Genomic DNA, 57,671 nt, shown 5'->3' on the forward strand with positions numbered 1-57,671 from the left:
AAAGTGATGTTATTTGCATTAATGACACTTCCATTAATAATGTCTGCAGTAGGTAATTTTACATTTTGGCCACTTAAAAAATGATTGGATGATTTTTTATAAAACCTTTGAAGATATGATATAATTAAATCAGGAATGACTTTAACATTGAGTGGTGATTATAATTGCAATCTAAGAAATTAAAATCTCATTTGAAGTTTTCGATACTTAATTTAAATGTTTTAATATTTTGGACCATATACATGGTCCTTATTTTTATTGAATGGAAAAATAGAAATCTTGATTTTTCAAATTTGAACTTTTTAATTTTAATCTTATTTTTTGTTTTATTTGAGGCAATAGGTATTAATTTTCAGTCTTTCGTTTCCAAAAAATTTGGTAATTCAGAAAGAACAGGATTATTTTTTAGCACAGGTGTAATAATAAGCGTATTATCAGCTGCAATTTTAAGTCCAGGTCTTGCCGCTCTTATTCCTTTAATAGGTTATATTTTTTTAAGGATAAATGTTATTTTTAGTAAAAACTATTTTTATTTTTTGTTTAATACTTCTTCTTTAGGAATAGCAACTTATGTTACGTCTAAATTTTTACATTTTTCATTTGATTTTTTTGGAAATAATTTGTATTTTGGAATACTGTTTATAACGTTTGGTTCAATCATTTATTTCACATTAAACGTGTCATTTTCAATAATATTTTTATTTTCTATTTATGAAACGACCTCTAAGGAATTAGTTGATATTGTAATAGGTGAGGGGAAATTCCTCAATGCTTTTTCAACATCTATTAATACGTTAATAATTTATGTTTTATATAATTATATGGGAATTTTTGCAATCCCTATTTCCTTGTTTACGTTAATAACTATTCAACTTAGTAACTATTATGCAAATAAATATAGAAACGCTAAAATAGAACTTTTAATGGCTTTGATTAAGAGTATTGAAGAGAAAGATCCTTACACTGCAGGTCACGGTGAAAAAGTTGCAAAAATTGCTTCCGAGATAGCTTCAGAGCTTGGTTTTATAAAAAGAGAAGTAGAGTTGTTAAAAACTGCAGCAATTCTTCATGATATAGGAAAAATAGGTATTCCAGATTTAATAATTTTAAAAAGGGGTAAATTATCACCTGAGGAATATCTAATAATGAAGGAACATCCAAAAAAGGGTTATGAAATTTTGAAGCAAATAAATGAGTTTGAAGATACCGTAGCAAAATGGGTTTTACATCATCATGAAAGATGGGATGGGAAAGGATATCCTGATGGTTTGAAGGGCGAAGAAATTCCTTTAGAGGCGAGAATTTTAACTATAGCAGACGTGTACCATGCTTTAATAAGTAACAGACCATATCGAGACGCTTTGTCCAGAGAAAAAGCTTTAAATATTATTGAGGAGGAAGCGGGGAAAATTTTTGATCCACAATTAGTAAAAATTTTTATAAAATTAGCGAAAGAGGGGAGAATATGATTGTATATGTTTTTGCTGTTGCATTAGTGTTGTCAATATTTACGAAGAGGATTAAACATGTTATTCAAAGGAATTATAAGTTTTTCTATCTGTTTCCAGTTCCATTTGTTTTACAGTGGATACCACAGTATAGGGAAGTTTGGATGCCTTTGTCATTTGCCATTTTAGTAACTCTTCTTATCTTAAACAAGCATATTCCCGGCTTTAAGTTAATGACAGTAGGTACTATTTTAAATTCTTTTGTAATGTTAATAAATGGTTGGAAAATGCCGGTTTTGAGGGCTCTTGCTGATAAATATCAGCTACCAGTTGGGATGAGACATGTCCTTCTAGACAGTTTTTCTGCTAAACTTGTTTTAGGAGACTGGATCCCTATTATTCTTCCCTGGAAAGAAGTGTTTATAATAAGTGTAGGAGATATTTTCGTATACATTGGTGTTTTCCTTTTCTTTTTGAAAATACAAAAAGACAAATGAGAAATAAGTAATAGAATATTTTCCAAAAAAAGGGGCTTGGCCCCTTTTTATTTTATTGTTTTTTATTTGTGATAAAATTAGAATAGATTAAAGAGGGAGGAATAAAATGAAAATATTTGCACTTGATTCGTCTACAGAAAAAATAGTTATGGTATATAAAGATAATGAGAAAATATTGACATTCTCATATAAAGGTAAAGACAAACATGGAAAAAATATAGGTTTGTTATCTCAAAAATTAAAGGATTTAGGAATAGATTTTTATGGTTTAGATATAATTGGTGTTGGTATAGGTCCTGGAAGTATTACTGGTTTACGGGTTGGAATTTCTTTTGCGTTAGGATTGGGTTTAGGAAAAAAGATGGTTACAATTCCATCTACAAAAATTATTGCTGCAAATCTTTTAAATTGTGGTAAAAACATTGTAGTTGCTAGAAAAGCAAGGCAAGGTTATTTGTATGGAGCAGTCTATGACAGTAAGTTGAACGTTTTAATTGAACCATTTATAAATTCGATAGATGGGTTTAGGAAAGTCATTTCAAAGTGTTCTGATTATATAGTTATTGGTGATGGTTCAGAATTTTTGGAAGATAATGGTTTAAAAGATGATTTTAATTATCCGTCTCCTGAAAGACTTTTATATGTTTTTGAAAGGGAAATAGAAAGTGAAAACTTTGCTGAAACAGTGCAACCTTTGTATCTTCAAAAATCAATTGCTGAAATTAACTTTGAGAAGAGAAGAAAGGGTGAATAAGTTGGAAAAGTTAACCCCAATGATGAAACAATATATGGACATAAAGAAGAATTACAGTGATGCTATTTTACTTTTCAGATTAGGAGATTTTTATGAAGCTTTTTTTGAAGATGCAAAAGTTATTTCAAAAGTTTTAAATATAGTTTTGACTAAAAGGCAAAATGCTCCTATGGCGGGTATTCCGTATCATGCTCTCGATAATTATTTAAAGAAGCTTGTTGAAAGTGGTTATAAAGTGGCAATTTGTGAACAAATGGAAGATCCTTCGCAAGCAAAAGGAATTGTGAGAAGAGAAGTAACTCGCGTTGTTACTCCAGGAACATTGATCGAAGATGAAATGCTATCAACTGAAAATAACTATCTAATGGCTGTTGATTATTTTGATGGAACTTTTCATTCTATTCTTGTTGATGTATCTACTGGAGAGGTTTTAGTAAAAGAATTTGAAAGCTTGAGTTCGGTAATTGATTTTTTAAGAATAAACACAGTTTCACAAGTAATATGTCCGGAAAGTATTTTTGATGATTTAAAAAAAGAAATCCCAAATCTTTTTATAGAAAAACTCAATGATTGGTACTTTGAAGAAGCAGAAAAGAAGATAAAAGATACTTACAGAGTCGCCTCGATAGACCATTTTGAGTTAGGAAAAAGTTTGAGAATCTTTGGAGCGACAATAAAATATCTTGAATATACATTAATGGTAGACATCTCTTTGTCTGCACCCAAAAAAATTGAAGAAACTGATTGGATGATTCTTGATTCAAGGACAGTAGAAAATCTTTCTTTGATTCCCGGTGAACGTGGGAAAAATTTGTACGATATCTTAAACAAAACAAAGACCTCTATGGGGGCACGTTTGTTAAAAAAATGGATTCTCCAACCATTAAGAAACTTTGAAAAAATAATGGAGCGACAGAAGATAGTGGAAGCATTTTTTAATGATCGATTATTATTAAACGAGGTTCGCGAGTATTTAAATTCTATATATGACATAGAGCGTATTTTGACGAGACTTTCATACAAGAAGGCAACTCCAAAAGATTTGGTGTCTTTGAGATATTCTATAAGTGTAATTCCGAATATAATTTCTGCTCTTGAGACTAATGAAAAATTAGTGGAATTTTCAAGGAAAATTAAAACTTTTACTAATGTGGAAAAGTTGATTGAAAAGGCCATATTTGAAGAGCCTTCAAACACTCCTGGTGACGGGAAAGTAATAAAGGATGGCTTTTCTATTGAACTAGATGAATACAGGCAACTTCTTACGCATTCAAGCGATAAATTGAAAGAGTTTGAAATAAAAGAAAAGGAAAAAACAGGTATTCAGAAGTTAAAGATAGGCTATAACCAAGTTTTTGGTTATTATATAGAAGTACCAAAAGGTCAAATAAAAAATGTTCCAGATTATTTTATTAGAAAACAAACTCTTGTAAATTCTGAAAGATATATTACCCCGGAATTGAAAGAATTTGAAGATAAAATAATGTCTGCAAAAGAGAAAATAGAAATAATTGAAAAGAAAATTTTTGAAGATGTTTGTCAAGAAATTTCAAAATATATACCTGAAATAAAGCAGACTGCTGAATTAATTGCTCAATTAGATGTTTTAACTAATTTAGCTTATGTTTCCAGCTTATACGGTTATACCAAACCAGAATTTTCGAAAAATAAGTTTTTGATAAAAAAGGGAAGACATGCAGTAGTTGAGAGATACGTTTCAAACTTTATTCCCAATGACACATATATGGATGAAAATATAAGAATGTACATTATTACAGGTCCAAATATGAGTGGTAAAAGCACTTATATAAGACAGGTTGGTTTAATAACCTTGCTGGCACAGATTGGTTCTTTTGTACCAGCGGAATATGCAGTTCTTCCAATCTTTGATAGGATATTTACTAGAATAGGTGCAAGAGATGATATTTCCACTGGTAGAAGTACATTTCTTGTTGAAATGAATGAAGTTGCTTTAATCCTTTCAAAAGCCACTAAAGATAGTTTGGTTTTACTTGATGAAGTGGGAAGAGGTACAAGTACTTTTGACGGAATAAGCATTGCTTGGGCAATGAGTGAATATTTGTACAACGAGATAAAATGCAAAACAATGTTTGCGACACATTTTACGGAACTTACAGAACTTTCAGATGTCTATAATGGTATAAGGAATTTGACGATAAAGGTAGAAGAAACAAATAATGGTGTAGTATTTCTTTATGAAGTAATTGAAGGTGTGGCAGATAAAAGTTACGGTATTGAAGTCGCAGCTATTGCAGGAGTTCCAGGTGGAGTTGTTGAAAGAGCAAAAGAAATACTTAAGGTGATTACTGAAAAATCTGAATTAGAAAAGAAAGTACGTGTATTAAAAGAAGGTCAATTAAAGAAATTAGCTAGAAAATCAAAAATCTCAAAAGATCAAATTAGTATTTTTGAGGTAGGTGAAAATAATTGAAATTAGAGAATTTGTTGAGAAAAGAGATCACTCGTGTGGTTATATTTGGAGTATTATCAATGTTAATGTTAGTTTTGATTCTAAATTTTTATTTTGTAGAAAGAATAATTGAGAATGTTAAATATACAAATATCAACTATGCTTATAATTTATTTTTGCTTATTAAAGGAGTTTCTAAAAGTTTTGACAAAGACTTTCACGAATATTTAGAAGAAACTCTAGATAAAATAAGAAATGACGAAAAAAATGCTGATTTATATGTAAGTAAATTTGTATCTCTTTCATATGGGTACAAGATAGAAAAAATAGATAAAATTAAGTTTGATTCCTTGCAAGATTTTGAAAAAAAGAGATTAAATGAACCCATTGATTATTTCATTTATAAAAACGTGTTTTCAATGACTCTAGAGAAAATAGTTTATATAAGAGTCAATAACATCGTATATATCATTGATTTTACATTACCTTTAGATGAATTAAAGGTTTTTGTAGATTCAATAAGGAGATTGCAAAATTTGGATTTTATAAAATCATTTGGAATTTATTCAAATGATATGCAACCAATATTGGGGACTATTGATCAAATTTCAGATGAACAAAGAAAAATTTTTGAAAAAGTAGTTAAAACAGGTAAAATTGTGGAAGAAAAAAACAAAAGCAATGTAACAATTTATGCTATGTTTGATGAAGAAGATAAACATGAAAAATTTGGTCCAATTTTTGTGGTAATGAATTTAGATTTTTCAATAGTTTACAATCAAGCGTATAAGTATGGATATTTGTTTTTCATTGTGTTAATTATGTTTGGGATTTATATTAGATTTGTTTCCGTAAAATTTTCTAAACAAATAACCTTTCCATTTAGTAAAATTATTGGAAACATGAAGAATTTTTTAGATTCTCGTATATACGAACAGGTGGATCTACAAAATTCGAAAATTGATGAACTAAATGATCTTTTTTATAGTTACAACAAAATGGTCGAACAAACATCATCAGATATTGAATCACAAAAGGTATTAATTAAAGAAGTAGAAGAAGCCTATGTACATTTTGCAACCAAATTATCTGAAGTTGCCGAAATATACGATGAGCAAACAGGTAACCATATTGAAAGAGTCGGTATTTTATCAGCGTTTTTAGCTTTGAAACTTAATTTGTCAAAAGATTTTATTAAACGAATAAGGATATATGCCCCTTTACATGATATAGGTAAAATCAAAATTCCTCGTAAAATTTTGATGAAGAAATCAAAATTGACTGATCAGGAGTGGGAATTAATTAAAACACACACAATATATGGAGCAGAGTTAATTGGAGATAAACCACATCTGAAAATTGCTAGAAATATAGCGTTGTATCACCATGAGAACTATGATGGCTCGGGTTATCCAAAAGGTTTAAAGGGTAACGATATTCCTATTGAGGCTGCTATAGTTAAGATTTGCGATGTATATGACGCTTTAAGGTCAAAAAGACCTTACAAAGATGAGATGTCTCATAAGGAAGCTTTGAAAGTAATTGTTCAGGGGGACATGAAAACAAATCCTAAACATTTTAATCCAGAAGTTTTAAAAGTATTTATTGAAAATGAAAAAATTATAGGAGAGCTCTGGGATAAGGTGTATAGAGGGATAAATAAATAGTTATTCGTATCTTTCTACAGTAAATTTATAAATATCGAAGTCATTATCAAATATTCCAGCTTTTAATTTGGCTATTCTAATTTGTTCCTCAACAGTATCAACACCTTCTATGTCGGGGAGTAAGAGTCCTCTGTTCCAACCTTTAGATACAATTATTCCATATTTTTTTGGATCAAGTTCTTTTATTGAATTGACGGGTTCGATTTTTCCAATAACATCAACTGTAACTATGATTTTATCAAGTTCATCAGAAGTTACTGGAGGAAATCTAGGATCTCTCGTGGCAGAAGCAATTGCATTACTTCTGATTTCAAGAGCTAAATTTGGTTTTGTAGGTTCATATGTGCCTATACATCCTCTTAAACTTCCATTTGTAAGGTGCAGTGTTACAAAGCATCCTGCTTTTTTTTCAAACATTTCTTTTGGTAACTTATCCTTATCAGGTTCAATTAGTTTGCCAAATTTGATATAGTTTTCAATGACATCAATTGCCCATTTTACGAATGGATGTTTTCCAATCATTTTTCCCCTCCTTCTTAATGGAGAACTAAAAACTTTTAGTGTAGATTACTGTAGGAAAATATTCAAGAGCACCTCCATTCCATTTTAACGTGTTATTACTTATTGTTGTAGGAGTTGGATCAATTGAAATAACTTTGGTGTTTTGGGGTAAATAGATGATAAATTCAGAATCATTATTCGAATTTATTGGTAACTTTCCCATGCTTAGTTCATAATATTTGTCTTTTTTAGTTACAAGGTTTTTAATAACAGCTTGTTCTTCTATTTCTAACACACCTGCTCTTTCTGTAGCTTTATTGTTGTAATTGACAACAACAAGTTGTTTCCCGATTTCATCGGAAATTTTTTTAAAATAATCTATAAATGTTGAAGATGCAGCGTTATTATAACTTTCCATGTAATTAAACATATCTTGTTGCTTATTAAATGATAAAACGGCTAAAGTTGTAATAGTAGAATTTTCAGAATAATCTATTTCGACTTTTGTTTGATAAAAAGTTATCTCAAATTTTGGCTTTTTGGTAAAGAGAGTAAAAACATCGAAGATCAAAAAAATAGCAACAAATGCAATTAAAATGTAGAGTAATGTTCTGTTCTGCAAAAGAATTCCCTCCTTTGTTTTCAAAAAGATTATAGCATAAAAATTTTTTAAATTATTTTTTTAACATTTTTTCAGAGATTATTTTTTCTTTTGTTCTACAGAATTTACAAATATTCGATGTAGTTGGAAATCCACATTTTTCACAGAATTTAATTTCAACTGTTTCTTCTGGTAAATATTTTTTTATTTCGATAATTGAATATACTAAATTTAATTTTTGGTCACGTGTAAATTCAGTTGTAGTTTTGAACTTTCGTTGAGTACTATTAATTGAATTTGGACACGCACAACCAATGTGAGGAAGTTTTTGTAGTTTAGCATATAAAATGATTTCTTCTTCTGTTAGGTAGTACAAAGGTTTAACTCTTCCTACAAGTTTTTTTTCTGGAATTGTTTTGGTTAGTGGGCCAGTTCGCTGGATTTGTGGTATGTTTTTTCCAAATAAATTGTTGAAAATAAAGAAAACTTCATCGTCAAGATTATGGCCCATTACAATATAATCAAAGTTGTTTTCATAGGCATATTTGTTTAGGATATACCTTCTAACCATTCCACAATATGAACAGGGTTTATATTTAAAATCTGGAATAATGAAGCCCTCTTCTTCTTTTAAGTCGTACACCGTTAACTGATAGCCAATTTTTTCTGTTACGAGCTTTGCGACTGCTTCAGAATTTTCTGTAAAACGAGGTATACCAAGTCTAATAAAGAAATATTCTAAAGAAAGATTGTATTTTTCTTTCAATTTTGATAGTACATAACTAACAGTTACGGAATCTTTTCCCCCAGAAATAGCGATTAATAATTTTTTATTTTTTAAGTGGTATTTTTCAATAAACTTTCCAATTTTTCTTTCAAAATACTCAACAAAATGATCCTCACAAAGTCTTGGGGATTTAAGGATAGCTTTTTTCCTACAGTGTTGACATTTCATATCTTTACCTCCTAACATTTCCCGATGTATTCTATAACATCTTCATCGAATTTTTTAACAGAATTTGTTAGTTTTCCTACGCGTTTTATAGTTTCCTCCACATCGTTTGCAACTATACCATTTCCACATGGAACGTCTATGTTTTTTAGAGCAAGATTACTTGTTTGAAGAGCTACCATTGTACCCGTAGCGGCTTTAAGAGCACAGCCTCTTTTTGCACCATCGCATGTTAAGCCGAACAGGGTTCCAAGGGTATCATTTATTGCTTTTTTTATTTGTAATTTATTTCCTCCTTTTAAGTAAGTTAACCCTGCAGCACTACCAGATGCTGAAATAATTCCTGCACCACAAATAGGCGTTAATAGACCAGTATATGCTTTAATGTAAATTGTTACGAAGATACTTAGAAGGGTAGCCTTTAAAATAAGATTTTTTGGATAATTATTCAAATATACTGCGATTGGTAAGGTACATGCCAACCCTTGATTTCCACTACCTGCGACTGTCATGACAGGTTTTAAAGTTCCACTCATTCTTTCATCAACTGCGGCGCTAACATATTTCACATGATCATTAATCGCGGCATTTGAAAAATTGCCAGGTGTGTTAATACCAATCTTAGCTATTTCTAGATTCATCTCTATTGCTTTTTCAACGTAATCGATGACTTCTTTATCGGGGTTTTCAACATAATCTAAGATTTCGTCAATTGAATATTCCTTTATTTTTTCTAATAAATTTTTAGAAGGTTGGAATGGTTTATCTAAAATCTTGGAGGAATCAACTTCTATGTGTACTATGTTGTCATGTTTCCCTTCGATAATTACATTTACAATATGGTCTGAAACAATTTTTGTATTGATATATAAATTATTTTTGTTTATGATAGAAATGGTTATTTTTTTTATAAGTTGTTTGGCTTTATTAATACATTTTGTATCTATATTTTTAAGTACTTCCAAACCATCTTTGGCATTTCCACATAGAAATCCCAATGCAGCAGCCAACTCTAAACCATGAGTATCTGTACCAGGTATAGTTACGACTAATCCATTTTTATATGTATTTTTATCAAGTTCGATCAAAATTTCTTTAAAATAGTCCTTCTCTAAATATTGTTTTGCCACTGCTGTGGAAAGAGCTACAGCTATCGGTTCTGTACAACCATATGCAGGTTTTACTTGATCAAAAAAGATTTTTTTAAGCATATAATTCCCCCTAAAAATGATCATATATATGATTATAACATAACAATTTTTCGTTAGTTGTTTAAAATTTCTTAATTTTGGTTTTCTTGTGATATTATATAATAGTCAAAAAAATAGATTAGGAGGGATAAGATGCGTAGAGTCATTATAATTTTGTTTTTACTTGTTTCTCTACTTTCTTTAGCTTTAACTATATCAGAAGCGAAACAGATGAGCGATGGCACAGACGTTGTTATTCGCGGGATTGTTACTGTTGAGCCTGGTCCTTTTGATGTAAATATCATTTTTGTTCAAGATTCTACTGGGGGAATAAATATATATTTGAAAGGTGGATATTTTGAAGGTATTAATAGAGGAGATCTTGTTGAAATAAGTGGGTATTTGTGGACACATAGGTTAAATCGAGAAATAGTAATAGATGCTAATAAAGATAAATATTATGCAAGAGTGATTTCAAAAGGGAATCAATTACCAACTCCTAGAAAAATTTCAACAAAAAGCATAAATGATAAAGAATTACAAGGATTATTAGTTATGGTAGAAGGTGACGTTATTGAAATAGACAAAGGTGATAGTAGAAAGGTTTATATTGACGATGGCTCGGGAAAAGGTCTGGTTTTCATACGAGAAAACACAGGGATAAACACTTCTTACTTTAAAGTAGGGATGCATTTGAAGGTTGTAGGGGTACTAGGAAGGTATCAAGCATATTTTGAACTTTGGCCTAGAGGAATTGAAGATATAGAAGCTGGGGATATATTTCCTCCAGAGGTAAAATCAATCTTTCTAAAGGAAGATAAGTTGTATATAGTTTTCAATGAAACTATTGATGAGAGTAGTGTAATAGATAATAAGACTATAAAAATTTCTGGAATAAACATAAAAACTCACGAGTCCTACTTTAATAGACAGGTGTTTATTTTTAAATTGAATAAAAAAATAGATTCACCTGTAAAGATAATGGTGAGATTCATCAAAGACGAAAATAAAAATAAAATGGGCTCTGTCGTTTTGACATTAGATCCATATAAAGATATTTATGAAAAAAGAGTTTTATTTGATGCTGGGCATGCTCAACAGGCGGGGAACGCTGACTGGGTTATTTATGGAGCTTATTCTAATTTTGCAGACAGTATAAAAAAACAGTTAAATGGTTATGTTGAAGAGACAAAAGAAGAATTGAATTACGAACTTTTAAGTTTATACAAAGTTTTAATAATACCTGAACCGAATAGACCATTCAAGGAGAATGAGGTGAAATCAATAATAAAATTTGTTGAAAATGGTGGGGGATTGTTCTTAATTGCAGATCATGGTGATTCGGACAGAAATGGTAATGGTTGGGATTCTCCAAAAATATTTAATACTTTTGTTGAGCGATTTGTTTTTAGATTTGTTGGTGACAATATTCAAGAAGAACCTGTCAAGTATGTTTATGAACATCCTATAACACAAAATATAAATGAAGTAGGAGTGTGGGCTGGAACAACGATTGAAATTTTAGATAAAAGTGTGGAAGTGTTACTCGCAGATAAAAATAAAAAAGCATATTTAATTTTGGCAAAGTATGGAAAAGGAGAAATAGTGGCAATTGGGGATAGTTCTCCTTTTGATGATGGAACAGGTGATATCAACGATGCATTACACGATGGTTGGGACTGGGGTGATGATTCAAAACTTGCGATTAATATAATAAAATATTTAATGGGAAAATAATTGCCATGAATCGTATGGTTAACCAAATTGATATATATGTTTCAAAAAAATTTGGCTCCAGTTTTCCTGGGGCCAAATTTTTATTATTATTATATAATTTTCTGTCATGTCTAAGATAATTCTTACTTTCGGCGAAGTTATTATTTAGTTTTCTGCTTCAGCTGATATTATTGAATTTTTTTATATTCTAATACAATTGTTCCGTTTTCGTTCAGGACATTTGTAGTAACTAATTTAAAGTTGAGAAATAGCGAGGGGTTTAACTTGTGAGAATTTTTAAGGATGATTGGTTCTAAAGTTATAAATATTTTGTCTACGAAAGGTAGAAAATCTTCAAAAACTTTTTTCCCTCCTATAATAGCGGCTTCGGTTATTTTCATATCTAAAATTTGATTAATTATATTTTCAGGTGTCCCTCGAAGAAAAATAACATTGTCAGAATTTCGGTAATTTTTGTGTGTAAGTACAATATTCAACCTATTCGGAAGTGGCCTTCCTATGCTTTCAAATGTTTTTCTTCCCATAATGACTGTTCCTATTTTTGTTGTTAAATCTTTAAAATGGTTTTTATCTTCTTTTGAGCCCCAATCTAAAGAATCAAATTCCTCGACAAACATTCCCCCAAACATATCGGTCACGATTACCATACTTAAATGCACATAACCACCTTCTTCAATAAACTAATTATAACATAATTAAAAAATGAAATGTTGTTAATTTTTTAAAAAAGGTCTGATTAACTTTTAAATTGTTTTATAAAAAACTTTTTATACAATTAAAATGTTAAAACTTTATAATTTCCTTTCAAGAAATCGGTAATTGGTTTGCCAACATAAACGACATCAGCAATGTCAGAAAGTTTTTCTGTGATACTATGATTATCGGCACACCATTTACAAGCTAAGATTTTTATACCTCTATCTTTTAGTATTTTAATTTTCTCCTTAATTTGTGGGGTCTTAGCTACTAACTCTTCGGAAGCTCCCCAAATTATTAGCGTTAAATCACTCCACCAGTTTTGTTCATTTGAATGGTATAAATATGGAAAAATTACTTCATTAAAAGTCTGTTTGTCATTAGTGGTCCAAATTATAACAAGTTTTTCCATAAGATTATTCCCCTTCACAACAAGAATTTTTGTCATCATTTACTAATTTTTTCCAATAATCCCAAGTTTTTTTAGCCCATTGTTCACCAACACATCCTAAAAACATAATGACAACTTCTAGAGTTTCTTTCAATTCTTCATCAGTTATTTTACCCTGGGCTTTTTCAAGATAGGATATTATACATGGTTCACATTTTTGACTAATAGCTAGTGAAATGGCAATTAATAGTTTATATTTTGAATCTATTGTCCCATCATTTAAAGCTTTTTTCCTCATTCTAACAAGTCCTCCGGTTACTTCCGGAAGTAACTTTCTCCATTCTTTTAAATTCATTTTTTACCTCCCTTAAATCAAAGACAAATATTTTGAGTTATCATCAGGAAAGACAGTTAATACTCTACTTAAATTGTATTTTTCTTTGATTTTTATTGCTGCGTATGCGTTTGCCGCCGAAGAAATACCAACAGAAATTCCAAGTTGATTGTTTATATATTTGAACATATGGAAGGCTTCTTCATCACTAACGGTAAATACTTCATCGATAACTGCTAAATCCAGAATTTTTGGAATAAATCCCGCTCCAATTCCCTGAATTTTGTGTTTTCCAGGATTTCCACCCGAAAGAACGGGTGAATTTGATGGTTCGACAGCTACAATTTTTACATTATTATTGAAATATTTTCTTAGAACATGCCCTACACCAGTAATAGTTCCTCCGGTACCAACACCAGCAACAAATGCATCCAAGTTGAAATTCATTTGGCTGAGAATTTCAGGGCCGGTAGTTAGTTCATGTGATATTACATTGTTGATATTTTCAAATTGATTGGGCATATATGCTGATTTGCTTTCTACAATTTCTAAAGCTTTTTCTATTGCTCCTTTCATTCCTTTCTCACCGGGGGTTAATACAATATCTGCACCAAAAGCTTTCATTATATCTATTCTTTCTTTAGTCATTGTTTCGGGCATTGTTAGTATTACATTAATTCCCAATTTTTTCCCAAGCCAAGCGAGAGCGATTCCTGTGTTTCCGCTGGTAGGTTCCACTAAAATTTTATTTGTTAATTTACCATCTCTAATGGCTGCGTTAATCATAAAAAAGGCAGGTCTGTCTTTTACACTTCCACCTGGGTTGTTTCTTTCTAATTTTGCATAAATTCCTAATTTTTCAATGAAAACTATAGGAGTATTTCCAACCATGTTTATCCCTCCTTGTTAAATTATCCATTCTATGTGTTCATAAATTTCAGTTAATTGTTCCACTTTTTTTGCTGGTATTCCGACAACTTTAGTATACGGTGCTACATCATGTAGAACCACAGAATTAGCACCTATTTGTGCTCCGTCCCCAATTTTTATAGCGCCAAGAATTTTTGCTCCTGATCCGATTAGAACATTTCTTCCTATGTCAGGATGTCTTTTTCCCTTTTGGATGTTCCGTGATCCGAGTGTTACGCCGTGATAAATTAAAGTTCCCGTACCAATTGTAACAGTAGAACCAATAACAGTGCCAATTCCGTGATCGATAACTACACCAGGTTCAATTTCCGCTGAAGGATTTATATCAACGGCAAAAAGGACTCTTGAAACAAAGTGGAGAAGGTATGCAAGAAATTTCATATTATGTTTATAAAGGAGATGAGACCATCGGTAAAGTTTTAAAGACAAAAATCCCACATGAAAAATAAGTTGCCATTTGAACTCAATAGAAGGATCTTTTTTTAAATATTCTTCTTTATCTTTTTTTATAGCACGGAAAACATCTTTTAAGTCATTTATAAAATTACGCACCCCATAGAACCACCTCCAATTAGTTTGCTCTAATTAAATATATCATATCTAATCATAAAAGTCAATTAATAAAACTTTAAAAAGTGATTTTTTTTTAAAACATTTTTATTAAATTCAATACATTACTAGCAAATTTTCTAATATCGATATAAAAAGAAAAATTAAACTATCGTTTACTTTCATGTTAGTTTAAACGCTTGACATCATACACACAATATGATATTATTTTAATCGGCTCATGAAGCCTGGATGACCTGGTAGCTCAGCAGGTAGAGCACCTGACTTTTAATCAGGGGGCCGCGGGTTCGAATCCCGCCCGGGTCACCAGAGGGGCGAGAGTGGCGGAATTGGCAGACGCGCTGGACTTAGAATCCAGTGGGCTCGCGCCCGTGTGGGTTCAAGTCCCACCTCTCGCACCAAAGCTGGAATGCGGGTGTAGCTCAGCGGTAGAGCGCCTGCTTGCCAAGCAGGAGGTCGCGGGTTCAAATCCCGTCGCCCGCTCCAAAATACGAGATATGTAACAAAAAAGCTCCTTGTACGAGGAGCTTTTTATTTTTTCAATTATAAAGTGGAAAAAAGTGGCTCATTTGAGCCACTTTTTATTTTTCTTCAGCTATTGTAACTGGGTCAACCTTTATTCCTGGTCCCATTGTCGTTGACAGTACAACCTTTTTTATAAAGTTACCTTTAACACCTGCTGGTCTAAGATTGAGAATTTGTTCGTATGCAGATTTTATATTTTCTTTTAGTTTATCTGTTTCAAATGAAACTTTGCCAACAGGAAGATGTAGATTACCAGTTTTATCAGTTCTAACTTCTAGCCTTCCCTTTTTAAATTCTTTTACGGCTTCTGCTACGTTTTCAGTGACTGTTCCAGCTTTTGGATTAGGCATTAATCCTCGTGGACCGAGTATTTTACCGAGTCTACCAATTATTCTCATCATGTCGGGTGTGGCAATTGCAACATCAAAATCTAAAAAGTTTTCTTTTTGAATTTTTTCTGCAAGATCTTCAGCACCGACGTAGTCTGCACCGGCTTCTTTTGCTTGCTCAGCTTTTTCACCTTTGGCAAAAACTAATACTTTTACTTCTTTTCCTGTACCGTGTGGCAGAGAAACTGTACTTCTAATTTGTTGGTCAGATTTTCTGTAGTCTATGTTTGTTTTTATGTGCAATTCAACTGTTTCATCAAATTTGGCAGTGGCAACTTTTTTGGCTAAATCAACAGCTTCATCTAAATTATATTGTTTTTCCCTGTCAATTAACTTTCTAACTTCATTATACCTCTTGGAGTGCTTCGGCATTTTGCCTCCTCCTTCCTTTAATTAATATTAGTCAACTACTTCTATACCCATACTTTTTGCGGTTCCTTCAATGATCTTGATTGCTGCTTCAATATCATTTGCGTTTAAATCTTCTTTTTTAATTTCAGCGATTTCTTTAAGTTGCTCTCTTGTAACTTTTCCTACAAATTTTCTCTTAGGTTCTGAAGAACCAGAATTAATTTTAGCTGCTCTTTTTAACAAGAATGAAGCTGGTGGAGTTTTGGTTACGAATGTGAAAGATCTGTCTTCGTAGACTGTAACAATAACTGGAATAAGCATACCAGCTTTGTCCGCAGTCGCCGCGTTAAACTTTTTACAAAATTCCATTAAATTAACACCACGTTGACCAAGTGCAGGTCCTACGGGTGGAGCAGGAGTAGCTTTACCAGCTTCTAGTTGCAACCTTACTTGTGCTACAACTTTCTTTGCCATAATTTAACCTCCTTTGTGTGGTTATAGGGTTAACCCTCCCACGAATTGCAAGTTAATCTATTTTTTCAACCTCAGTTGTGTGCACAGTTACTGGAGTTTCTCTACCAAAAATAGTAACTGTAACTTTCAGTTCGTTATGTTCCGGATTGATTTCTTTTACGTGTCCAACGAAACCTTCAAAAGGACCAGAAATAATCTTGACGACATCTCCAACTTCATAATCAAATTCAATTTTGACTTGTTGAACTTTTTCAACTTTAGGAGTTTCTTCAATACCAGAAAGTCTTAAAATTACCTTTACTTCATTGTCTTTTATAGGTATTGGTCTTCCACCAGAAGAAACAAAGTCAATAATTCCAGGTACAGTTCTAACAAAATGCCAAAATTCGTCATTCATGATCATTTCAACGAATAAATAACCCGGGAATAATTTTCGGATTCTTACTTTCTGAACCCTAATTTCCTTTTTTGTTGGAAAATCAATTATTTCCACTCTTCCAGAACTTTTTGTAACGATTTTTTTGGGTTCTGCTAAGATTTGGCCAGCTTTTACGTTATCTCCTTTTTTTACTAAACTTGTATTAATAGTTTCATATGGTACAGCGTAAATATCCTTTTCATTAGAAGCGTTTAATATTACTATCCTTTTCATTCGCTCAGTTTGAATGATTTTTCCGTCAATTTCACAAATAATTTCCCCATCCTCAGTTAATGGCATACCTTGTTTAACGTATCCGCCGACTTTTAAGCCGGTGATTGGTTTATTTTTCTGAGGTATTACATATGTTTTAGTAAATTTTTTATCTGCCGTTTCAATTACAATTTTTTTTGCATTTCTCACATCTATAATTTTTCCGTCTTTCCTTACTCTTATAGCAGGTTCTTCGGCTAAAACATCACCTTTTTTAACATTTGTCCCGTTAGAAACGAAAAGTTTGGCGTTTAAAGAAACAATATGCCTTTCAACAGATTTTGCAGAGGCATCTATTACTACTTCTTCGGGTAATAAAACTTTTGATATCAAATGCTCATATCCTTGAGCCTTAACTTTAGCCTCAAGGTTTTCTTTAGCGGCAGCTTCATAGCCTGCCAATGTTTGTAATATATACCACCTTTTTTTCATTTTACCACCTCAAAAAAGATTAAAAAAGCTTAAATAAACTACTCATTGCTCCAGAGAAGATCAAATCAAGCACGAAAAAGTAAAGACCTGTGGAAATTAATATAATCAATACTACACCAGTAGCTCCCAACAATTCTTTTCTATTGGGCCAATGTGTTTTCTTAACTTCAGTTTTAATTTCTCTGAAAAATTTTCTAAGTTTTTCCATAAAATCGCCCCCGTAAAAAAATTTTGGCAGGGGCGGCAGGACTCGAACCCGCAACACCCGATTTTGGAGACCGGTGCTCTACCAATTGAGCTACGCCCCTGCGAAAAAAACGAATTAGGCTTTTGTTTCTACATGATTTGTATGTTTATTACATTTTGGACAATATTTTCTTAATTGGAGTTTTTCCTTTTTGTTTTTTTCGCGTGTCGTATAATAGTTTTTATTACCACATTCAGAGCATTTAAGAGCGACTTGGATTCTCATAATCTTCCCTCCTATTAAAAAAAATCTGGTGGTGAGGGAAGGATTCGAACCTTCGAAGGCATTCTGCCAGCGGATTTACAGTCCGCCCCCTTTGGCCGCTCGGGCACCTCACCACCGCTAACCTTGGAGCCAGCGGAGGGACTCGAACCCTCAACCTATTGATTACAAATCAATCGCTCTCCCGGTTGAGCTACGCTGGCTCGCTGCGGTTTCTATTATACACTATGTCAAAGAACGTGTCAATACTTTACATAAGGGAGCAAAGCCATCTGTCTTGCTCTTTTAATTGCTATTTTAACCATTCTTTGGTGTTTGGCACAATTACCTGTAATTCTCCTTGGGATAATTTTCCCTTTTTCAGTTAAAAATTCTCTTAAGAGTTTTACGTCTTTATAATCAACGTATTCAACTTTTGATTGACATAGTTTACATACTTTTGGTTTCCTTCTTCTTCTATATTTCATATGAATTACCTCCCTTTTCAAAGATCAAAATGGCGGTTCGTCATTGTCAGAATCATCAAAAAGTTCATCATATTCTAATGTTTCTGTTTCTTCAGAGAGATCACTTTTTTTATCCATAAACATTACTTGATCCGCCCATATTTCTGGTGTACTTCTAAATTGTCCGTCATTTCCTTGCCAACGATTTATTCTGAGTTTTCCTTCTACTAAAATTAATCTTCCTTTTTTTAAATAATTTTGAACAAACTCAGCAAGTTTACTAAAAGTTACTATTCGTATAAAATCCGCATCTTGACTGTCTTCAGAACCTCTTCTTGTTGGTCTACTTACTGCCAAAGTGAAAGTTGCTACTAAGGTACCATTTAAAGTTTGCCTTACTTCAGGGTCCCTTGTCAAACGACCGACAAGGACAACTTTGTTATAGTTCACTCTTCCACCTTCTCGGTATTCTCCGACACCTCTTCTTTCTTAGCCTGTTTTTTTTCTTCCTTTTCTAGGTCTTCTCTTCTAAATGTTTGCCATCTTAAGAATTCAGGTCTAACTTTAAAATACTGCTCAAGTTCTGAAAGATTTTCTCCAGAACACTTAAAATAAATAACAGTATAATCTGCTTCGTTGTACTTTTTAAGTGGATATGCAGTTTTTTTGATACCCATTCTATCAACTTTATCAACTTGTGCACCAAGTTTTTCAGTTAAAAATTCTACTAAGTTGTTTATAATATTTTCCCTTTCCTCTTCTGCGATATCTGGTTTGACGATAAGCATTGTTTCATATATCCTCATCTTTGCACCTCCTCCCTCGGACTTTTTGGTCCCACCTTTTGGTGGAACGGGATAATTAAATAATTCAGAATAAAAGGGAGCTTAAGCTCCCTTTTGGTGGGCTCGGGAGGAATCGAACCCCCGACCATCCGGTTATGAGCCGGACGCTCTGCCAACTGAGCTACGAGCCCACTTTTTTGGAGGCGACGGTGGGATTTGAACCCACGAATAGGGATTTTGCAGACCCCCGCCTTAGACCACTTGGCCACGTCGCCTCGCGATTGAAATTTTAGCACAATCTATCTACTGTGTCAATAAAAATATAAAAATTTATATTTTCTTCACTCTATTTTAAAGTATTATAATGCTATAATATTTTTCAGAAATACTAAAATTCTTTTAAAAATTGAGGTGATAAATTGAAATACGTAGTATCATACCAAACAGATCCTAAGGTAATAGAGGAATCATCCCGCAAAATAATTTTAAAATCGAATTATCCTACAATCTATAAAGAATCTTCTGTGATCCATTTATATTACTATTCAGGAAAGCCAAAAACTGATAAAACATTACTTTTTATACATGGATTGGGAACCGGGAATATAAAATATTTAAAATGGTTTCCTGAAAAGTTTTCTCAATATGGTTATGATTCTTATTTAATGATACTTCCATATCATTTTGAAAGAACCCCCAAAGGATATAAAAGTGGTGAATTGTTTTTAAAACCTGAATCATTAAGAGAAAGGTTTGAACATGCGATAGTTGATGCACTAACTTCTTTAGAATATATTAGAAATAAACACAATAGCAAAAGTTATTTGATGGGATTTAGTTTTGGAGGCATGATCTCTACTATAGCATCAGCTTTTTACAAAGTTGATGGTTTATCATTATGTGTAACAGGTGGTAACTTTTATCACATTACTTGGAAAAGTTTTGCAACAAAAGTATTAAGAATGAAATATGAAGAAAACAAAGAATGTGATGTGGAAAAATGTCGTAATTTTCACGGGGAAAGTTTTTATAAGTTTATAGATGATATCAGATCGCCTAATATTTCTAAAGATTCTGCTCCTATTTCGTGTTATGAGTATGATCCTGTAGTATTTGCAAAATTTGTTAAAAGCCCAACTATAATGTTTAGGGCTATTTTTGATATTTTCATACCCAAAAGTTCTTCTTTAGAATTATTTGAAAGAATTGGAAGCAATAGAAAGAAGATGTATACAATCTTTTCAGGACATCTCACTTCTTATATATTTAAAAATTATATATTTAAAAAGACTGTTGAGTTTTTTGAGAAAAACACTGTGGTATAATTTATTTTGGAGGATGTGAGTCTTGAAATTTACTGAAAATAAAAGGTTTGATTTTTTACTGGTTTTTTCAGTAATTTTTTTGATGATTTTTGGACTTCTAAATTTATACAGTGTTTTAAGACCCACAAATAATTTAGCGCTTTTTTATAAACAAGTTTTGTGGGATATTTTTGGTGTTTTTGTGATATTTTTGGTCTACTTTATTAAGGAAAGTTTTATAAAAAAGATAATTTTACCGTTGTATTTAATTAGTATAATTCTGCTTGTAGGTGTTTTAGTCTTTGGTACACGTGTAGGAGGTTCTATAAGGTGGTATCGTTTTGCAGGAGTATCGTTTCAACCCTCCGAATTATCAAAACTATCGTTAATAATGATATTAGCATACATACTTACACACAAGTCTTTAAAAAATTTTCTAATTTCGATCGTATTACTTGTTATTCCTGTAATGTTAATATTGAAAGAACCTGATTTAGGTGTTTCTGTTCTTCATGTATTTATTTGGAGTATTATGTTGCTTTTTTCTGGAGTGTCATTTAAAATTATAGCTACGGTTTTTGGAAGTATGATAGGAGCAGTTCCTATTTTGTATTTTTTCTTTTTGGAAGATTATCAAAAATCCCGAATTTTATCGTTTTTGAATCCTGAGAAATATTTTCAAAGTGCTTCGTACAATGTAATAATGGCAAAGAACACGGTAGGTTCTGGAGGAATCTTTGGAAGAGGTTATCTTGTTTCCCCTTCTGTAAATGGAGCTTTTGTGCCAAAATTCGAAACCGATTTTATTTTCTCAGCTATTGCTGAGCAATTTGGTTTTATAGGAAGTTTAATTGTTCTAGTAGGATTTGGTGTGATTATCTTTAAGGTTTTGAAGGACATAAAAGACTATAAAAATAGTTTTTGGAAGCTTGTCTCTATAGGAATAATATCAACTTTCATGTTTCATGTATTTGAAAATATTGGGATGAATATTGGAATAATGCCTGTGACAGGAATACCTTTGCCATTTTTAAGTTACGGAGGTACTTCAACTTTTATATTTTGTTTTATGATTGGATTGTTATTAAAAGCTCATGCGCTTGGGACTAAAACGAGGAAGGTGATTTAAATGACTAGACACCAACAAAAAAAAGTTCGTGAGGTTTCTATATTTTCTTACATGATAATTTTTTCGATTATTTTTGTTTTTATAATTACTTTGGTTTTATCAATTGGAAATTTTATTCGTTATAAAGATCTGTTGTATGAATATAGCTTATTAAAAAATTATGTAAATAAAGAACTAGCTAATTACAAATCAAAGTTAGATGATGTTCAAGCAAAACTTGGCCCTAATTCATTGGTTGATAAATATATTTTATCTACTAATTATATAAACAATTTTGGAATTGATCTTGAATATATTTTGAGTAATTTAGAGGATGACCCGGGAACGGGATATTTCATGGTTTTTGTAATTGGTAGTAAATCTAGTTGGTTTACTGTGAAAAAGGGAGAAACTACGTATTTTTCAAGAGAATTGAAACCTGGACTTTCAAAATATAAATTTTATTATTTTAAAGAACCCCGAATAAAAACAGATTATGACATTGTAATTTCGGATGATTCAGATATAGTTGTAGGGAAGCCCGGACAGGTATATCTTTTGTTTTTTGGTGTAGGAAGTAGTTTTCATCCGACAAAGATAGTCCAAGTGAGAGATATGAAAGTGACTAATATAAGAAAAAGTTTTAGTCTGTATGTCCCAGGAAAATAGTAGAGGAGGATGAGAAATGTATCTTCAAGATATTATTAAAAAATTGGATGAATATTGGGCAAAACAAGGCTGTTTTATTGATTTACCGTATGATATGGAAATGGGTGCGGGAACTTTCCATACTTCTACATTTTTTGGAGTATTAAGAAAAAGGGATTGGAAAGTGGCGTTTGTACAACCAAGCAGAAGACCAACCGACGGAAGGTACGGCGAAAATCCTAATAGAATGCAAAGGTTCTTACAATATCAAGTAATTATAAAACCAAATCCTATAAATTCTCAGGAGATATATCTTGAATCTTTAAAAGTACTTGGAATAAATCCAAAAGAACATGATATACGGTTTGTAGAAGACAATTGGGAATCTCCAAGTTTGGGTGCATGGGGAATTGGATGGGAAGTTTGGCTTGATGGGATGGAAATAACTCAGTTTACTTATTTTCAACAAGTGGGTGGAATTTCTTTAAAGCAAATACCTCTAGAAATCACATACGGTTTAGAAAGAATTGCAATGTATTTGCAAGGTGTAGGAAATGTTTTTGATGTAATGTGGAATGAAAATATCAAATACGGGGAATTGTTTTTAGAAAATGAAAAACAATTTTCAAAATACAATTTTGAAGAAGCAAACACAGAAATATTATTTCAATTATATGATTTGTATAAAAAAGAATTTAAAAGTTTAATTGAAAAAAACTTGTTTTTGCCGGCATATGAACAATTAATAAAGTGTTCTCATACATTTAATTTATTAGATGCTAGAAATGCAATAAGTGTTACCCAAAGACAGGGTTACATTAGGGATATTAGGTCAATGGCAACCTTATGTGCTAGGAATTTTATAGAGTTTGAGGAAGGTGAGACTAATGGCTGAATATTTATTTGAAATAGGAGTTGAAGAACTTCCTACTACAGAAGTTGATAAAATAGTAGTTCAGGTAAAAGAAAAAGTAGAGAATTTGCTTAAAACTGAAAATCTATACTTTGGCGAACTGAAAACATTTTTTGCCCCACGAAGATTTGGTTTTTTTATTAAGGATCTTCAAGAAAAACAGGAAAATAAAGTTATTGAAAAAAGAGGTCCGTCATTGAAAATAGCATACGATGAGAATATGCATCCAACTAAAGCCCTTCAAGGATTTTTAGCTTCAAATGGTGCAACTTTAGAAAATGTTATTCAAAAGGATAATTATGTGTTTATAAAAAAGCAAATCGAAGGTAAATATTCGAAAGAAATATTTCGAGAGAAAATTCCCCAAATTATAGGATCGCTTAGTTTTAAAAAACCAATGAGATGGGGAAATGGTGTTTATTCGTTTGTGAGGATTCCACATTGGATTTTGTCAATTTATAATGGTGAACCATTGGAATTTGAGATCTTTGGTATAAAGTCTTCGAATAAAACGTATGCACATAGATTTGTTAAAGATGAACCAATAGAAATAAAGAGTATAGACGATTATGTTTTGAAGTTAAAAGAGTTTAAAGTTATTCCTTTTGAAGAAGAAAGAGTAAAATTTGTCAAAACCCAAATAGAGGAATTTGAAAAAACTAAAGAACTAGTGGTAGAAAAAGACGAAGAACTTATAGAGGAAGTAATTACCTTAACAGAATATCCCGGAATATTAGATGGCACATTTTATGAAAAATATCTTGCTCTTCCTGAAGAATTAATTACTGTTACTATAAAGCATCATCAAAGGTCTTTTACAACTTATGTTGGGGATAAAATCACCAACAAATTTGTATCATTTATTGATTCCCCCACAGGAGATATTAATAAAATAAGAAAAGGATATGAAAGAGTTATTAATGCTAGGCTAGAAGATGCTAGATATTATTATGAAAAAGATTTAAAAGTTCCTCTTGAAAGTTTTAATAAAAAATTAAAAGAAATAATTTTTCAAAAGGAACTAGGAACACTTATGGATAAAGTTGAAAGAATTAAGAAAATTTCAGAATTTATTTGTGAAAAACTGAAAATAAATTACTCAGATAAAGTTAGAATATTACGGACAGCAGAATTATGTAAAGCAGACATTGCTTCAAATGTAGTTTACGAGTTTCCAGAATTGCAGGGAATTATGGGAAGAATCTATGCAGTCAAAGATAACGAAGATCAAAGTGTAGCTTTGGGAATAGAAGATCACTATAAAGATGTTCCACAACTTATTACAGGCGCAGTTGTTGCGTTAGCTGACAGAATTGATACAATTGTTGGAAGTTTTGCTGTAGGTAATGTTCCAACTGGTTCAAAAGATCCATTTGGTTTGAGAAAGAAAACAGATACAATTTTTAAAATTGTATCTGAATATAGATGGAATATTAATTTAGAAGAAACCATAGAATTCTCTGCAAAGTTGATAGATAAGAAAATACCGGAAGACTTAAAACAATTTTTTGAATCAAGATACGAACTCTTCTATTCAAACATTAGATATGATATTGCTAGAGCGGTAAAATCATATTGGCGAAAACCATATGAAGGAAAATTAATCGTTGAGGCCTTGATAAAAATTGTTGATCAAGAAGAATTTCAGCATCTTCTGATAGGATTTGAAAGAGTCCACAACATTTCAAAAAAGTTTGACAAATTTGAATTTGATCCTACTAAGTTTTTGGAAAAGGAAGAAAAATTGTTGTTTAATAAATATATAGAAATTAAACCAAAAGTTTTAAAAGCAGTGGAGGAATTAAATTTTGAAGAAGCTCTTCAACATCTTATTAGTTTAAGACCCTATATCGACAGTTATTTCGATAAGGTTTTTGTTATGACAAAGCAAGATGATATAAGAATGAACAGGCTTGGATTCTTGAAAAATTTAGATAATTTATTTTTCCTTTTGGGAAATTTAAGTGTTATTGAGAAAAAATTAAATTAAATATGTTATAATAATAGTAATGATAACGGGGGTGAAAGTATGAAAGAGATGACAAAGCAATTTTTAGAAGCGGCTTTTGCAGGGGAGTCTATGGCACATATGAAGTATAGTATTTTTGCTGAAGAAGCAGAAAAGAAAGGATTGAAAAAACTTGCAAAGCTTTTTAAAGCAATTGCATATGCTGAATTTGTTCATGCAAGGAATCATTTCAAAGTTTTAAGAAAGCTTTCTGAAAACATGTCAGATAATGTTCAGACTTGTATTGATGGTGAAACGTTTGAAATTGAAGAAATGTATCCAGTGTATAAAAATGCCGCAGGTTTTCAAGATGAAAAAGAAGCAGTAAGAAGTACACATTTTGCTCTTGAAGCAGAGAAGATACATGCCGAGATGTATAAAAAAGCGAAAGAACTAGTAGAAAAGGGAGAAGATTATTCGGCTGATAAGATTTACATTTGTCCCGTTTGTGGATATACTGTAGAAGATGACGTTCCAGAAAGTTGTCCTGTGTGTGGTGCATCTAAGGATATTTTTGTAGAATTTTAAGGTAAATTGATATTTGTACGGATTTCTAATATGCAGAAAAGGACAGGAACATCGAATTTGAACAAAAAATAACAACAAGGTGCCTCTGGCGCCTTGTTTATTTGGAGGTGTAAGCTTTGGTTAAGAAACTAATTATCTGGATTATTTTTGCAGTGATTGTTTTGATATACTTTAGTACAGGAATTTATCAAGTAGGTCCATCTGAGGTAGCCCTTATTAAAACATTTGGAAAGTATTCTCATGCTACAGGTCCTGGCATTCATTATCGTTTACCTTATCCTTTTCAAACACATGTAATAGTAGATGTTGAAACTATCAGAAAAGAAGAGATAGGTTTCCGTACAATAGAAAGTTATGGGAAGATTAGTTATAAATCGATACCAAGTGAATCTTTAATGTTAACAGGTGATGGTAATATAATTAGTGTTGAAGTAGCTGTGCAGTATAGAGTGAAAGATCCTGTAAAATTTGCTTTTAATATTATTAACGGCAGCAATCTTGTGAGGTTTACAACTGAATCTGTTTTAAGGGAAAGAATTGCCGAGAGAAATATTGATGACGTTTTGACTATTGAAAGGGATAAAGTAGCTATGGAAACAGCTGAATTAGTGCAAAAGATTTTAGATCAATATGATTCGGGAATATTAATAAGTAAAGTGTATATGCAAGAAGTGGCTCCTCCTGATGAAGTAGTTGAGGCATTTGATGATGTTAATAACGCAAAACAGGATAGAGAAAGATTTATAAATGAGGCGAACAAATATGCTAATGATATAATTCCTAAAGCGCAAGGACAAGCAGAACAAATATTAAGAGAAGCAGAAGCGTACGCAAAACAGAAAGTTTTAGAAGCCGAAGGTGAAACACAAAGATTTTTAAGTGTTCTTAAAGAATATGAAATTGCTCCTAATATAACAGTGAAACGTTTGAAAATTGAAAAGCTTCAGGAAGTATTTTCTGGAACGAAAAACATTTTTGTGCTTGATAATAGTGGTACATTAAAACTAATCAATATAAACGAATTAATTGGTGGTGGTTCAAAATGAGTGCAAAATTAATAAGTTTCATAGTAATTTTAATTGTAGCATTTATTATACTTTCACTTTCTATGTTTGTTGTTGATCAAACAGAGCAAGCAGTTGTTTTAAGATTTGGTCAGATATTAAATGTTTATCAAACACCTGGTATCCATTTTAAGATGCCACTTATTGATAATGTAGTGAAATTTGAAAAAAGGATACTTTTGTATGACATAGAGCCAGAAAAGATTATCACGGAAGATAAAAAAACTCTTATAGTTGATACTTATGCTCTTTGGAAAATTGTGGATGCGAAAAAGTTTTTAGAGACAATGAAGACAATTTCATTGGCAGAGTCCAGGATTGACGATATTGTTTATTCTCATGTAAGAAATGTTTTTGCTAAACATACTTTTGATGAAATCATCTCTGACAAAAGAGAGAACTTCTTAAATGAGGTTACAAATTTAGCGAGAGGGGATTTGGCAAATTTCGGGATAGAAGTAGTTGATGTTAGAGTAAAACAAGCTGATTTACCGAATGAAAATGTTAGAGCAGTGTATGAAAGAATGAAAGCAGAAAGATACAGTATTGCCGCACAAATTCGTGCAGATGGACAAAAAGAAGCTCAAAAAATTAGAGCAGAGGCGGAGAAAAAAGCAACAGTTATACTTGCTCAAGCTCAAAGTGAAGCGGAAAAAATAAAAGGTACAGGTGAAGCAAGTGCAACAAGAATTTATGCTTTGGCTTATCAGAAAGATCCAGAATTTTTTGAGTTCTGGAGAACAATAAGTGCGTATAATTCTATTTTTAAAGATGGAACAGTTATTTTTGGAAACGACTTGGAAATTTTCAAGTATATAATTCATTAAAAATAGCCCCATGCGGGGCTATTTTATAAATTAACAATTAAAGAAAGGAAGGAATATATGGATAAAATACTTGATAAGGTACAAAAAGTATTCTCTCACATGAAAGTCACTGAATTTATGAATAGTGATGTAATTTATGTTTTACCAAATAGGACAATAGCTCAGGTGAAGGAAATCCTGAGAATCAAAAGAATTTCCGGCGTTCCTGTTGTGAATGACAAGAAAAAAGTTATTGGAATTATTAGTATTGAGGACATAATAAAATGTATCGAGGCTGATAAATTAAATGAAAATGTTGAGGACAATATGACAAAAAGAGTTGTGACGATAAATCACAATGAAACTCTTAGTGTGGTATTAAAATATTTTGAAAAATTTGGCTTTGGGAGATTTCCCGTAGTTGATGATAAGGGGAAATTAGTAGGGATAGTAACCAAAAATGATATTTTGAAAGCGGTTGCAATGAAATTAGGAATTTTATATTTGCATGATCAACGAAGAGCAAATGTATTAGAGAATGACATAGATAAATCTCTCATAACTGGTATAAGTCTTAACAAACTAAATGCTGATTTTTATTTCAAGATAGATTATTTTGATATTAATACTGTTGGAATAGGAGCTGCCCAATTAAAAAGGTTTTTACTGGACAAAGGTTATGATGAAAAGTTTGTAAGACGTATAGCAATAAGTGTGTATGAAGCGGAAGCAAATGTAGTTATCCACAGTGGAAGTACGGGAGAAATTTATTGTTTTTTGGAAGAAAATAGTGTTGTGGTTAGAGTCGAGGATAGAGGAAAAGGAATAGAAAACATAGAACTAGCTATGAAAGAGGGTTATTCAACAGCTCCTGATTATGTAAGAGAACTTGGTTTTGGAGCAGGAATGGGGCTCCCAAATATTAAAAGATATGCTGATAAGATGGTTGTATTATCAGAAAAAGGAAAAGGTGTAATTGTTGAAATGGTTTTTTTTATGAATTAATTTTGAGATTGGGTATTGCTTCAAGTTCAAGGGAGTCATATTTTCCCTCTAAGACCTTGTGATATCCAGCCATTGCAATCATTGCGGCATTGTCAGTGCAAAGTTCCAAAGGAGGAATTAATATCTCATAGTTGTATTGGTTAGCAAGAATTTTTGCTTTTTCCCTAAGCCTTGAGTTGGCTGCAACTCCTCCAGCTAGAACTATTCTGTTGATACCATTATTTCTCGCAGCTTTAAACGTCTTTTTTAAAAGAACATCTACGACTGCTTCTTGAAAAGACGCTGCAATATCAGGTACTGGTATATTGGTTTCTAAATTTTTAATGGTGTAAAGAACAGAAGTTTTTAACCCTGAAAAGCTGAAGTTGTAATTGTTAGAATCAAGCATTGGACGTGGAAAGTTAAATTTGTAGGGATCTCCATTTTTTGATACTTTTTCTATTTCAGGCCCTCCGGGATAACCTAATCCTAAAATTCTAGCTACTTTATCAAAAGCTTCTCCCGCAGCATCATCCATAGTTTTTCCAAGAACTTCTATTTTTCCATCTTTGACTTTCAAAATTTCTGTATGACCACCTGAAACCATTAAAACTATAAAAGGGGGTTTTAAATCAGGATACGCGATATAATTTGCATATACGTGACCTATTATATGATTCACACCTATTAATGGAATACCATATCTGAGAGAAAGACCTTTTGAAAACGAAAGTCCAACTAGAAGTGCACCAATCAGTCCAGGTCCGTATGTTACAGCAACTGCATCAATTTCTTCAGGTTCAATTTTAGCTTTTTTCAGAGCTTCTTTATATATTAGTGGTAAATTTGAAAGGTGGTGTCGTGCCGCAACCTCCGGTACAACACCACCAAATTTTTTGTGAACTTCTACTTGTGATAGGATTATGTTACTCAAGATTTCTTTATCTTTTAAAATTGCTACAGAAGTTTCATCACATGAAGTTTCAATACCAAGTACAACCACTTTTATGCCGACTCCCTCATTACCAGTTCAGGTTTTTTCTTTTGGTAAACGCATTCTTCTGTGACAATAACTTTCTCTATGTTTTTAAGGTCTGGAAGTTCAAACATAACTTCAATCATCACTTCTTCGAATACGCTTTTTAATGCTCTAGCACCTGTTCCCCTTTCGATAGCCTTTCTGGCAATGGCATATAAAGCTTTTTCTGTAACTTCCAAATCTATTTTATCAATTTCAAATAATTTTTTATATTGTTTTAGAATAGCATTTTTAGGTTCAGTTAAAATTCTTACCATATCTTCTTCAGAAAGGTCTGAAAGTGTTCCAATAACGGGGAATCTTCCAACAAATTCAGGAATTAATCCATATTGAACTAAATCATCTGGAGTAACATGAGAAAGGATTTCTCCAAGTTTCATTTCTTTTTTACTTTTCACAGGGGCGTTGAATCCCAAGGCACTACTTTGAATTCTCCTTTTTATAATTTCTTCAAGTCCGTCAAAAGCTCCTCCAACTATGAATAAAATATTTGAAGTATCGACTTTAAGAAATTCTTGATATGGATGTTTTCTACCTCCTTGGGGTGGGACATTAGCGTATGTGCCTTCCACAATTTTTAAGAGCGCTTGCTGTACTCCCTCGCCTGAAACATCTCTTGTTATTGAAGGATTTGGTGATTTTCTAGCAATTTTATCTATTTCATCAATGTATATTATTCCATATTGAGCTCTTTCTATGTCAAAATTTGTAACTTCAAGAAGCCTAAGAATAACGTTTTCTACATCTTCGCCTACGTAACCTGCTTCTGTTAGAGGAGTAGCATCTGCTATTGCAAATGGAACATCTAAAATTTTAGCAAGAGTTCTTGCAATTAATGTTTTACCGCTTCCCGTAGGGCCAATTAATATTACGTTAGATTTTTCAATTTCAACGTCGTCAAAATCAACTTCTGAAAAAACTTTTTTATAATGATTATACACAGCAACTGATAGAATTTTTTTGACCTTATCCTGGCCAATAATATATTTATCCAGTTCTTTTTTTATCTCTGATGGTTTTGGCAAGTCTTTCTTATCTTTTTTTACTGGAAATCCTTTTTTATCTTCTTTTAAAATGTCATAGAAAATTTCAACGCAGTCATTACATATATATACATTACCTGGCCCGGCTATTAGTTTTTCTACCTTGTCAGATGAGCGACCGCAAAAAGAACAAAATTTTTGTGCCATACTTTTTCCTCCTTATAATAACTCATGATAATTCTATCATATAAATTTTGTTAAAGTGTTTCTGAGTTGTGTATTATTTTTTTCAACATAATTAATTATAGAATTCTAAACAAATGAGTATTACATTTTTTATCATCTGATGCTCCAAAATTTTTTACGAAGGGAAATCTTTTCATTAATTTGCAAGCGATGTTAGATTCAGTTTCCTTCGTTGCGTTCTGTATTAGAGCTACGCTTATAATTTCTACAGATTCATTTTTTGTAAGGTAATCTATATGCCAGAAGGTTTTCTTTTCTTTTTTTAAATGTCTTTCAATCCTTTTTTGTAAGTTTTTTTGAGCAGATCCTACATACAAATACAATCCTTTATTCAGTTTAACTTCGCCTAAAGATCCAATTCTAATTTCTAAATCTTTTGTTATAATCAAAAAAAGAATGTAAATTCCTTTGTTTTGTTCCATTTTTTCTCTCCAATCCGATTGAATAAATAACTTTACTATTTATTATATAACTTTTTTTGTGTTTGAAATGGAATATTTTGAAAGAAAAATAACAGTTACCAGAATTTAATAGTTAAAAAGCTTAATAGCTTACCTTATATTGTGTTGACAACGTTATTTTATATGTTAAAATTACTAAATGTAGGGTGTTGCCGAGGTGGCGGAATTGGGAGACGCGGTTGACTCAAAATCAACTGGGGTTGACGCCCCATGCGGGTTCGAGTCCCGCCCTCGGCACCATAAAATAACAAAGGAGCCTTGTCAAAGGCTCCTTTTTCTTTATCGAGTCGTATAATTGCTGGGGAGGTAGGGAGGGGTAAAATTTCTTTCGAATATTTTGACCATTAATTTTATTTTAAGTTCAAATATTTTTATGGTATAATAAACAAGGTAAATTTAATAGCATTTAGGGCTTAGGAGATAATGGAGAAGCCATATGCCACAGAAGTTGGCATATGGCTTTTTATTTGTGGAGGTGTTCATATGAAAGTATTTGTAATAGGTGCAGGTATTGTTGGGAGTCTCATTGCAAGAGAACTTTCGAAATACGACATAGAATTACATGTTATTGAAAAATCTCCAGATATAGGTTGGGGAGTTACAAAAGCAAATTCTGCAATCGTTCATGGAGGGTATGATGATCCTCCGGGAAGTGTTAGGGCTAAATTTGCGGCATTGGGCAATGCAATGTATGAACGTTTGTCAAAAGAACTCGACTTTGAATTTAAAAGAACGGGTTCGTATGTAGTTGCTTTTAACAATGAAGAGTTAAATTATTTGAAAACATTATTGAAGAAAGGTAAAACAAACGGTGTTGAAAATCTCGAGATTATATCAGGAGATGAATTGAGAAAGAAAGAGCCTAACATAAATGAAAAAGCTATAGCAGCTCTTTGGTGTCCAACTGCAGGTATAACTGAACCATGGGAGGTTGCAATTGCTGCTATAGAAAATGCACAAAGTAATGGAGCTATAATACATTTAAACGAAAAAGTTGTAGATATTATAATTCAAAGCGGAAGAATTAGAAAGATTTTAACTGATAAATCAGAATATAATGCAGATATTGTAATTAATGCTGCAGGATTGTTTGCAGATGAAATAGCAAAAATGGCGGGAGTAGGTGAGTATGAAATATTTCCAAGAAAAGGAGAGTATATTTTGCTAGATAAGAAGCTTAAAAATCTGGTTAATTCAGTAATATTCCCGACGCCTACTGAAAAATCCAAAGGTATACTTGTAGTTCCAACTGTCGATGGAGGTATTTTGCTTGGACCGAATGCAGTAGATCTACAAAAAGATCGTAAAGATGATCTTGACACTACAAATGAAGGGTTACAAGAAGTATATGTAAAAACGAAAAACCTTGTTCCAAAGATAGACCTTTCATATACTGTGAAAACTTTTGCTGGTTTAAGGCCTGAAACAAAGAAAAAGGACTTTATAGTTGGAGCTACTAAAGTTTGGGGTTTTATTAATGCAGCTGGGATGAGATCTCCAGGTCTTACTGCTGCGCCTGCTATTGCTAAATATATAGTAGAAAAAGTAATACAGGAGGATTTGAAAGTTAGTATCACCAAGAAAAAAGATTTTAACCCTTTCAGAGAAAAAATACCACATTTTGAGGAAGATAAACTTAAAGAGTGGGAAGAACTTGTAAAAAAAGATCCTAAATACGGTAAAATGATTTGTTTCTGTAATAAAGTTTCTGAAGCAGAGATTATAGAGGCAATAAGGCGTGGAGCTAGAACTTTGGATGGTGTAAAGTTTCGAACAAGAGCTTCATTTGGAAGATGTCAAGGAGGCTTTTGTAGCCTAAAAATTTTGGAAATAATTTCACGAGAACTTTCTATTCCTTTAGAAGAAATAAAGCAGAATTATAATAATTCATGGATTGTAAATGGAAAGGTGAGAGCATGAGAAAAGAGAATATTGATGTTTTAATAATTGGTGGAGGAGCTGCAGGACTTGCAGCTGCTATTGAGGCTAAAAATATGGGTGTAAAAACTTTACTTTTAGAAAGAGATAGGAGCACAGGAGGTGTTTTGAATCAGTGTATTCACAATGGGTTTGGACTTCATGTTTTTAAGAAGGAATTAACAGGTCCTGAATTTATGGAAAAGCTTTGGGAAGAGCTGGGAGACTTGGATAAGATTGTGAGGACTAATTATACTGTATTGAGAATTGATCATTTAAATAGAGAAGTAATTACACTTTCTGAATCAGGTATCGTTGTATTTAAACCAAAAGCTTTAGTAATGGCAACAGGTGCAAGGGAAAGATCTCTCAATTCACTAAGAATTCCTGGTTCTCGAGTATCTGGTATATACACTGCAGGAGTTGCTCAGAAGATGGTTAATATATACAATAGATTGCCAGGCAAAAAGGTCCTTATTGTTGGTTCGGGAGATATAGGATTAATAATGGCTCGAAGGTTAAAAATAGAAGGAATGGATGTTGTTGGAGTAGTAGAAATTATGCCTGAACCAGGTGGATTAATAAGGAATGTTGTCCAATGTCTTGAAGATTTTGATATACCTCTGTGGTTAAGTCATACAGTTTTTAGAATTCATGGAAAGGAAAGATTGGAGGGTGTAACAATTGGCAAGGTTGATGAAAACTTTAAACCTATTCCCGGAACAGAACGATTTATTGAAGTTGATACTTTGGTTGCATCGGTTGGTTTAATACCTCAAAATGGATTAATTGAGGATTTTGTTGAAATGGATCCAATTAACAGAGGTCCAATAATAGATGATCTGATGAGGACAACTGTTGAATGGATTTTTGCTGCTGGAAATAACGTAGCGATACATGATCTTGTTGACTTTGTGTACGAAGAAGGGAAAATTGCCGGGGAAAACGCGGCAAAATATGCCTTAGGAGAAAAACTTCCAGAGGTAAGGTTTGAATTTAAACGTGGGAAAAATGTTGGAGTTTTGCTTCCTCAACGCTTTACAGGTACTCAACAATTTAAGATGTACTTAAGACCTAAAAAGACAATAGAAAGATCTGAACTAACTTTTGCGGGCAAAATAGTTCGAAAGTTTAACTGGAAGATAAGGCCGAGTGAGATGATAGATTTAAAAGTTACAAGCTTTGAAGACCTTCCTAAAGAAGTAGTAGTGGAGGTGAAGGAAATTGAATGAGAAAAAAATGATATGTATAATGTGTCCGATTGGTTGTGAACTTACCGTTTTACAAAAAGATGATAAGATAATAGTTAAGGGGAATAGATGTCCTCGGGGGAAGGAATATGGAATTGCTGAGGTAACAAATCCCAAAAGAGTTTTACCAATAAGCGTAAAAGTAGAGAATGGTGAAATGGAACTTGTATCTGCTAAAACTGATAAACCAATTCCGAAAAAGTTAATTTATGATATTATAGAATATGTTAAGAAAATCAAAGTAGAAGCGCCGATAAATCGCGGGGATATTATTGTAAAAAACATATTTAATACAGGTGCAAATTTGGTTGCAACAAGAACTGTTAAAAAAGAAACGGGGGGATAAAGTGGAATATATTCTTGCACTTGATCAGGGAACAACAAGTTCAAGAGCAATAGTATTTAATAAGAATGGAGAGTACGTATATGGTTTAAATAAGGAATTTAAACAAATATATCCTAAGCCTGGTTGGGTTGAGCATGATCCAATGGATATATTAAATTCTCAAATAGAGGTTGCGAAAAAGGTAGCTGAGCACGTTGGAACACAGAACATAGCTGCTATAGGTATTACAAATCAAAGAGAGACAACTATTTTATGGGATAAAAGAACAGGTAAACCAGTATATAACGCAATTGTATGGCAATGTAGACGAACTGCAAGTATATGTGATAGATTGAAAGAACAAGGTTACGAGCAGCTTATAAAGGAAAAAACCGGTTTGGTTGTAGATGCGTATTTTTCCGGGACTAAAATAAAGTGGATATTAGATAATGTACCTGGTGTAAGAGAAGAAGCGGAAAAAGGAAATATATTGTTCGGAACAGTTGATACTTGGCTTATTTGGAATCTTACGGGTGGTAAAGCACATGTGATTGATTTTACAAATGCTTCAAGAACAATGTTGTTTAATATTCATAAACTGCAATGGGATGATGAGATACTGGAAATATTAAGCATTCCGAAAAATATATTACCCACTCCTCTTCCTTCAAGTTATATTTACGGAAAAACTGAAAAATCAATTTTTGGATATGAAATACCAATTTCTGGTGATGCAGGAGATCAACAAGCATCTCTTTTTGGACAAACGTGTTTTGAAAAAGGAATGGTAAAAAACACATATGGAACGGGTTGTTTTATACTAATGAATACTGGTGAAAAGCCGTATCTCTCAAGTTCAGGGCTTCTTACTACAGTTGCATGGGGGCTTGAGAATAAAGTAGAATATGCCCTTGAGGGAAGTATATTTATAGCGGGAGCAGCGGTCCAATGGTTGAGAGATAATTTAAGGCTTATAAATCATGCTGCAGAAACTGAAGAACTTGCATTATCAGTTCCCGATGCTGGTGAACTTTATTTTGTCCCTGCTATGGTTGGACTTGGTGCGCCATACTGGGATATGTATGCACGAGGTTTATTAATAGGTATCACAAGGGGGACTACTAAAGAGCACATTGTTAGAGCCGTTTTAGAATCAATTGCTTATCAAACAAGAGATGTGCTTGAGGTTATGTCAAAGGAAACAGGAATAAAGATGGGAACTTTAAGAGTTGATGGTGGAGCTTCTAACAATAATTTTTTAATGCAGTTTCAAGCAGATATTTTAGGGGTCCCAGTTGAAAGACCAAGTGTTACTGAAACAACTGCTTTGGGAGCGGCCTATTTAGCAGGACTTGCAGTAAAATTTTGGGAAAACAAAGAAGAAATAAATTGGAATCTCGACAGAAGGTTTGAACCAGTTATTTCAAAAGAAAAAAGAGAAAAACTGTATTCAAAATGGAAAGAAGCAGTTAAAAGATCAAGAAATTGGAGTGAAGGTTAATGCATCCTTTTATATACCCTATAGTTCCGGCTATAAGAGATTTGAGAAAAGCAAATAAAATTATAAACACCAAAGCTTCGAGTGTTTTTTTACTCGAGGGAGATATTTTTGAAATCAAAGAAGCAATAGATATCTTGAAAAGAAATGGAAAAAATACCTTTGTTCATGTTGATTTAATAAATGGAATTGGAAGAGATGAGGCAGGGGTTAGATTAGTGAAAGAATTTTTAGGGGCTGACGGGATAATAACTACACGTTCAAATCTGATTAGCATAGCCAAAAAATTGGGATTAATGACTATTCAAAGGATTTTTTTAATTGATTCAAAAGCTGTTGAAACAGGAATTCAACAAATAAAAAAACACAAAGTAAATTTTGTAGAGGTATTACCTGGTTTAATTCCAGAATTGGTTAGATTTATAAAGGAAAAAATTGAGCAACCAATAATTTCTGGAGGACTTGTGACAACCGAAGAGCAAGTAAAAAATATTTTGGATGCAGGAGCAGTAGCTGTTTCTACAAGCAAAGAAGACTTATGGAATATGTTTTAAGTTTGGAATTTTTTATGAAAAATTTTGTTGTTTTGAAAAATTAAAAGAATGTTATATAATACATATTGCTTGTTATATTACTTGTCAATATTTTTAATATCTTTTTAGAAAAGGAGGGAGATTTATGAAAAAATTTGTAGGGGTTATTTTAGGTATTGCTATAATTTTCGTGTTGTTTAGTGGTTGTTTGCAACAAATTGTTCCAACTAACGGTGGAACAGGTGAAACTGATATTTTGGGGGCAAAGTTAGGTTATCTTTTGAACGATACACCATCTGCTACGGTTACGGGCATATTAGTGTATAAGTATAATTATTATGGAATTCTTGCCGATGCTACTACAGGAATTTATATAAAAGATATATCTTCTGCAGGACTCAATGTTGGAGATAAAGTCACGGTTACTGGAACACTATACAAAGACACTTACAATGGTAACTTAAGAATGAAGGACGTAATAGTTGTTGCTACTGAAACTGCTGCAATGGTAGAACCTGTAACCTTGAATGTTGCATTGAATAATTCTTGGTTGTTTGATAGTACTGGTACTACTTTAGATGCAACTTCTCTTGCTTTTTGGATATATAGATTTGTTACAGCTAAAGGCACGTTGACTTCTTTAGATACTACTGGTAATAAGTTCGAACTTGAATATCCAATAGATACTGGTACTGCAACTGTAACTGTTTACACTTACAGTGCTATTTCTACTGTTACCAATGTACCAGCAACAGTAACAGGATATCTTGCAGGTTATAAATATGTATGGAATCTTTATCCAAGAACAGTGGATGACATAGAATTTTAATGTAAAAAATAACATAATCACTCAGGGCCGTAAGGCCCTGTTTTTCACGGAGGTGAGGGGATGAAAAAAGGGTTATTTGTTATGATTATACTTTTGGCTTCTCTTTTAGTATTTTCTGGTTCTTTTTCTTTATCGGTGTTAAATCTAACAACGATTGGTATTAATGACGGCTCGTTAGATTACTTTCCGATTATGTATGTTACTTACAAACCAGTAGATTTTTTGGCATTAAAAATTAGTGATTATTTACTTCTTTCTCACGATACATGGAATTTTGGAGGTATTTCGATTTTTCAACCAAGATATTATTATTTAGAAGGGAAGTTTAAATTATTTAATTTTGATGTTACTTTAGATGTTTTAAAAGCAAGATTGAAGAAAACCCAAACTGAAAAATTAGATGGTTTAAGAGTTGGAGGACTTAAGTTTGATTATTACGGGGCAGGATTGTTTATAAGAAATGGAAAATTTAATTTAGGAGTTGCTTATGATATAAACAATAGCTATATTGCTGGTTATTTGCAAACAAATCTATTCGGTATCAAACTTGGAGGTTATTATGAAACAAAATATCAACAAGTGTCTTTAGATTTAAACAAATCTTTTAATTTTGGAAAAATATCTGTTGATACATGGGCTGCACTGTCTGCGAAAAGTTCAGATATTGCAGCTTTTTCATATTTAATTGGCGGAAAATTACAGTATAAAAACGTAATTTTTGCAGGACAGTATTTGCAATTAGGCTTAAATCCATATGATGCAGATTTCCAAACTGGAGATCCGAATGAAGTAGCTTTTTCAGCAAATGCATGGGCTTTGTACGCTGATTTAGATTACGTATTAAATAACTATACAATTGGAGCATTTTTAAGACATAATAGTGTATGGGCAAATATGAATTATTTGCCATTATATGGGTTGAAATTATCTTATAAAGATTTTACATTAAAGTTTGGAAATGGAGATTTGGATAGTAACATTAGTGGTGAACAAAAGATAATTGTAGAGTTGAATTATTTCTATTCTTTAGATTTTGATAAATTATTTAATTTTGGCAAAAAAGCTAAACAAGTTGCCCCAATGGCTACTCCTAAAGCAGGAAAACATATGACTATGGGATACAATTCTATAATGGATGTTATTTTGGGCGAAGAAGGTCAAGTATATACTGTAAAGGGTATAGTAACTTCTCCAAAAGATTTGTTAGGTTCTGGAAGTTTTTATATTCAAGACGAAACATCGGGATTAATGATTTATGCACCATCATTAACAGAGGATTTAAATGTGGGGGATGTTGTAATAGTTACCGGTAAGAGTAAAGTTTGGTATGACATTATTGAAATTGTAGCCGATAAAGTTGAGGTAATGGGCAACGCAGAACCAAAACCTGATGTTCTTACAAGTTTATCAAAAACTTTCCTTTCAAGTTTTGTATGGGTAGAAGGAGTGGTAAAAGAGAAAAATACATATGACTTTTTAGTGGATACTGGAGATTTTGTTATAAAAATTTACTTGAAAAAAGGTACTAATATCGATATATCAAACATAAAGGTTGGTCAGAAGGTAAAAGTTCAGGGAATTTTAAGTATTTACAATGGTGAGTATGAAATATTGCCAAGATGGCAGGAAGATATAGAAGTAATTGAATAAATTTAGGCCGCTGTTAGCAGCGGCTTTTCTTTATAATAATTTTCGGGAGGGAAACTAGTGAATATAAAAAATTATTTTGCTTTAACTTTATTTTCTTTGTTACTTTTGATTTCTTCTTGTGTTAATTTAACTTCTTTTGAAGTTGTTGATGTTATAAATGTAAATAACTTATCACAAACTTTAGAGCATGTAACTGTTGTTAGTGTGGTTGATGGGGATACATTTAAAATTTTAGAGAGTAGTAATTCCGTTAGAATTATAGGAATCGATACACCGGAGATTCATGAGGGAAGTAAACCAATAGGTGAATTTGGCGAAGATGCCAAGAATTACTTAGAAAATTTTGTTTCAAAATACGATATATATATTTTAAAAATGGGATATGATAACTATGGAAGAATTTTGGCTTATGTGTTTGGAAAAGTTGATGAACAAAATTATGCTTTCTATGAATCTTCTATTTTAAAAGCAGGTTTGGCAAGACCGTTGATTTATTTTGATAACGATGATCCATATTTAACTCCTAAAATTGTTGGAGGCTATAACTATGCATTTGAAAAAAAGGTGGGAATCTTTTCCAAATGGTCAACAGCTCCAATATTAAGAAGTGCAAACAATTATCTTTCTTACATTGGAAAAATAGTCTTTCTTGAAGGGACTGTACAAGATGTATGGAGTGATAGTAGTTTTTGGCATATATCTTCAAGTTGGTTTACAATAAGTATTAGAAAGGAAGAATATTACTATTTTTTCAATGGATATGATTTAAATAATTTAAAAGGTAAAACTGTAAGATTTTATGGTGAATTATGGGAATATAATGGAGAACCCGAAATTTTATTGAGAAGTCCTAATGAAATTGTTATACTTTGATTTTTCCTTGACATTAGAATAAAATTAAGTTAAAATCTATACGTGATAAAACGGAGAGGTGGCCGAGTGGTCGAAGGCGCTTGCCTGCTAAGCAAGTGTGGGAGTAATCCCACCGAGGGTTCGAATCCCTCCCTCTCCGCCAAAGAATGGGGGAGTGTATCCCCCATTTTAAATAGTAAGTGCCCGTAGCTCAATTGGATAGAGCGTCAGACTGCGGATCTGAAGGTTGGGAGTTCAAATCTCCCCGGGCACGCCAAAGAAAGCGAGACTTTTGTCTCGCTTTTTTTGTAATATTTTTGGAACGAGTTCCAAGAATTTTTAAAAGTGTGTATTTGAAAAATGATAAAATAAAAAAGTAATAAACTTGAAAGGAGGGGATATATATGAAAAGAGCTTTATTGTTAGTAACATCATTAATACTTATGCTTGGATTGTTTTTTGGTTGTTTAAATTTACCTGTAGAAACTGAGCAAGGTATAAAAGTTGACGGCATTTTAGACGAATGGGTAAATCTGAATGAAGATGCTATAGGTGACGGTTATTGGGGAGCAGGTAACGATATAATAAAAGTAGGGGTTTCATTTGATGCAAGTTTTGTTTATTTTGCTGGGGATTTTAAAAAGGAAGGATTTAATAATTTAATATTCTTAGTAGACTTTTCATCATTAACTGGTGCAACAAGTACAGTCGGGCATCCATGGACCAGAAATTACGTGTTTGATTCAGGCGATATTGATTTAGTTATTGAAACATGGGGAGACGGTTTTGCCATGTGGAAAGTTACACAAGATGGAACTTTTACTGAAATTACCAGCGAAGCAACTCTTGCATATACAGGGAACACAGCTGATGGCGCAGAAAGATTTGTTGAAATTGCTGTTCCTTTAAGTTCTCTTGGTATAACTTCAACTGATAATTTGCAAATTAATTATGTTACATCCATAACAGGTGGTTTTGATGGTACTTCGCAGTGGTTGGGTGATTTTGCGCCAGATCAAGATGCTACTTCAACGGATGGTTCATTTACTCCGGCTGCGACTATAACTCAGTTTTATCAAGTGCCATAAATAATATTGTGAGTTATAATTTTTTGGGGGCAGTTGCCCCCATTGTTATTGCAATGGAGGTGAAATAGTGAAAAAATTTTTGTTCTTTACTTTACTTTTTTTCATTTTACTTTCTTTCTTTGGGTGTATGAAACTATTCAACCTGTCTTTAGAACCGGGAATATATGTAGTAGGTGAATGGAATAATTGGATTCCAACAGAAAATGACCGGATGTATTTAAACAACGGTATTTATGAAATAGAGCTTCCTGTAGCTTCAATTACTTTTTCCCCAGGAAGTAATGGAAATATAGGATGGTACAAAGTAGTATATGTAGGAACTAATGAAACGAAAATTCAATCTTCCATTCCTGTGTGGCAAGAAAATTTAGGCGTTGCTACTTCTATAACTATATATGCTTCTCCTGATTTAATGCGTGATGGATTTGCTTTTGGTGCAGGAGATAGTGAAAAAGAAACAGGGGATTGGTATTGTGCAGGTGAATTTAATAACTGGCAACTGGCACCGATGAATAAAATTGATGGAAAATTTGTGTATACTTTGGAAATAAGTGTAAATCAGGGAGATAGTTTTTATTACAAAATTGCAAGAAATTTGGATTGGAAACCATATGAAGAGCAATTTGACGGAAAAAATTACAATGCTGGTTATGGTCAGGATGCTTATTTTGTAGCTGATAAATCTGGAACTTCAATTGTGATTGAGTATGATCCAAAATTGAGCATTCTTAAGGCTTATGTTAAGTGAGGTGATAATGTGAAAGTGAAAAGTACGTTACTTTTTTTGTTAATTATTGTTTCTATTTCTTTTGCATATATATCTCCTTCATTTTCACTTAAATTAACTTATACAGCTGACTTTACGAACAATTTTCCAGAACTAGTTCCAAGTTATTATATTTCAACAAACTTTTGGATTAACACAAGTATTCTTGGAAGTAATTTTTCTGGAACCTTTTCGATAGGAGGAAGTAGTTTAGACTCTGCTGAATTAAATTTTTCAAAAAATAAATTTGGATTCAATGTTTACAAAAATAGGGTATTTGGAAATACAGATGATAATTTGGGTTTGTATAAATTTGATATAGGTTCAGATGGAATAATGGTCAAATATTCAAATTTTTATTTATTTTTATACAACAGTTTGAATTTAAATTATTTAAAATATGAAGGATATAACAAAAAAATCGTATTTGGATCGAGAGACAATAGGACTGATTTTCTCTTTCAAATATCTTTTCCAACTTTTGTGAATATTTCTCTGGAAACTATTTATACAAATTATGAAAACTTGAGTTTTGAAAAGGGAGTTTATCAAATAGGTATAACTGATAGAAACTGGAATTGGGGACTTAAATATACTTATGTGGGTTCTGAAGTTTCGTTGCCAGAATATACTAATATAAATATTTTTAATAAGCATTTGATTAATCTTTGGTACAATTTTCAGAATGTAAGTGTCTGGACTAATATTAAAAGTGATGAGAATGGTTTAAACTTTCAAGATTTGAGTGAAATAGGGTTTAACATGAATTTTTCAAATTTTTCCGCTTCTTTTTCGAAAATTGGCTTTAATGATTTTGGTTTAACTCCAGAACAATGGGGAAAGTTTAATTTTACTATAAATAGTTCATTTAAACTTTTTGGATTTAATGGAAAGGTTTCCTATTCTTTTGGAAATCCAGCGCATAATACTATAGGAACTTTGGGAGAAGTGTACTATTTAGAATTGTCGAAAACCTTTGGGAATCTTTCGATTTTCAGTAAATTTCAAAGGATAGTTGGAGTGTATGAAATAAGAAATACCTTGTATGCGGAATTGAAACTTACAGGATTTTCAAATGGAGAAGTAAAATTATCGATAGGAAATGGAGATTTTTATAATGTCAATACTTTCAAGGAAATTGTTTCTTTAGAGTTTAACACTTGGTGGTAATTGGAGGTGTGAGAATGGTAAAGAAAATTTTTATTTTAGTTATATTGTCAATAGTTATACTTTCATTTTCAAATGTTTATGTTGAAAATGATAAAGTATTTTTTTCGTTTGAATATGATGCAGAACAAGTATATTTAGCTGGTAATTTTAACAATTGGTCTCCTACATCTTTACCAATGAAAAATGTGAATGGGATATGGATGATTTCACTAGAACTTCAACCAGGTGAATATCAATATAAATTTGTGGTAAATGGAGAACAATGGATAGAGGATCCAGATGCTCCTTCTTTTGTTGATGATGGATTTGGAGGGAAAAATGGAGCGTTTCTTCTTGCTAATGAGAATGGTAAGTTAGTAATAAAACCAGTTGGGGAAAGTGTAGAAGAAAAAATGGAATATGAATATAACGAAAACAGAGAAGACACAATATTTGTTGATGGAGAAGGATATGTGGTTATAAGATATTACAATCCTGAAGCAGACTATGTAATGATAGCTGGTGATTTTAATGATTGGGATCCAGAAAGTTTAGAAATGTACGAAATTGATGATGGATGGTGGGAAGCAGTACTTGAACTTGATCCTGGGGTTTATCAATACAAATTTGTAGTGAATGGGGAACAATGGGTAGAAGATCCAAATGCTTTTGCATATGCTCCGGATGGTTTTGGAGGAAAGAATTCTGTTCTCGAGGTCTATGTAGAAAACGGAAGACTATCAGTAAAAGCTCCAGGATTATCTGGTTTAACAAATGAAGTTGTTGAAAAGGAAGTTGAGGAAGTTCCTTTGGGAGTTAGTGTTATTAATGGAAAAGTTTATTTCAAAGTGGAAAAAAAGGAAGCTTCAAAAGCTTATCTTGCAGGGAGTTTTAACAACTGGGATCCTCAATCAATAGAGATGAAAATGGTAGATGGTTATTGGCAAGTTTCATTAGAGTTAAGTCCTGGAAGTTATCAATACAAATATGTGTTTATTATTAATGGTAATCAAAACTGGAAGGAAGATCCATATTCACCTGCATATGTTCCAGATGGCTTTGGAGGGAAAAATTCGGCTTTTAATCTTGTGAAAAAAGATGGTGAATTAACCATTGAAGCCCCTGAAGAGGTATCTTCACAATCGCAAGTTGGTATCAGCGGAAATTATTCTTTCAATTTAACTTATAAATATGATCCTACCAACATTTTACAAGGTGTTAGCTTTACAAATTCGTTAACTTTAGTTTTTACTCCTTCAGATGAGATCAATTTTGCTTTAAATTTTTCTGGGGCCAATATAGAATATGCACAACTAAATTTTGGATGGAAAAATTTTACAATTATGGCTCATTACAATACCCCAATTGATTATCCAATAGAAGGAGCAAGAAACGGAATTTATATTGCATATAAAGATATGTTATTTGGAGATATTGGGATTAATAACAATCAAGTATCTTTCCTCGTTGGTATTAATTTTAACAACTTTTCAGTTTCATACGGAAGTAACTATTTTAACAACGAAAATACCATATTAGCGGGGTATAATTTCGATTATTTAGGAATTGATTCCAATGTTTTAGGTGGAGTTTCAATTGAAACTTTTAATCCCATGGTATTTTTACAAATAAATGGTAGCAACTGGAGCGTAGATTTACTTTATAAAGAAAATTCGCTTTCGACTAATTTTGTAATGTTTAAATGGGAAATGCTTGGGAAGTATTCTTTCTTGGATGGTACTTACAATTTCTCCTTGTATGTTCCAGTTTTCGAAAAATTCCAATTGTTTGGTGGTTATGAACATAAAATATCTACTGATGAATTTTCCGGAGGGTTAGGACTATACGATGATGATTATAATGTGAATTTAGGAATTAGATTTGAAATGTCAAATATCTACATTGATATTTTTGGAAATGTGAGTTTTTGATCTTAAAGTTAAAAATAACAGTTATTAAAAACCCCGGTATTTGTATAACCGGGGTTTTTTGTTTGTGTTGAAAAAATATTCGAAAGATAGGATTATAGCACTTTAAAGAAATTATTCGCTGTTTTTCAGTTAATTTTATTAGATTTCTAATTTGACTTAGGTATAGAATTTTTGGTAAAAGTATTATGAAAACGTTTTCGAAAACGATTTCAGAGAGGTGAAAAAAATTGAAAAAGACTGGAATTTTTAATTCTGAAATTTCAAGAATAATAGCTAGATTAGGACATAAAGATAAGATTGCAATTGTTGATATGGGATTTCCTATTCCTAATTGTGTGGAAAGAATAGATATAGTTCTTGATTATGGCAAACCAACATTTGAAGAAGTTTTAAAGGTAATATTAAAAGAGTTAAAAGTTGAAGGAATAGTTATTGCAAAAGAATCTTCGAAAGCTTTTGAACAGATTTTTAGGAAAAATATTCCCGAAGTTGAAATTAAGAAAGTTACACATGAAGAACTTAAAGCTGCTATTAAAGAAGTGGTAGCTGTCATAAGAACGGGTGATGTTACGCCATACAGTAATGCAATACTAATTTCTGGGGTGATTTTTTAAATGGGAAAGATATTAGAAATGAAGAAAATTACAAAGACTTTTCCAGGAGTTGTTGCGTTAAAAAATGTAGATTTTGATCTTTACGAGGGAGAAGTTCATGCGTTATTGGGAGAAAATGGTGCTGGAAAAAGCACTTTAATCAAAATAATCAGCGGTGTTCATAAACCAGATTCTGGAGAAATGATTATTAATGGTAAAAAAACACTTTTTTCAAATCCAACAGAAGCTATAAAGGAAGGAATAGCTACCATTCACCAGGAATTAAATTTATTTGAGGAATTGACAGTATTTGAAAATATATTTGTTGGCAACATTGAAAAATTTACTTTTTCAAAATTTAAAATGTTGAAGTTTGCTGAGCGGTTGTTAAATGAATTGGGATTTCCAATAAGGGCAGAGGAGAAAATAAAAAATTTAAATACATCGGAAAAACAATTAGTTTCAATAGCAAAAGCTTTGTCATTAAATGCAAAGATAATTATAATGGATGAACCAACAGCGGCAATTACTGAGCATGAAACTATAAGACTTTTTGAAATAATAAAAGATTTAAAAAAGAAGGGAATTTCGATCATTTTTATTTCGCATAGGCTTGAGGAGGTTTTTGAAATTGCCGATAGAGTGACAGTCTTGAGAGACGGGGTACTTATTGGAACAGGGAAAATAGAAGAGTTTTCGAAAGAAAAGTTAATTAAAATGATGGTTGGAAGAAAAATCGAAGAAATGTATCCAAAGTTTAACGTTATTACAAATAAAGAAATATTTAGAATAGAAAATCTAATGGTTGGTAACTATGTTCGCGATGTTTCTTTCAATGTAAACAGAGGAGAGATTTTTGGTATTGCTGGTTTAGTGGGTTCAGGAAAGTTGGAGATTGCTTTGGGTATATATGGTTACTTGCGTTCAAAATGGGAAAAATTAGTGTTGGATGGGAAAAATTATTTACCAAGTAAAAACATGTTAAAGTATGGAATTGCTTTAGTTCCTGAGGACAGGAAACAAATGGGGCTAGTGTTAGATTTAGATGTGATGAAGAATATAATTTTACCAAATGTTGATGAGGTAACAAAGTTTGGGAAAATTTCGTGGAAAAAATCAAAAATGATAGTTCAGGAAGAAGTTGAAAAATATGCAGTAAAGGTTTCATCAATTAAACAAAAAGTAAAAACTTTGTCGGGAGGAAATCAGCAAAAAGTTGTTTTATCAAAGGTTTTAAGAAAAAGACCGAAAATAATTTTTTTAGTGGAACCAACTAGGGGGATCGATGTGGGAGCAAAAGTTGAGGTTTATAATATCGTAAATAGGTTAGCTAATGAAGGTGTTGGGGTAGTATTTATTTCTTCAGAACTTCCCGAAATTGTCAGTCTTTGTGATAGAGTATTGGTAATGCATAGAGGACGATCCATGGGTATTCTTGAAAAAGATGAAATAAATCAGGAAAATATATTAAAATTAGCGACAGGAGTTGATATTTAATGAGTTGGAGAAATGTTTTAAAAAAACTCAAAGAGTATCCAGCGATAGTAGGTTTTTTTGGAATAGTGATTTTCTTTTCTTTGTTAAGTGACAGGTTTTTGTCTCTATCAAATTTTATTAATGTGTTTAGACAAGTTTCTATCCAAGCAATTATTGCTTTTGGTATGACTTTAGTAATTATTTCTGGTGGTATTGATTTATCGGTTGGTTCAGTTTTGGCTTTTTCAGCAGTTGTAATGGCTTCGATTGTGAAAGGCGGCTCGGTATTTTTGGGTATATTAGCTGCATTACTTGTTGGGGCAATTTTAGGAGCTGTTAACGGGCTAATTATTACCAAGGGAAAAATTCAACCGTTTATTGTTACACTGGCCACTATGGCGATTGCAAGATCTTTAACTTTAGTTTATTCTCAGGGGATGCCGATAACAGGTTTTCCACGTTCTTTTAGAACAATAGGTCGAGGAGATGTCTTAGGAATTCCGATTCCGATTATTATAATGTTTATTGTATTCGGGATTATTTATTATATATCCATGTATACAAAACTGGGGCTTTATACATATGCAATAGGTGGTAATGAAATTGCCGCAAAACTTAGTGGAGTAAAAGTAGATAAATATAAAATAATTATTTATACAATAAGCGGACTTCTTTCAGCTGCAAGTGCTATTATTCTTACTTCACGTTTAAACAGTGCTCAACCTACATTTGGTACGGGATATGAATTAGATGCTATTGCAGCGGTTGTTTTGGGAGGGGCTAGTTTAGCAGGTGGTAAAGGTTCTGTTGTTGGTACTTTATTTGGAGCTTTGATTATGGGCATCTTGAATAATGGGTTAAATTTACTTAATGTTTCTCCATTCTACCAACAAGGTGTAAAAGGTATAGTCATATTAATTGCGGTGTTGCTTGAAAGAGAAAACTAGGAGGTGGAAGTATGAAAAAAGTGTTTTTCGTGATGCTTATTTTAGTGATGTTTGTGGTAAGTGCATTTAGCTACAAAATAGGGCTATCTTTGTCTACACTTAACAACCCATTTTTTGTGACTCTTAGGGATGGGGCAATTGATAAAGCAAAGGAATTGGGAATAGATTTAATTGTAGTTGATGCTCAAGATAAACCATCTAAACAACTCAATGATATTGAAGATTTGATTCAGCAAAGAGTTGATTTAATCATTATCAATCCAACAGATAGTGACGCAATCGTTGTTGCTGTTGAAGAAGCAAATGATGCAGGGATTCCAGTTATAACGGTAGACAGGGGTTCAAATGGTGGAAAAGTGGTAGCACATATTGCTTCGGATAATGTATTGGGTGGAGCAATGGCAGCAAAATTTATCGCTGAAATGTTAAATGGAAAAGGTAAAGTTGTGGAACTAGTTGGTATTCCAGGAACGTCAGCTGCAAGGGATAGAGGCTTGGGATTTGAAACTGAATTAAAAAAATATCCTGGACTTGTTCTTGTAGCAAAACAAACAGCTAATTTCAACAGAGCTGAAGGATTAACGGTAATGGAGAATTTACTTGAAGCATATCCTGATATTGATGCTGTTTTTGCACAAAATGATGAAATGGCGTTAGGAGCAATTGAAGCAATAAAAGCTGCAGGAAAACTTGATAAAATAATTGTTGTGGGGTTTGATGCTATCCCCGATGCAATTGAAGCAGTTAAAAAGGGAGAGATGGCAGCTACAATCGCTCAACAACCATATTTAATGGGTCAGCTAGCTGTCCAAAAGGCATACGAATATCTAGAAACCCATACAATTTACATACCAGTTGAGTTAAAATTAGTAACAGAATGATGAAATAAACACTTAGGGGGTTTCCCCCTAAGTGTTTGCTTTGGAGGGAAATATGGGAAAACATAGTATTAAGGAAGTAGCAAAAAAAGCAGGTGTATCAATTTCAACAGTTTCAAGGGTATTAAATAATTCTGCACCAGTTTCAGAAAAATTAAGACGGAAAGTAGAAAAAGCTATAGAAGAGCTTGGATATTATCCCAGCCATTTAGCTAAAAGTTTAAGAAAAGGTGAAACTGGAACAATAGGATTTATTCTACCAGATATTACTAACCCATTTTTTGCAAATATTGTTAGAGGAGCAGAAGACTATTTAAGAAATGAAGGATATAACTTAATTTTATGCAATTCAGACCAAAACCAGATGCAAGAAATAGAACTTCTCAAGGTTTTGATTTCTAAAAACATTGATGGATTACTTTTTACGGGTACTGGATCTTCCAATCCGTTGTTATTGGAAAAGATTCAACATGGATTAAAGGTAGTTTTTCTGGATAGGATTATACAGGGAATTAACTCTTCTTATGTTATTATTGATAACAAAAAAGGAATGAATTTGCTTTTAGATTATTTGATAGGAAAAGGTCATAAAAATTTTGTTTTCATTAATGGAAACAAAGAAACTTTTAGTGCAAGGATAAGATATGAGACTTTTGTTAAAAGAATTAGAACCGAAAATTTGAAGTTCAAACATTATTTTACCGAATTTTCATATGAAGCGGGTTATTCAAAAGCTAAAAAATTAAAAGAATTACCTGATGTAATTTTATGTGGGAATGACTTGATTGCTTATGGAGTAATTGATGCATTGGAAGAAAAAGGATATAAGGTTCCTGAAGATGTGAGTGTTACGGGATTTGATGACATTCCTTTTTCAAAACATTTTAAGCCTCCATTAACTACTGTTTATCAACCAATGTATGAAATGGGAAAAAAAGCCGCAGAATTATTATTAAAAATTATAAAGGGTGAGAAGTTAATAAACAAAGGAGTAATTTTATCACCCCAACTTATTATCAGAGAATCTACTAAGGAGATGGTAAATAAATGATATCGGTTGTAGGTAGTTCTAATATGGATATAGTATTATCAGTAGAACAATTTACAAAACCTGGTGAAACTCAAAAGGCAAAAAAATTAGAGTTCTTTCCTGGAGGAAAGGGTTCAAATCAGGCTGTTACAGTAGCAAAATTATCAAATCAAAAATTATATTTTTTGACTTGTATAGGTAATGATTCATATGGAAAGTTTTTAAAAAGACGATATGATGAACTAAATATATCAGGTTATAATGTTGTTGACGAAAGTAACGGTTTAGCTTTTATTGAAGTTACTCAATGGGGAGAAAATAGGATAATTATTTTTCAAGGAGCAAACAATTATTTAACTAAAAAACTAGTTGAAGAAAGAATAGATATTCTTATCAAATCTAATATGGTTCTTCTTCAAAATGAAATACCATTTAGTACAACTATATATGTAGCGGAAATATTTAAAAAAAGCGGTAAAATAGTAATTTTTGATCCTGCACCTGTTGAAGGTATATCTAAAGAAATATTTGAATATGTTGATTATTTAACTCCAAACGAAGAAGAAATTAGATTATTAACAATTAAATTTTTTGGTAAATTTATTTCTTTAGAAGATAGTTATCATAAATTTAGAAAATTAGGATTGAAAAAACTTTTAGTTAAATTAGGAGATAAAGGGATTAAATATTTTGATGAAACACAAATAATTGAGCAACCATCGTTTAAAGTCAAAGCAGTTGATACAACAGCAGCTGGAGATGTGTTCAATGGAGCATTCGCTGTTGCTTTAACTGAAGGAAAAAACATAAAAGAAGCTATTAAATTTGCTACAGCTGCTGCAGCAATATCTGTAACAAGAAAAGGAGCGCAAAGTTCTATACCAACAAAGCAAGAAGTGGAAAAGTTCTTAAAATATTATTAAAATAGATAATATATTTAAATTGTATGATTTTCAAAAATTGGATAGTTGCTATTTATAAACAACAAACATGACTTCAAAGTTCTATTGAAGTCATGTTTTTAATTTTTTTGTTTTAGTAATGTAATCCAACTTGTTTTCAAAGTTATAGGTATAGTTTCAAAAATTTTGTCCTTCCATTGCAACAATTTTTATTTTTCATTTTTGGTTGTATTTTTAATTGTTTTTGAGATTACTGATAAGGACTTTAAAATGAAGAATTCAAAAATGTTTGATGAAATTGAGTTTTTCTAATTTAATTAAAAGGTTGAGTTTTTAATGAAAATATTAGAAAGGTATCTTAATATGTTGGAGGTTTTAATTGATTTGATTAGAGAATAAAATTGAGAGTTAGAGAAGGGAGTAAAAATGATTATCTAAAAATGTCTTTAAGATTTAGAAAACTTTTTTAATCAACATTTCCTTACAAAAAACAAGGGTATAAGAAATCTGTCTTTATTTATATTGGATTATTATAGATTATTGTTGTTTAGAAGCAATTAATAGATTATTTTGTTTATATTTCTGATAATAGCTGTGAATTTGGTAAATTTAATTTTTAGTAAAGTATGGTAAAATTAAAAGCATCTAACTTTATGAATGGGAGGGGTAAATATGAAAAAGTACATTAGTCTACTTCTTAGCTTACTTTTAGTGGTTATAGTACTTGGGAACTTTGGTGTGAAAAACGTTATTTATTTTATTGGTGACGGTATGGGAATTAATCAGATACTTCTGGCAAGTTATATCGAAGGAAGAACTTTGAATATCATGAAAGCACCTTATGTTGGATTTGCTACAACATATTCTGCAAATTCTTTGGTTACAGATTCAGCAGCAGCTGGAACGGCTTTGGCTGCAGGGTTCAAAACAAACAATGGAATGATTGGTATGCTTCCTGACGGAACAATTGTACCATCAATTTTTGAAGTAGTTTCTAAATATGGCGTCAAAACAGGAATAGTTGTTACTTGTAGAGTAACTCATGCTACTCCTGGAGCATTTTATGGCCATGTAACAAGCCGAAAGGATGAAAATACACTTGCAGAACAGTTAATTAATAGTAGTATAGATGTTGTTATGGGTGGCGGATGGAGGAATTTTGTTGCAACTGGTGGAAAAAGGAAAGATGGAAAAGATCTTATAGCACTTGCAAAGAAAAAAGGTTTTGATTATATTACAACAAAATCAGAACTTATGAATTACAATGGAGATAGATTACTTGCATTATTTTCTTCCAGTCACCTTTCTGCTGCAAGTGAACGATCTGGCGAACAGCCAATGTTATATGAGATGGTTGAAAAGGCACTTGAAATACTTTCCAAAGATGGACAACCATTCTTCCTGATGGTAGAAGGTTCCCAAATAGACTGGGAGGGTCACGGGAATGATCCATACGGTGTTTGGAAAGAAATGATGGAGTTTGATAAAGCTATAGGTGTAGCATTGAAATTTTTGGAAACTCATCCAGATACGCTTATAGTTGTTACAGCTGATCATGAAACTGGTGGCCTTGGACTTTCTACCGGGGGATATACCCTTGATACTGACTTAGTAAAAAAATATCAAAAAACAGCAGACTGGATGGTTAGAAATTATGATGTTGAAAATGAACAAGAATTTAAAGCAGCAGTGAAAAAATTCTTTGGTATTGATTTGACGAAAGATGATATAGCAAGATTAAAAGAAGCAAAAAAATCATCTAATCCATATGCCCTTGGCAATGTATTTGGAGAAATAATAAGTGAAAAAGCAAAAATAGGATGGACAACACACGATCATACAGCAGCACCAGTACCTGTATTTGCATTTGGCGCTGGAGCAGAGAATTTTGGAGGTTTCATGGACAATACTGATATTCCAAGAATAATAGCAAGATTGGCGGGATATTCCTTGTCAAGAGAAACATTTGTGATTGGAACTGGTAAATGACAAATTATATTGAATAATTAATTATAGAAACAAAGGGGGGGGAGAATTCCCCCCTTGTATTATATGCTTTTATTTTATGTATAGTTATGAAAAAACGTAATCACAGCTTTTTTACACAATTTTCATATCAGCTACATTTACTCCAGCCACATTTTCTGCAACTCATGCATCCTTCCTGCTTTATGATACTATTTTTTGATAAACAGGATGGACAATAAGTGTTACCATCAGCATCTATATAATAACCTTCACTCCATTCAAGTTCATTTACCATTACAAATTTTTCTACTTCTTCAGCTGATTTTATTGTTCCATCAATTACAAAAGCTTCATTGCTTTCAATTTCGCTGGAGCCCCAAAGTTCCACAAAATCTTCAATAGCTTTTGCAATTTCTTCAGCTAGTCCTTTAGTATATTCACCATTAACTTTTCTAAGTTGTTCAAGTATCTCATCGGCTGAAACTCCGGCTCTCAACGCAATTGAAGATAGTCTCCCAATTGATTCTGCAAGTTCAGTACCATTTGAAAGGAATATTTCGACAGCTTCTCCGTTATCATCGAAAGAAACTGTTATGTAAGTAGTACTACTTTTTGATTTGTATTTCCTAGTAACACTTCTGAGTGTATTTTTCCTTGGTTTTGGCCTGAGTTTGTGCTTTTCATCTAACACAAAAAACTGTACTTTTGGAGCGTCTTTTGTTTTAACTTGTTTTGCAGCAGTGAGAACTTGAGTTTGAAGAGAACCATCTCTATAAATGGTTAAACCTCTAACATTTAATTTAAATGCTTCAAGATAAATGTTTAAAACATCTTCTTCAGTTGCAGTTGAAGGCATGTTAATAGTTTTTGAGATGTTGTTATCAGTGTATCTTTGGAATGCATCTTGCATAAGTAAATGATCCATTGGAGAAATATCCATAGCAGTAACAAAAACTTTTTTGATATTTTCAGGGATATCATCGATGTTCTGAAGGGAACCTCTTTCCAATAACTCATTTTTAATCTTCTCAAGGCTTTCAGCACCTAATTTTTGTTCTAAGACTTTATTAGCATAGAATAATGCTTCTTTAGTGCCATCATGTTTGTTCATATACCTTATGTATGCTAATAGAAAATTCGGTTCTAAGCCACTACTTGTGTCAGCTATATTTGAAATTGATCCTGTAGGAGCGATTGTCAAAACTGCAACATTTCTTTTACCTACCTTTGCTTCTTTCATGATTTCTTTTATCTCGTCATCATATTTACTCATTCCCATTGCAAAAGGAACAAAGTTTTCTTCACGATAGTATCTACTTTTTTTGAACAATGGAAAACTTCCCTTTGCTCTTCCAAGCTTGTTTGATTCATCATGTGCGTGTACGGCAATAAAACTCATCAAGTTGGCTGCGGTTTGTCTTCCCTCTTGTGAGTTGTAAGGGATTTCGAGTTTGTATAAAAGGTCAGCAAATCCCATTATACCAAGTCCCAATCTTCTGCTATCTCTTACTGCTTTTGTGATTTTTTCCAATGGGAAAACGTTCACATCGATAACATTGTCTAAAAATCTCACTGCAAGTCTTGTCGCTGTTTCAAGGGCATCCCAATCGTAATTTCCTTTTTCATTTGCAAATTTTGCGACATCTATTGAGCCTAGGTTGCAAGCTTCATATGGTGCAAGGCCTATCTCTCCACAAGGATTGGTCGATACAATTTCTAATTCAGGATATAGAGCGTAATATTTATTCATTTCGTGTAAAAATGCTAAACCAGGGTCTCCTGATTTCCAAGCGTTTTTTGCAATTTTGTTCATTAGTTCTCTTATTTTGATTTTTTTCACATTTGTATATTTTGGATGTGTTAAAGTTAACTCACCATTTTCTTCATAAAGTTTTAAAAATAATTCTTTCTCAAATGGAATACCTACAGAAATGTTAAAGTATCTTAGGACTTTTTCACCATCGTTGTTCTCTTTCGCTGTAATAAATTCTTCGATGTCTGGATGGTTAATATTTAATATTCCCATTAAAGCTCCTCGTCTTTTGTAACCTTGTTCGACAACAGCAATAGCTGAATTAAATACATGCATAAAAGATACGGGGCCAGATGCTTGCCCATGAGTTCCTGCAACAAAGCTTCCACGTGGTCTAAGGCTTGAGAAGTTCGACCCCACCCCTCCTCCAGCTTTTGTAATAAGAGCATATTCCTTAACAGCATCAAAAATTTTTTCAATACTGTCTTCGACAGGAACTACAAAACATGCTGATAGCATATGAAGATGGTTTCTTGTATTGAAAATTTCCCAATAATCTGAAAGAGTCATATTTTCTATTGGTTTCCAAAGAAGCTCGTATCGTACACCCATACCTGCATTAAAAAGAGTAGGGCTATTAGGAATGAAAAGCCTTGCTTTTAGAAACTTAAAGAACGTTTCTTCTGTTTCTTTAAGTTTCTCAAGTTTTTTTACGTCATCTAATGTTTCAATTTCTGGATTATTAACAAGTTCTGAAGTAGCAATAACTCGTGCAACTCTTCTACAAACATCTTCCCATTTTGTTTCCAAGTATTCACCATTAATATCCCTTACAAAATATCTTTCGGAAAGAATTTTATAAGCATTCTTAGATGGTTCCACATTTAACCATTTTTCTAAAACATCATTATACATAAAGAAGCCCTCCCTTTTATTGATTAATACATTAATTAATACAGATTAAATGTTAAAAGATAATTATAATAACTTTCCGACAATTTTAGCATAAGAATTATACCATATATAGTAGTTTATAAGTTTAACAATACTATATATAGTTTGTAAAAGTTCTAAAAATTTGGAAAAATTCGTTAAAAAGTTGGCTATAGAAGTAGGGAAAAGTAAAAAATGTGTGAAAAATATTTTGGACGTTGGAGGGTTAAAATAGTTTTTAGTTAAATGAATATTTATATAGGAAAGCATTTAAGTTGAATCCATACAAAATTCGAAAAATACAATTAATTAAAAAAAGAGCATGAGCATATAAACTACTGCTCATGCTCTTTCCTTACATTATTTTCTCAAAATTTACTTAAAGAAAATTTTATTGGTGTAGGATTTGATAAATTATCTGAAACAGGACATCTTTGTTTGACTTTTTTTAGCCATTCTTTTAATATTTCTTCAGAAGCATTTGTTTCAAGAGAAAGAGAAACATTAATTTGAGTGAATCCTGTCCTATCTTCTGAAAGTTTTCCTAGAAATTTGTCAGGATTTAAATTTCCATCGATGTCGATTTTTAATTTTTTTAATTCAAAACCCATTTCTTTTGCAACTAAATGACCTACAACATTTAAACATCCTGCCAAAGCAGATAAGAGATATTCAACAGGATTAGCGCCTTCATCTTTTCCACCAAGACTTTCAGGTTCGTCAATTATCATTTTGAAATTCCTTGCGTTGATTAATGTTTTGGTAGGATTCTCACTTTCAGCTGAAATTTTAAACTTTAGAAACGCCATATTTTCACCTCCAAAATTAATTATAACGCCTTTCAAAATAAAAAAATAGAATATATGTTACAACCAATTGAAGAATTTATATAGCAAATGAAAGACTTCAAAGTATAGAATAAAGCAATAAGTATATGCAAAACACCTGGAAACGTGGTAACGTTAACAATATTGTATAGTACAATATCCCTTCTCGTAACTTGACTAAGGTGCTTAAACGTGGTAAATTAAATATCGCGTGATGAAGGAAGACCTGGATAAGGATAGAGGAGAAAGAGAGAAGGGTCATTGAAAAATGGATAGCAGTCCCAGAAGTAAGGAAAAAACAATCAGGATTAAAAATCCTTCGTGAGTTATTCATGGAGGGTTTGATCCTGGCTCAGGGTGAACGCTGGCGGCGTGCCTAACACATGCAAGTCGAGCGAAGCTGCTAGACAGATCCCTTCGGGGTGACGTCTAGTAGACTGAGCGGCGGACGGGTGAGTAACGCGTAGGTGACCTACCCCTCAGAGGGGGATAACTGGGGGAAACTCCAGCTAATACCCCATACGTTCCGTACTGTAAGTGGTACGGAAGAAAGGGAGCAACTGCTCCGCTGAGGGAGGGGCCTGCGTCCCATCAGGTAGTTGGTGAGGTAATGGCTCACCAAGCCTACGACGGGTAGCCGGTCTGAGAGGATGGCCGGCCACAAGGGCACTGAGACACGGGCCCTACTCCTACGGGAGGCAGCAGTGGGGGATTTTGGACAATGGGCGAAAGCCTGATCCAGCGACGCCGCGTGCGGGAAGAAGCCCTTCGGGGTGTAAACCGCTGTGGTGGGAGACGAATAAGCCGAGGAGTGGAAAGCCTCGGTGATGACGGTATCCCACTAGAAAGCCCCGGCTAACTACGTGCCAGCAGCCGCGGTAATACGTAGGGGGCAAGCGTTACCCGGATTTACTGGGCGTAAAGGGGGCGTAGGCGGCCGTGTAAGTCCGGTGTGAAATGCCACGGCTCAACCGTGGAACTGCGCTGGAAACTACACGGCTTGAGGACGGTAGAGGGAGACGGAACTGCTGGTGTAGGGGTGAAATCCGTAGATATCAGCAGGAACGCCGGTGGGGAAGCCGGTCTCCTGGGCCGTTCCTGACGCTGAGGCCCGAAAGCTAGGGGAGCAAACCGGATTAGATACCCGGGTAGTCCTAGCCGTAAACGATGCCCACTAGGTGTGGGGGAATAATTCCTCCGTGCTGTAGCTAACGCGTTAAGTG

General features: G+C 32.6%; 56 protein-coding genes, 11 tRNA genes and 1 rRNA gene (1 of these 68 running past the window's edge). 41 read left to right on the forward strand and 27 right to left on the reverse strand.

The features are described 5' to 3' along the window. Positions 1-242 precede the first annotated feature (242 nt). The 5 genes from BUB65_RS07585 to BUB65_RS08475 all read left to right on the forward strand — a co-directional run bounded on the left by BUB65_RS07585 (position 243) and on the right by BUB65_RS08475 (position 6,797). Positions 243-1,469, forward strand: coding sequence for an HD-GYP domain-containing protein (locus tag BUB65_RS07585; protein WP_143606734.1), 1,227 nt, complete (start codon positions 243-245; stop codon positions 1,467-1,469). Beyond that, positions 1,466-1,945: a DUF5317 domain-containing protein gene (locus BUB65_RS07590; protein WP_073073787.1), complete on the forward strand. Its 480-nt coding sequence runs from the start codon at positions 1,466-1,468 to the stop codon at positions 1,943-1,945. Before BUB65_RS07585 ends, BUB65_RS07590 begins: the two co-directional genes overlap by 4 nt. 106 nt (positions 1,946-2,051) lie before the next feature. After that, positions 2,052-2,699, forward strand: a complete 648-nt coding sequence (tsaB, locus tag BUB65_RS07595; protein WP_073073790.1) for a tRNA (adenosine(37)-N6)-threonylcarbamoyltransferase complex dimerization subunit type 1 TsaB — start codon at positions 2,052-2,054, stop codon at positions 2,697-2,699. 19 nt (positions 2,700-2,718) lie between these two features. Then, positions 2,719-5,151: a DNA mismatch repair protein MutS gene (mutS, locus tag BUB65_RS07600; protein ID WP_073073933.1), complete on the forward strand. Its 2,433-nt coding sequence runs from the start codon at positions 2,719-2,721 to the stop codon at positions 5,149-5,151. A 59-nt stretch (positions 5,152-5,210) separates the two neighbouring features. Continuing rightward, positions 5,211-6,797 carry an HD domain-containing phosphohydrolase gene (locus tag BUB65_RS08475; protein ID WP_073073792.1) on the forward strand — a complete coding sequence of 529 codons (1,587 nt, stop codon included), beginning with the start codon at positions 5,211-5,213 and terminating at the stop codon, positions 6,795-6,797. Here the strand turns inward: BUB65_RS08475 and amrA are convergent, their stop codons facing one another. From amrA to BUB65_RS07625, 4 genes are read right to left on the reverse strand one after another with little or no spacing between them, the layout of a single operon-like run. Then, entirely contained in the window at positions 6,798-7,319 is a 522-nt protein-coding gene (gene amrA / locus BUB65_RS07610; RefSeq protein WP_073073795.1) for an AmmeMemoRadiSam system protein A, read from the reverse strand. 25 nt (positions 7,320-7,344) lie between these two features. Then, on the reverse strand, positions 7,345-7,920 hold the full coding sequence (locus BUB65_RS07615; RefSeq protein ID WP_073073798.1) for a DUF4897 domain-containing protein: 576 nt from the start codon (positions 7,918-7,920) through the stop codon (positions 7,345-7,347). Positions 7,921-7,972: 52 nt separating this feature from the next. Next, entirely contained in the window at positions 7,973-8,854 is an 882-nt protein-coding gene (locus tag BUB65_RS07620) for a PP-loop family protein (protein ID WP_073073800.1), read from the reverse strand. Positions 8,855-8,865: 11 nt separating this feature from the next. After that, positions 8,866-10,062 carry an L-cysteine desulfidase family protein gene (locus BUB65_RS07625; RefSeq protein WP_073073803.1) on the reverse strand — a complete coding sequence of 399 codons (1,197 nt, stop codon included), beginning with the start codon at positions 10,060-10,062 and terminating at the stop codon, positions 8,866-8,868. A gap of 132 nt (positions 10,063-10,194) precedes the next feature. Here BUB65_RS07625 and BUB65_RS07630 point away from each other — a divergent pair, with 132 nt between their 5' ends. Beyond that, positions 10,195-11,778 (forward strand): DNA-binding protein, encoded by a 1,584-nt coding sequence (locus BUB65_RS07630; protein WP_073073805.1) that lies wholly within the window; start codon positions 10,195-10,197, stop codon positions 11,776-11,778. Between the two features lie 167 nt (positions 11,779-11,945). On the opposite strand, the gene BUB65_RS07635 is transcribed toward BUB65_RS07630, so the two are convergent. The 5 genes from BUB65_RS07635 to epsC form a co-directional block, all read right to left on the reverse strand. Further along, complete coding sequence (locus BUB65_RS07635; protein ID WP_073073808.1) at positions 11,946-12,437, reverse strand: dihydrofolate reductase; 492 nt, start codon at positions 12,435-12,437, stop codon at positions 11,946-11,948. Between the two features lie 116 nt (positions 12,438-12,553). Further along, positions 12,554-12,886, reverse strand: coding sequence for a DsrE family protein (locus BUB65_RS07640; RefSeq protein ID WP_073073810.1), 333 nt, complete (start codon positions 12,884-12,886; stop codon positions 12,554-12,556). A gap of 4 nt (positions 12,887-12,890) precedes the next feature. After that, positions 12,891-13,220: a carboxymuconolactone decarboxylase family protein gene (locus BUB65_RS07645; RefSeq protein ID WP_073073812.1), complete on the reverse strand. Its 330-nt coding sequence runs from the start codon at positions 13,218-13,220 to the stop codon at positions 12,891-12,893. A 12-nt stretch (positions 13,221-13,232) separates the two neighbouring features. After that, positions 13,233-14,090 carry a cysteine synthase A gene (gene cysK, locus BUB65_RS07650; protein ID WP_073073814.1) on the reverse strand — a complete coding sequence of 286 codons (858 nt, stop codon included), beginning with the start codon at positions 14,088-14,090 and terminating at the stop codon, positions 13,233-13,235. A 15-nt stretch (positions 14,091-14,105) separates the two neighbouring features. After that, the gene (gene epsC / locus BUB65_RS07655; protein WP_073073827.1) at positions 14,106-14,681 is read right to left on the reverse strand and encodes a serine O-acetyltransferase EpsC; all 576 of its coding nucleotides are present in this window, start codon (positions 14,679-14,681) and stop codon (positions 14,106-14,108) included. Between the two features lie 251 nt (positions 14,682-14,932). Between epsC and BUB65_RS07660 the strand changes: the two genes are divergently transcribed. The 3 genes from BUB65_RS07660 (at position 14,933) to BUB65_RS07670 (ending at position 15,185) form a co-directional block, all read left to right on the forward strand. After that, positions 14,933-15,008: transfer RNA gene (locus BUB65_RS07660), tRNA-Lys, on the forward strand. Positions 15,009-15,013: 5 nt separating this feature from the next. Beyond that, positions 15,014-15,100 (forward strand) — tRNA-Leu (locus BUB65_RS07665). Positions 15,101-15,110: 10 nt separating this feature from the next. Beyond that, positions 15,111-15,185, forward strand: a tRNA-Gly gene (locus BUB65_RS07670). A 95-nt stretch (positions 15,186-15,280) separates the two neighbouring features. On the opposite strand, the gene rplA is transcribed toward BUB65_RS07670, so the two are convergent. The 13 genes from rplA to BUB65_RS07735 all read right to left on the reverse strand — a co-directional run bounded on the left by rplA (position 15,281) and on the right by BUB65_RS07735 (position 19,536). Continuing rightward, positions 15,281-15,985, reverse strand: a complete 705-nt coding sequence (rplA, locus tag BUB65_RS07675) for a 50S ribosomal protein L1 (RefSeq protein ID WP_073073830.1) — start codon at positions 15,983-15,985, stop codon at positions 15,281-15,283. Between the two features lie 27 nt (positions 15,986-16,012). Then, positions 16,013-16,438, reverse strand: coding sequence for a 50S ribosomal protein L11 (gene rplK / locus BUB65_RS07680; protein ID WP_073073833.1), 426 nt, complete (start codon positions 16,436-16,438; stop codon positions 16,013-16,015). Between the two features lie 52 nt (positions 16,439-16,490). Next, positions 16,491-17,561, reverse strand: coding sequence for a transcription termination/antitermination protein NusG (gene nusG / locus BUB65_RS07685; RefSeq protein ID WP_073073835.1), 1,071 nt, complete (start codon positions 17,559-17,561; stop codon positions 16,491-16,493). 19 nt (positions 17,562-17,580) lie between these two features. Further along, on the reverse strand, positions 17,581-17,769 hold the full coding sequence (secE, locus tag BUB65_RS07690; RefSeq protein WP_073073838.1) for a preprotein translocase subunit SecE: 189 nt from the start codon (positions 17,767-17,769) through the stop codon (positions 17,581-17,583). Between the two features lie 24 nt (positions 17,770-17,793). Further along, positions 17,794-17,869, reverse strand: a tRNA-Trp gene (locus BUB65_RS07695). A gap of 14 nt (positions 17,870-17,883) precedes the next feature. Continuing rightward, on the reverse strand, positions 17,884-18,033 hold the full coding sequence (rpmG, locus tag BUB65_RS07700) for a 50S ribosomal protein L33 (RefSeq protein WP_073073840.1): 150 nt from the start codon (positions 18,031-18,033) through the stop codon (positions 17,884-17,886). 26 nt (positions 18,034-18,059) lie between these two features. Next, positions 18,060-18,146: transfer RNA gene (locus tag BUB65_RS07705), tRNA-Tyr, on the reverse strand. Between the two features lie 11 nt (positions 18,147-18,157). Beyond that, positions 18,158-18,233 (reverse strand) — tRNA-Thr (locus BUB65_RS07710). 39 nt (positions 18,234-18,272) lie between these two features. Then, positions 18,273-18,497 carry a 30S ribosomal protein S18 gene (rpsR, locus tag BUB65_RS07715; protein WP_073073842.1) on the reverse strand — a complete coding sequence of 75 codons (225 nt, stop codon included), beginning with the start codon at positions 18,495-18,497 and terminating at the stop codon, positions 18,273-18,275. A gap of 24 nt (positions 18,498-18,521) precedes the next feature. Beyond that, the gene (locus BUB65_RS07720; RefSeq protein WP_073073845.1) at positions 18,522-18,926 is read right to left on the reverse strand and encodes a single-stranded DNA-binding protein; all 405 of its coding nucleotides are present in this window, start codon (positions 18,924-18,926) and stop codon (positions 18,522-18,524) included. Further along, entirely contained in the window at positions 18,923-19,282 is a 360-nt protein-coding gene (gene rpsF / locus BUB65_RS07725) for a 30S ribosomal protein S6 (protein WP_073073847.1), read from the reverse strand. Before rpsF ends, BUB65_RS07720 begins: the two co-directional genes overlap by 4 nt. Positions 19,283-19,376: 94 nt before the next feature. Next, positions 19,377-19,452, reverse strand: a tRNA-Met gene (locus BUB65_RS07730). Between the two features lie 7 nt (positions 19,453-19,459). Next, a tRNA-Cys gene (locus BUB65_RS07735) sits at positions 19,460-19,536 on the reverse strand. 144 nt (positions 19,537-19,680) lie between these two features. Here BUB65_RS07735 and BUB65_RS07740 point away from each other — a divergent pair. From BUB65_RS07740 to BUB65_RS07780, 9 genes are all read left to right on the forward strand, one after another. After that, positions 19,681-20,586 (forward strand): alpha/beta hydrolase, encoded by a 906-nt coding sequence (locus tag BUB65_RS07740; RefSeq protein WP_073073850.1) that lies wholly within the window; start codon positions 19,681-19,683, stop codon positions 20,584-20,586. 22 nt (positions 20,587-20,608) lie between these two features. Then, positions 20,609-21,694 (forward strand): FtsW/RodA/SpoVE family cell cycle protein, encoded by a 1,086-nt coding sequence (locus tag BUB65_RS07745; RefSeq protein WP_234946851.1) that lies wholly within the window; start codon positions 20,609-20,611, stop codon positions 21,692-21,694. Next, entirely contained in the window at positions 21,695-22,342 is a 648-nt protein-coding gene (locus BUB65_RS07750; protein WP_073073852.1) for a hypothetical protein, read from the forward strand. Between the two features lie 16 nt (positions 22,343-22,358). Further along, positions 22,359-23,216, forward strand: a complete 858-nt coding sequence (locus tag BUB65_RS07755) for a glycine--tRNA ligase subunit alpha (protein ID WP_073073855.1) — start codon at positions 22,359-22,361, stop codon at positions 23,214-23,216. After that, positions 23,209-25,224 (forward strand): glycine--tRNA ligase subunit beta, encoded by a 2,016-nt coding sequence (gene glyS, locus BUB65_RS07760; protein WP_073073857.1) that lies wholly within the window; start codon positions 23,209-23,211, stop codon positions 25,222-25,224. The genes BUB65_RS07755 and glyS overlap by 8 nt, the downstream gene beginning before the upstream one ends. Before the next feature lie 39 nt (positions 25,225-25,263). Next, positions 25,264-25,770: a rubrerythrin family protein gene (locus BUB65_RS07765; protein ID WP_073073860.1), complete on the forward strand. Its 507-nt coding sequence runs from the start codon at positions 25,264-25,266 to the stop codon at positions 25,768-25,770. Positions 25,771-25,886: 116 nt separating this feature from the next. Next, positions 25,887-26,816, forward strand: a complete 930-nt coding sequence (gene hflK / locus BUB65_RS07770; protein ID WP_073073862.1) for an FtsH protease activity modulator HflK — start codon at positions 25,887-25,889, stop codon at positions 26,814-26,816. After that, positions 26,813-27,661: a protease modulator HflC gene (hflC, locus tag BUB65_RS07775; RefSeq protein WP_073073865.1), complete on the forward strand. Its 849-nt coding sequence runs from the start codon at positions 26,813-26,815 to the stop codon at positions 27,659-27,661. The genes hflK and hflC overlap by 4 nt, the downstream gene beginning before the upstream one ends. A gap of 57 nt (positions 27,662-27,718) precedes the next feature. Beyond that, entirely contained in the window at positions 27,719-28,645 is a 927-nt protein-coding gene (locus BUB65_RS07780; protein WP_073073868.1) for a CBS domain-containing protein, read from the forward strand. Here BUB65_RS07780 and tsaD read toward each other — a convergent pair. From tsaD to BUB65_RS07795, 3 genes are all read right to left on the reverse strand, one after another. After that, complete coding sequence (gene tsaD / locus BUB65_RS07785; RefSeq protein ID WP_073073871.1) at positions 28,635-29,627, reverse strand: tRNA (adenosine(37)-N6)-threonylcarbamoyltransferase complex transferase subunit TsaD; 993 nt, start codon at positions 29,625-29,627, stop codon at positions 28,635-28,637. The genes BUB65_RS07780 and tsaD overlap by 11 nt on opposite strands. 2 nt (positions 29,628-29,629) lie before the next feature. Next, positions 29,630-30,853, reverse strand: coding sequence for an ATP-dependent Clp protease ATP-binding subunit ClpX (gene clpX / locus BUB65_RS07790; protein WP_073073874.1), 1,224 nt, complete (start codon positions 30,851-30,853; stop codon positions 29,630-29,632). A 95-nt stretch (positions 30,854-30,948) separates the two neighbouring features. Then, complete coding sequence (locus BUB65_RS07795; protein ID WP_073073876.1) at positions 30,949-31,314, reverse strand: GIY-YIG nuclease family protein; 366 nt, start codon at positions 31,312-31,314, stop codon at positions 30,949-30,951. Positions 31,315-31,504: 190 nt separating this feature from the next. Here BUB65_RS07795 and BUB65_RS07800 point away from each other — a divergent pair. The 22 genes from BUB65_RS07800 to BUB65_RS07905 all read left to right on the forward strand — a co-directional run bounded on the left by BUB65_RS07800 (position 31,505) and on the right by BUB65_RS07905 (position 52,956). Beyond that, positions 31,505-31,593, forward strand: a tRNA-Leu gene (locus BUB65_RS07800). 243 nt (positions 31,594-31,836) lie between these two features. Continuing rightward, entirely contained in the window at positions 31,837-33,273 is a 1,437-nt protein-coding gene (locus tag BUB65_RS07805) for an NAD(P)/FAD-dependent oxidoreductase (RefSeq protein ID WP_073073878.1), read from the forward strand. Beyond that, positions 33,270-34,502: an NAD(P)/FAD-dependent oxidoreductase gene (locus BUB65_RS07810; protein ID WP_073073889.1), complete on the forward strand. Its 1,233-nt coding sequence runs from the start codon at positions 33,270-33,272 to the stop codon at positions 34,500-34,502. Before BUB65_RS07805 ends, BUB65_RS07810 begins: the two co-directional genes overlap by 4 nt. 19 nt (positions 34,503-34,521) lie before the next feature. Next, on the forward strand, positions 34,522-34,866 hold the full coding sequence (locus BUB65_RS07815) for a DUF1667 domain-containing protein (RefSeq protein WP_234946853.1): 345 nt from the start codon (positions 34,522-34,524) through the stop codon (positions 34,864-34,866). A 1-nt stretch (position 34,867) separates the two neighbouring features. Continuing rightward, complete coding sequence (glpK, locus tag BUB65_RS07820) at positions 34,868-36,346, forward strand: glycerol kinase GlpK (protein ID WP_073073892.1); 1,479 nt, start codon at positions 34,868-34,870, stop codon at positions 36,344-36,346. After that, positions 36,346-36,897, forward strand: a complete 552-nt coding sequence (locus BUB65_RS07825; RefSeq protein ID WP_073073894.1) for a glycerol-3-phosphate responsive antiterminator — start codon at positions 36,346-36,348, stop codon at positions 36,895-36,897. Before glpK ends, BUB65_RS07825 begins: the two co-directional genes overlap by 1 nt. 124 nt (positions 36,898-37,021) lie before the next feature. After that, positions 37,022-37,705: a hypothetical protein gene (locus tag BUB65_RS07830; protein WP_073073897.1), complete on the forward strand. Its 684-nt coding sequence runs from the start codon at positions 37,022-37,024 to the stop codon at positions 37,703-37,705. A 60-nt stretch (positions 37,706-37,765) separates the two neighbouring features. Then, positions 37,766-39,355 (forward strand): DNA-binding protein, encoded by a 1,590-nt coding sequence (locus tag BUB65_RS07835; protein WP_073073899.1) that lies wholly within the window; start codon positions 37,766-37,768, stop codon positions 39,353-39,355. Between the two features lie 57 nt (positions 39,356-39,412). After that, complete coding sequence (locus BUB65_RS07840) at positions 39,413-40,228, forward strand: thermonuclease family protein (RefSeq protein WP_073073910.1); 816 nt, start codon at positions 39,413-39,415, stop codon at positions 40,226-40,228. Positions 40,229-40,280: 52 nt separating this feature from the next. Beyond that, a tRNA-Ser gene (locus BUB65_RS07845) sits at positions 40,281-40,370 on the forward strand. A 37-nt stretch (positions 40,371-40,407) separates the two neighbouring features. Further along, positions 40,408-40,484, forward strand: a tRNA-Arg gene (locus tag BUB65_RS07850). Between the two features lie 127 nt (positions 40,485-40,611). Then, positions 40,612-41,295: a hypothetical protein gene (locus tag BUB65_RS07855; RefSeq protein ID WP_073073912.1), complete on the forward strand. Its 684-nt coding sequence runs from the start codon at positions 40,612-40,614 to the stop codon at positions 41,293-41,295. 67 nt (positions 41,296-41,362) lie between these two features. Continuing rightward, entirely contained in the window at positions 41,363-42,043 is a 681-nt protein-coding gene (locus BUB65_RS07860; protein WP_234946852.1) for a hypothetical protein, read from the forward strand. Between the two features lie 9 nt (positions 42,044-42,052). After that, complete coding sequence (locus tag BUB65_RS07865; RefSeq protein ID WP_073073914.1) at positions 42,053-43,231, forward strand: hypothetical protein; 1,179 nt, start codon at positions 42,053-42,055, stop codon at positions 43,229-43,231. A 14-nt stretch (positions 43,232-43,245) separates the two neighbouring features. Next, a complete protein-coding gene (locus BUB65_RS08480; protein WP_073073915.1) occupies positions 43,246-45,141 on the forward strand; it encodes an isoamylase early set domain-containing protein in 1,896 nt (631 codons plus the stop codon). 227 nt (positions 45,142-45,368) lie between these two features. After that, the gene (rbsD, locus tag BUB65_RS07875) at positions 45,369-45,755 is read left to right on the forward strand and encodes a D-ribose pyranase (RefSeq protein WP_073073917.1); all 387 of its coding nucleotides are present in this window, start codon (positions 45,369-45,371) and stop codon (positions 45,753-45,755) included. Continuing rightward, the gene (locus tag BUB65_RS07880; protein ID WP_073073919.1) at positions 45,756-47,231 is read left to right on the forward strand and encodes a sugar ABC transporter ATP-binding protein; all 1,476 of its coding nucleotides are present in this window, start codon (positions 45,756-45,758) and stop codon (positions 47,229-47,231) included. After that, positions 47,231-48,157 carry an ABC transporter permease gene (locus BUB65_RS07885; RefSeq protein WP_073073921.1) on the forward strand — a complete coding sequence of 309 codons (927 nt, stop codon included), beginning with the start codon at positions 47,231-47,233 and terminating at the stop codon, positions 48,155-48,157. Before BUB65_RS07880 ends, BUB65_RS07885 begins: the two co-directional genes overlap by 1 nt. 11 nt (positions 48,158-48,168) lie before the next feature. After that, entirely contained in the window at positions 48,169-49,038 is an 870-nt protein-coding gene (locus BUB65_RS07890; RefSeq protein WP_073073923.1) for a D-ribose ABC transporter substrate-binding protein, read from the forward strand. A 52-nt stretch (positions 49,039-49,090) separates the two neighbouring features. Further along, complete coding sequence (locus tag BUB65_RS07895; protein WP_073073940.1) at positions 49,091-50,086, forward strand: LacI family DNA-binding transcriptional regulator; 996 nt, start codon at positions 49,091-49,093, stop codon at positions 50,084-50,086. Continuing rightward, a complete protein-coding gene (rbsK, locus tag BUB65_RS07900) occupies positions 50,083-50,988 on the forward strand; it encodes a ribokinase (protein WP_073073925.1) in 906 nt (301 codons plus the stop codon). Before BUB65_RS07895 ends, rbsK begins: the two co-directional genes overlap by 4 nt. A gap of 651 nt (positions 50,989-51,639) precedes the next feature. Beyond that, positions 51,640-52,956, forward strand: coding sequence for an alkaline phosphatase (locus tag BUB65_RS07905; RefSeq protein ID WP_073073927.1), 1,317 nt, complete (start codon positions 51,640-51,642; stop codon positions 52,954-52,956). A gap of 127 nt (positions 52,957-53,083) precedes the next feature. Here the strand turns inward: BUB65_RS07905 and BUB65_RS07910 are convergent, their stop codons facing one another. Together BUB65_RS07910 and BUB65_RS07915 are read right to left on the reverse strand one after the other, a co-directional pair. Beyond that, on the reverse strand, positions 53,084-55,603 hold the full coding sequence (locus BUB65_RS07910) for an adenosylcobalamin-dependent ribonucleoside-diphosphate reductase (protein ID WP_073073929.1): 2,520 nt from the start codon (positions 55,601-55,603) through the stop codon (positions 53,084-53,086). A 386-nt stretch (positions 55,604-55,989) separates the two neighbouring features. Then, entirely contained in the window at positions 55,990-56,430 is a 441-nt protein-coding gene (locus BUB65_RS07915) for an OsmC family protein (protein WP_073073931.1), read from the reverse strand. Between the two features lie 347 nt (positions 56,431-56,777). Here BUB65_RS07915 and BUB65_RS07920 point away from each other — a divergent pair. Beyond that, a 16S ribosomal RNA gene (locus tag BUB65_RS07920) occupies positions 56,778-57,671 on the forward strand; it runs 682 nt beyond the window's last position.

The organism is Thermosipho atlanticus DSM 15807 (genome assembly GCF_900129985.1).
GTDB lineage: Bacteria > Thermotogota > Thermotogae > Thermotogales > Fervidobacteriaceae > Thermosipho_A > Thermosipho_A atlanticus.

What these genes read in the sequence shown, in the direction of transcription:
- BUB65_RS07585 (WP_143606734.1), top strand. Translation starts at nt 243, where the DNA reads ATGGTCCTTATTTTTATTGAATGGAAAAATAGAAATCTTGATTTTTCA.
- BUB65_RS07590 (WP_073073787.1), top strand. Translation starts at nt 1,466, where the DNA reads ATGATTGTATATGTTTTTGCTGTTGCATTAGTGTTGTCAATATTTACG.
- tsaB (WP_073073790.1), top strand. Translation starts at nt 2,052, where the DNA reads ATGAAAATATTTGCACTTGATTCGTCTACAGAAAAAATAGTTATGGTA.
- mutS (WP_073073933.1), top strand. Translation starts at nt 2,719, where the DNA reads ATGATGAAACAATATATGGACATAAAGAAGAATTACAGTGATGCTATT.
- BUB65_RS08475 (WP_073073792.1), top strand. Translation starts at nt 5,211, where the DNA reads ATGTTAATGTTAGTTTTGATTCTAAATTTTTATTTTGTAGAAAGAATA.
- amrA (WP_073073795.1), bottom strand. Translation starts at nt 7,319, where the DNA reads ATGATTGGAAAACATCCATTCGTAAAATGGGCAATTGATGTCATTGAA.
- BUB65_RS07620 (WP_073073800.1), bottom strand. Translation starts at nt 8,854, where the DNA reads ATGAAATGTCAACACTGTAGGAAAAAAGCTATCCTTAAATCCCCAAGA.
- BUB65_RS07625 (WP_073073803.1), bottom strand. Translation starts at nt 10,062, where the DNA reads ATGCTTAAAAAAATCTTTTTTGATCAAGTAAAACCTGCATATGGTTGT.
- BUB65_RS07630 (WP_073073805.1), top strand. Translation starts at nt 10,195, where the DNA reads ATGCGTAGAGTCATTATAATTTTGTTTTTACTTGTTTCTCTACTTTCT.
- BUB65_RS07640 (WP_073073810.1), bottom strand. Translation starts at nt 12,886, where the DNA reads ATGGAAAAACTTGTTATAATTTGGACCACTAATGACAAACAGACTTTT.
- BUB65_RS07645 (WP_073073812.1), bottom strand. Translation starts at nt 13,220, where the DNA reads ATGAATTTAAAAGAATGGAGAAAGTTACTTCCGGAAGTAACCGGAGGA.
- cysK (WP_073073814.1), bottom strand. Translation starts at nt 14,090, where the DNA reads ATGGTTGGAAATACTCCTATAGTTTTCATTGAAAAATTAGGAATTTAT.
- rplA (WP_073073830.1), bottom strand. Translation starts at nt 15,985, where the DNA reads ATGCCGAAGCACTCCAAGAGGTATAATGAAGTTAGAAAGTTAATTGAC.
- rplK (WP_073073833.1), bottom strand. Translation starts at nt 16,438, where the DNA reads ATGGCAAAGAAAGTTGTAGCACAAGTAAGGTTGCAACTAGAAGCTGGT.
- nusG (WP_073073835.1), bottom strand. Translation starts at nt 17,561, where the DNA reads ATGAAAAAAAGGTGGTATATATTACAAACATTGGCAGGCTATGAAGCT.
- secE (WP_073073838.1), bottom strand. Translation starts at nt 17,769, where the DNA reads ATGGAAAAACTTAGAAAATTTTTCAGAGAAATTAAAACTGAAGTTAAG.
- rpmG (WP_073073840.1), bottom strand. Translation starts at nt 18,033, where the DNA reads ATGAGAATCCAAGTCGCTCTTAAATGCTCTGAATGTGGTAATAAAAAC.
- rpsR (WP_073073842.1), bottom strand. Translation starts at nt 18,497, where the DNA reads ATGAAATATAGAAGAAGAAGGAAACCAAAAGTATGTAAACTATGTCAA.
- rpsF (WP_073073847.1), bottom strand. Translation starts at nt 19,282, where the DNA reads ATGAGGATATATGAAACAATGCTTATCGTCAAACCAGATATCGCAGAA.
- BUB65_RS07750 (WP_073073852.1), top strand. Translation starts at nt 21,695, where the DNA reads ATGACTAGACACCAACAAAAAAAAGTTCGTGAGGTTTCTATATTTTCT.
- BUB65_RS07755 (WP_073073855.1), top strand. Translation starts at nt 22,359, where the DNA reads ATGTATCTTCAAGATATTATTAAAAAATTGGATGAATATTGGGCAAAA.
- glyS (WP_073073857.1), top strand. Translation starts at nt 23,209, where the DNA reads ATGGCTGAATATTTATTTGAAATAGGAGTTGAAGAACTTCCTACTACA.
- BUB65_RS07765 (WP_073073860.1), top strand. Translation starts at nt 25,264, where the DNA reads ATGAAAGAGATGACAAAGCAATTTTTAGAAGCGGCTTTTGCAGGGGAG.
- hflC (WP_073073865.1), top strand. Translation starts at nt 26,813, where the DNA reads ATGAGTGCAAAATTAATAAGTTTCATAGTAATTTTAATTGTAGCATTT.
- BUB65_RS07780 (WP_073073868.1), top strand. Translation starts at nt 27,719, where the DNA reads ATGGATAAAATACTTGATAAGGTACAAAAAGTATTCTCTCACATGAAA.
- clpX (WP_073073874.1), bottom strand. Translation starts at nt 30,853, where the DNA reads ATGGCACAAAAATTTTGTTCTTTTTGCGGTCGCTCATCTGACAAGGTA.
- BUB65_RS07795 (WP_073073876.1), bottom strand. Translation starts at nt 31,314, where the DNA reads ATGGAACAAAACAAAGGAATTTACATTCTTTTTTTGATTATAACAAAA.
- BUB65_RS07805 (WP_073073878.1), top strand. Translation starts at nt 31,837, where the DNA reads ATGAAAGTATTTGTAATAGGTGCAGGTATTGTTGGGAGTCTCATTGCA.
- BUB65_RS07810 (WP_073073889.1), top strand. Translation starts at nt 33,270, where the DNA reads ATGAGAAAAGAGAATATTGATGTTTTAATAATTGGTGGAGGAGCTGCA.
- BUB65_RS07815 (WP_234946853.1), top strand. Translation starts at nt 34,522, where the DNA reads ATGTGTCCGATTGGTTGTGAACTTACCGTTTTACAAAAAGATGATAAG.
- BUB65_RS07825 (WP_073073894.1), top strand. Translation starts at nt 36,346, where the DNA reads ATGCATCCTTTTATATACCCTATAGTTCCGGCTATAAGAGATTTGAGA.
- BUB65_RS07830 (WP_073073897.1), top strand. Translation starts at nt 37,022, where the DNA reads ATGAAAAAATTTGTAGGGGTTATTTTAGGTATTGCTATAATTTTCGTG.
- BUB65_RS07835 (WP_073073899.1), top strand. Translation starts at nt 37,766, where the DNA reads ATGAAAAAAGGGTTATTTGTTATGATTATACTTTTGGCTTCTCTTTTA.
- BUB65_RS07855 (WP_073073912.1), top strand. Translation starts at nt 40,612, where the DNA reads ATGAAAAGAGCTTTATTGTTAGTAACATCATTAATACTTATGCTTGGA.
- BUB65_RS08480 (WP_073073915.1), top strand. Translation starts at nt 43,246, where the DNA reads ATGGTAAAGAAAATTTTTATTTTAGTTATATTGTCAATAGTTATACTT.
- BUB65_RS07880 (WP_073073919.1), top strand. Translation starts at nt 45,756, where the DNA reads ATGGGAAAGATATTAGAAATGAAGAAAATTACAAAGACTTTTCCAGGA.
- BUB65_RS07885 (WP_073073921.1), top strand. Translation starts at nt 47,231, where the DNA reads ATGAGTTGGAGAAATGTTTTAAAAAAACTCAAAGAGTATCCAGCGATA.
- BUB65_RS07890 (WP_073073923.1), top strand. Translation starts at nt 48,169, where the DNA reads ATGAAAAAAGTGTTTTTCGTGATGCTTATTTTAGTGATGTTTGTGGTA.
- BUB65_RS07895 (WP_073073940.1), top strand. Translation starts at nt 49,091, where the DNA reads ATGGGAAAACATAGTATTAAGGAAGTAGCAAAAAAAGCAGGTGTATCA.
- rbsK (WP_073073925.1), top strand. Translation starts at nt 50,083, where the DNA reads ATGATATCGGTTGTAGGTAGTTCTAATATGGATATAGTATTATCAGTA.
- BUB65_RS07905 (WP_073073927.1), top strand. Translation starts at nt 51,640, where the DNA reads ATGAAAAAGTACATTAGTCTACTTCTTAGCTTACTTTTAGTGGTTATA.
- BUB65_RS07910 (WP_073073929.1), bottom strand. Translation starts at nt 55,603, where the DNA reads ATGTATAATGATGTTTTAGAAAAATGGTTAAATGTGGAACCATCTAAG.
- BUB65_RS07915 (WP_073073931.1), bottom strand. Translation starts at nt 56,430, where the DNA reads ATGGCGTTTCTAAAGTTTAAAATTTCAGCTGAAAGTGAGAATCCTACC.